General features: G+C 39.6%; 60 protein-coding genes and 1 riboswitch (2 of these 61 only partly in view). Of the genes, 34 read left to right on the top strand and 26 right to left on the bottom strand.

The window, feature by feature from the left end; all coding sequences use genetic code 11:
• Positions 1-719, top strand: the 3' portion of a protein-coding gene (locus tag M2273_RS03010) for a patatin-like phospholipase family protein (RefSeq protein WP_429392819.1). The gene continues 2,734 nt to the left of window position 1, outside the view; the window shows 719 of its 3,453 coding nt (coding positions 2,735-3,453); its start codon lies off the left edge, out of view; its stop codon occupies positions 717-719.
• Positions 720-795: 76 nt separating this feature from the next.
• Here the strand turns inward: M2273_RS03010 and M2273_RS03005 are convergent, their stop codons facing one another.
• Positions 796-1,563, bottom strand: coding sequence for an NYN domain-containing protein (locus tag M2273_RS03005; protein WP_429392818.1), 768 nt, complete (start codon positions 1,561-1,563; stop codon positions 796-798).
• A 109-nt stretch (positions 1,564-1,672) separates the two neighbouring features.
• Between M2273_RS03005 and M2273_RS03000 the strand changes: the two genes are divergently transcribed.
• Entirely contained in the window at positions 1,673-1,771 is a 99-nt protein-coding gene (locus M2273_RS03000) for a universal stress protein (RefSeq protein ID WP_429393992.1), read from the top strand.
• Positions 1,772-2,043: 272 nt separating this feature from the next.
• Here the strand turns inward: M2273_RS03000 and M2273_RS02995 are convergent, their stop codons facing one another.
• A complete protein-coding gene (locus tag M2273_RS02995) occupies positions 2,044-2,403 on the bottom strand; it encodes a cupin domain-containing protein (RefSeq protein ID WP_429392816.1) in 360 nt (119 codons plus the stop codon).
• Between the two features lie 431 nt (positions 2,404-2,834).
• Between M2273_RS02995 and M2273_RS02990 the strand changes: the two genes are divergently transcribed.
• Positions 2,835-3,878, top strand: a complete 1,044-nt coding sequence (locus M2273_RS02990) for a zinc-dependent alcohol dehydrogenase family protein (RefSeq protein ID WP_429392815.1) — start codon at positions 2,835-2,837, stop codon at positions 3,876-3,878.
• A gap of 169 nt (positions 3,879-4,047) precedes the next feature.
• Here M2273_RS02990 and M2273_RS02985 read toward each other — a convergent pair whose 3' ends face one another.
• Complete coding sequence (locus M2273_RS02985) at positions 4,048-5,379, bottom strand: HupE/UreJ family protein (protein WP_429392813.1); 1,332 nt, start codon at positions 5,377-5,379, stop codon at positions 4,048-4,050.
• A gap of 17 nt (positions 5,380-5,396) precedes the next feature.
• Entirely contained in the window at positions 5,397-6,809 is a 1,413-nt protein-coding gene (locus M2273_RS02980) for a DUF3500 domain-containing protein (protein WP_429392811.1), read from the bottom strand.
• Positions 6,810-7,051: 242 nt separating this feature from the next.
• On the opposite strand from M2273_RS02980, the gene msrA reads away from it, so the two are divergent.
• The 17 genes from msrA to M2273_RS02895 all read left to right on the top strand — a co-directional run bounded on the left by msrA (position 7,052) and on the right by M2273_RS02895 (position 21,211).
• On the top strand, positions 7,052-7,681 hold the full coding sequence (gene msrA / locus M2273_RS02975; RefSeq protein WP_429392809.1) for a peptide-methionine (S)-S-oxide reductase MsrA: 630 nt from the start codon (positions 7,052-7,054) through the stop codon (positions 7,679-7,681).
• Positions 7,678-8,199, top strand: a complete 522-nt coding sequence (gene msrB / locus M2273_RS02970) for a peptide-methionine (R)-S-oxide reductase MsrB (RefSeq protein ID WP_429392806.1) — start codon at positions 7,678-7,680, stop codon at positions 8,197-8,199. Before msrA ends, msrB begins: the two co-directional genes overlap by 4 nt.
• A gap of 142 nt (positions 8,200-8,341) precedes the next feature.
• Positions 8,342-8,692: a hypothetical protein gene (locus tag M2273_RS02965; protein WP_429392804.1), complete on the top strand. Its 351-nt coding sequence runs from the start codon at positions 8,342-8,344 to the stop codon at positions 8,690-8,692.
• Between the two features lie 119 nt (positions 8,693-8,811).
• A complete protein-coding gene (locus M2273_RS02960) occupies positions 8,812-9,336 on the top strand; it encodes a DinB family protein (RefSeq protein WP_429392801.1) in 525 nt (174 codons plus the stop codon).
• Between the two features lie 141 nt (positions 9,337-9,477).
• Positions 9,478-9,939 (top strand): DUF4268 domain-containing protein, encoded by a 462-nt coding sequence (locus tag M2273_RS02955; RefSeq protein ID WP_429392799.1) that lies wholly within the window; start codon positions 9,478-9,480, stop codon positions 9,937-9,939.
• Between the two features lie 38 nt (positions 9,940-9,977).
• Positions 9,978-10,670, top strand: coding sequence for an aspartate/glutamate racemase family protein (locus tag M2273_RS02950; RefSeq protein WP_429392797.1), 693 nt, complete (start codon positions 9,978-9,980; stop codon positions 10,668-10,670).
• A 148-nt stretch (positions 10,671-10,818) separates the two neighbouring features.
• A complete protein-coding gene (locus tag M2273_RS02945; RefSeq protein ID WP_429392795.1) occupies positions 10,819-13,281 on the top strand; it encodes a glutaminase domain-containing protein in 2,463 nt (820 codons plus the stop codon).
• A gap of 230 nt (positions 13,282-13,511) precedes the next feature.
• Positions 13,512-14,831: an MFS transporter gene (locus M2273_RS02940; RefSeq protein WP_429392794.1), complete on the top strand. Its 1,320-nt coding sequence runs from the start codon at positions 13,512-13,514 to the stop codon at positions 14,829-14,831.
• Positions 14,832-14,844: 13 nt separating this feature from the next.
• Positions 14,845-15,573 carry a (Fe-S)-binding protein gene (locus M2273_RS02935; protein WP_429392792.1) on the top strand — a complete coding sequence of 243 codons (729 nt, stop codon included), beginning with the start codon at positions 14,845-14,847 and terminating at the stop codon, positions 15,571-15,573.
• Between the two features lie 54 nt (positions 15,574-15,627).
• Positions 15,628-15,912: a barstar family protein gene (locus M2273_RS02930; protein ID WP_429392790.1), complete on the top strand. Its 285-nt coding sequence runs from the start codon at positions 15,628-15,630 to the stop codon at positions 15,910-15,912.
• 233 nt (positions 15,913-16,145) lie between these two features.
• Positions 16,146-16,595, top strand: coding sequence for a cupin domain-containing protein (locus M2273_RS02925; protein ID WP_429392788.1), 450 nt, complete (start codon positions 16,146-16,148; stop codon positions 16,593-16,595).
• A gap of 153 nt (positions 16,596-16,748) precedes the next feature.
• Positions 16,749-17,279 (top strand): DinB family protein, encoded by a 531-nt coding sequence (locus M2273_RS02920; protein WP_429392787.1) that lies wholly within the window; start codon positions 16,749-16,751, stop codon positions 17,277-17,279.
• Between the two features lie 201 nt (positions 17,280-17,480).
• Entirely contained in the window at positions 17,481-19,406 is a 1,926-nt protein-coding gene (gene thrS, locus M2273_RS02915) for a threonine--tRNA ligase (RefSeq protein ID WP_429392785.1), read from the top strand.
• A gap of 1 nt (position 19,407) precedes the next feature.
• Positions 19,408-19,974 carry a translation initiation factor IF-3 gene (gene infC, locus M2273_RS02910; protein ID WP_091207084.1) on the top strand — a complete coding sequence of 189 codons (567 nt, stop codon included), beginning with the start codon at positions 19,408-19,410 and terminating at the stop codon, positions 19,972-19,974.
• Between the two features lie 119 nt (positions 19,975-20,093).
• Positions 20,094-20,294: a 50S ribosomal protein L35 gene (gene rpmI, locus M2273_RS02905; RefSeq protein WP_429392782.1), complete on the top strand. Its 201-nt coding sequence runs from the start codon at positions 20,094-20,096 to the stop codon at positions 20,292-20,294.
• A 78-nt stretch (positions 20,295-20,372) separates the two neighbouring features.
• Entirely contained in the window at positions 20,373-20,717 is a 345-nt protein-coding gene (gene rplT, locus M2273_RS02900; RefSeq protein WP_076369188.1) for a 50S ribosomal protein L20, read from the top strand.
• Positions 20,718-20,815: 98 nt separating this feature from the next.
• Positions 20,816-21,211: a hypothetical protein gene (locus tag M2273_RS02895; RefSeq protein ID WP_429392779.1), complete on the top strand. Its 396-nt coding sequence runs from the start codon at positions 20,816-20,818 to the stop codon at positions 21,209-21,211.
• Positions 21,212-21,363: 152 nt separating this feature from the next.
• On the opposite strand, the gene M2273_RS02890 is transcribed toward M2273_RS02895, so the two are convergent.
• On the bottom strand, positions 21,364-22,104 hold the full coding sequence (locus M2273_RS02890) for an SRPBCC family protein (protein WP_429392777.1): 741 nt from the start codon (positions 22,102-22,104) through the stop codon (positions 21,364-21,366).
• Positions 22,105-22,170: 66 nt separating this feature from the next.
• Positions 22,171-23,427 carry a serine hydrolase gene (locus M2273_RS02885; RefSeq protein ID WP_429392774.1) on the bottom strand — a complete coding sequence of 419 codons (1,257 nt, stop codon included), beginning with the start codon at positions 23,425-23,427 and terminating at the stop codon, positions 22,171-22,173.
• A 49-nt stretch (positions 23,428-23,476) separates the two neighbouring features.
• Positions 23,477-23,677: riboswitch (cobalamin riboswitch) on the top strand.
• A gap of 165 nt (positions 23,678-23,842) precedes the next feature.
• On the opposite strand from M2273_RS02885, the gene M2273_RS02880 reads away from it, so the two are divergent.
• The 6 genes from M2273_RS02880 to M2273_RS02855 all read left to right on the top strand — a co-directional run bounded on the left by M2273_RS02880 (position 23,843) and on the right by M2273_RS02855 (position 30,539).
• Positions 23,843-25,813 (top strand): TonB-dependent receptor plug domain-containing protein, encoded by a 1,971-nt coding sequence (locus tag M2273_RS02880; protein ID WP_429392771.1) that lies wholly within the window; start codon positions 23,843-23,845, stop codon positions 25,811-25,813.
• An 11-nt stretch (positions 25,814-25,824) separates the two neighbouring features.
• Positions 25,825-26,928, top strand: coding sequence for a DUF5074 domain-containing protein (locus tag M2273_RS02875; RefSeq protein ID WP_429392768.1), 1,104 nt, complete (start codon positions 25,825-25,827; stop codon positions 26,926-26,928).
• Between the two features lie 52 nt (positions 26,929-26,980).
• Positions 26,981-27,559 carry a DUF6580 family putative transport protein gene (locus M2273_RS02870; protein WP_429392765.1) on the top strand — a complete coding sequence of 193 codons (579 nt, stop codon included), beginning with the start codon at positions 26,981-26,983 and terminating at the stop codon, positions 27,557-27,559.
• A gap of 78 nt (positions 27,560-27,637) precedes the next feature.
• Positions 27,638-28,324, top strand: a complete 687-nt coding sequence (locus M2273_RS02865; RefSeq protein ID WP_429392762.1) for an SIR2 family NAD-dependent protein deacylase — start codon at positions 27,638-27,640, stop codon at positions 28,322-28,324.
• Between the two features lie 209 nt (positions 28,325-28,533).
• Entirely contained in the window at positions 28,534-29,250 is a 717-nt protein-coding gene (locus M2273_RS02860; protein ID WP_429392759.1) for a diphthine--ammonia ligase, read from the top strand.
• Between the two features lie 374 nt (positions 29,251-29,624).
• Positions 29,625-30,539 carry an antA/AntB antirepressor family protein gene (locus M2273_RS02855; RefSeq protein ID WP_429392756.1) on the top strand — a complete coding sequence of 305 codons (915 nt, stop codon included), beginning with the start codon at positions 29,625-29,627 and terminating at the stop codon, positions 30,537-30,539.
• A gap of 208 nt (positions 30,540-30,747) precedes the next feature.
• Here the strand turns inward: M2273_RS02855 and M2273_RS02850 are convergent, their stop codons facing one another.
• The 3 genes from M2273_RS02850 to M2273_RS02840 all read right to left on the bottom strand — a co-directional run bounded on the left by M2273_RS02850 (position 30,748) and on the right by M2273_RS02840 (position 32,392).
• Positions 30,748-31,089: a hypothetical protein gene (locus M2273_RS02850; RefSeq protein ID WP_429392753.1), complete on the bottom strand. Its 342-nt coding sequence runs from the start codon at positions 31,087-31,089 to the stop codon at positions 30,748-30,750.
• A 348-nt stretch (positions 31,090-31,437) separates the two neighbouring features.
• On the bottom strand, positions 31,438-31,686 hold the full coding sequence (locus M2273_RS02845; protein ID WP_429392750.1) for a hypothetical protein: 249 nt from the start codon (positions 31,684-31,686) through the stop codon (positions 31,438-31,440).
• Between the two features lie 7 nt (positions 31,687-31,693).
• Entirely contained in the window at positions 31,694-32,392 is a 699-nt protein-coding gene (locus M2273_RS02840) for a DUF3291 domain-containing protein (protein WP_429392748.1), read from the bottom strand.
• A gap of 73 nt (positions 32,393-32,465) precedes the next feature.
• Here M2273_RS02840 and M2273_RS02835 point away from each other — a divergent pair, with 73 nt between their 5' ends.
• From M2273_RS02835 to M2273_RS02810, 6 genes are all read left to right on the top strand, one after another.
• Positions 32,466-32,942 (top strand): GAF domain-containing protein, encoded by a 477-nt coding sequence (locus tag M2273_RS02835; protein ID WP_429392745.1) that lies wholly within the window; start codon positions 32,466-32,468, stop codon positions 32,940-32,942.
• On the top strand, positions 32,943-33,590 hold the full coding sequence (locus M2273_RS02830; protein ID WP_429392742.1) for an alpha/beta hydrolase: 648 nt from the start codon (positions 32,943-32,945) through the stop codon (positions 33,588-33,590).
• Positions 33,587-34,189: a DNA-3-methyladenine glycosylase gene (locus tag M2273_RS02825; RefSeq protein WP_429392740.1), complete on the top strand. Its 603-nt coding sequence runs from the start codon at positions 33,587-33,589 to the stop codon at positions 34,187-34,189. Before M2273_RS02830 ends, M2273_RS02825 begins: the two co-directional genes overlap by 4 nt.
• Positions 34,190-34,373: 184 nt before the next feature.
• Entirely contained in the window at positions 34,374-35,651 is a 1,278-nt protein-coding gene (gene kynU / locus M2273_RS02820) for a kynureninase (protein WP_429392737.1), read from the top strand.
• Between the two features lie 9 nt (positions 35,652-35,660).
• Positions 35,661-36,515 carry a bestrophin family protein gene (locus M2273_RS02815; protein ID WP_429392734.1) on the top strand — a complete coding sequence of 285 codons (855 nt, stop codon included), beginning with the start codon at positions 35,661-35,663 and terminating at the stop codon, positions 36,513-36,515.
• Between the two features lie 6 nt (positions 36,516-36,521).
• The gene (locus tag M2273_RS02810; RefSeq protein WP_429392731.1) at positions 36,522-37,424 is read left to right on the top strand and encodes a histone deacetylase family protein; all 903 of its coding nucleotides are present in this window, start codon (positions 36,522-36,524) and stop codon (positions 37,422-37,424) included.
• Here the strand turns inward: M2273_RS02810 and M2273_RS02805 are convergent.
• Genes M2273_RS02805 through M2273_RS02790 form a run of 4 tightly spaced genes read right to left on the bottom strand, consistent with a single transcriptional unit; the run spans position 37,421 to position 40,436 of the window.
• Positions 37,421-38,800, bottom strand: a complete 1,380-nt coding sequence (locus tag M2273_RS02805; RefSeq protein WP_429392728.1) for an MATE family efflux transporter — start codon at positions 38,798-38,800, stop codon at positions 37,421-37,423. The two genes, M2273_RS02810 and M2273_RS02805, sit on opposite strands and share 4 nt — an antisense overlap.
• 55 nt (positions 38,801-38,855) lie before the next feature.
• Positions 38,856-39,479 carry an RNA-binding domain-containing protein gene (locus M2273_RS02800; RefSeq protein ID WP_429392726.1) on the bottom strand — a complete coding sequence of 208 codons (624 nt, stop codon included), beginning with the start codon at positions 39,477-39,479 and terminating at the stop codon, positions 38,856-38,858.
• A gap of 26 nt (positions 39,480-39,505) precedes the next feature.
• Positions 39,506-39,967, bottom strand: coding sequence for a GNAT family N-acetyltransferase (locus M2273_RS02795; RefSeq protein WP_429392723.1), 462 nt, complete (start codon positions 39,965-39,967; stop codon positions 39,506-39,508).
• Between the two features lie 10 nt (positions 39,968-39,977).
• Positions 39,978-40,436 (bottom strand): DUF4442 domain-containing protein, encoded by a 459-nt coding sequence (locus M2273_RS02790; RefSeq protein WP_429392720.1) that lies wholly within the window; start codon positions 40,434-40,436, stop codon positions 39,978-39,980.
• A gap of 226 nt (positions 40,437-40,662) precedes the next feature.
• Between M2273_RS02790 and M2273_RS02785 the strand changes: the two genes are divergently transcribed.
• Positions 40,663-40,869, top strand: a complete 207-nt coding sequence (locus tag M2273_RS02785; RefSeq protein WP_429392718.1) for a coproporphyrinogen III oxidase — start codon at positions 40,663-40,665, stop codon at positions 40,867-40,869.
• A gap of 73 nt (positions 40,870-40,942) precedes the next feature.
• On the opposite strand, the gene M2273_RS02780 is transcribed toward M2273_RS02785, so the two are convergent.
• The 10 genes from M2273_RS02780 to M2273_RS02735 form a co-directional block, all read right to left on the bottom strand.
• The gene (locus M2273_RS02780; RefSeq protein WP_429392715.1) at positions 40,943-41,737 is read right to left on the bottom strand and encodes an SDR family NAD(P)-dependent oxidoreductase; all 795 of its coding nucleotides are present in this window, start codon (positions 41,735-41,737) and stop codon (positions 40,943-40,945) included.
• A 100-nt stretch (positions 41,738-41,837) separates the two neighbouring features.
• Positions 41,838-42,557: a 3-keto-disaccharide hydrolase gene (locus M2273_RS02775; protein WP_429392712.1), complete on the bottom strand. Its 720-nt coding sequence runs from the start codon at positions 42,555-42,557 to the stop codon at positions 41,838-41,840.
• A gap of 222 nt (positions 42,558-42,779) precedes the next feature.
• Positions 42,780-44,039, bottom strand: coding sequence for a tetratricopeptide repeat protein (locus tag M2273_RS02770; RefSeq protein ID WP_429392709.1), 1,260 nt, complete (start codon positions 44,037-44,039; stop codon positions 42,780-42,782).
• A 6-nt stretch (positions 44,040-44,045) separates the two neighbouring features.
• Positions 44,046-45,128, bottom strand: a complete 1,083-nt coding sequence (locus tag M2273_RS02765) for a tetratricopeptide repeat protein (RefSeq protein WP_429392706.1) — start codon at positions 45,126-45,128, stop codon at positions 44,046-44,048.
• Positions 45,129-45,166: 38 nt separating this feature from the next.
• A complete protein-coding gene (gene gyrA, locus M2273_RS02760; RefSeq protein ID WP_429392704.1) occupies positions 45,167-47,740 on the bottom strand; it encodes a DNA gyrase subunit A in 2,574 nt (857 codons plus the stop codon).
• Between the two features lie 163 nt (positions 47,741-47,903).
• Entirely contained in the window at positions 47,904-48,302 is a 399-nt protein-coding gene (locus M2273_RS02755; RefSeq protein WP_429392702.1) for a hypothetical protein, read from the bottom strand.
• 10 nt (positions 48,303-48,312) lie between these two features.
• On the bottom strand, positions 48,313-49,227 hold the full coding sequence (hemF, locus tag M2273_RS02750) for an oxygen-dependent coproporphyrinogen oxidase (protein WP_429392699.1): 915 nt from the start codon (positions 49,225-49,227) through the stop codon (positions 48,313-48,315).
• Positions 49,228-49,919: 692 nt separating this feature from the next.
• Entirely contained in the window at positions 49,920-51,158 is a 1,239-nt protein-coding gene (locus tag M2273_RS02745) for an MFS transporter (RefSeq protein WP_429392696.1), read from the bottom strand.
• 114 nt (positions 51,159-51,272) lie between these two features.
• Positions 51,273-51,470 carry a cold-shock protein gene (locus tag M2273_RS02740; protein WP_429392693.1) on the bottom strand — a complete coding sequence of 66 codons (198 nt, stop codon included), beginning with the start codon at positions 51,468-51,470 and terminating at the stop codon, positions 51,273-51,275.
• Between the two features lie 141 nt (positions 51,471-51,611).
• Positions 51,612-52,247 carry a peroxiredoxin gene (locus M2273_RS02735; protein WP_429392691.1) on the bottom strand — a complete coding sequence of 212 codons (636 nt, stop codon included), beginning with the start codon at positions 52,245-52,247 and terminating at the stop codon, positions 51,612-51,614.
• Between the two features lie 152 nt (positions 52,248-52,399).
• Between M2273_RS02735 and M2273_RS02730 the strand changes: the two genes are divergently transcribed.
• Entirely contained in the window at positions 52,400-54,184 is a 1,785-nt protein-coding gene (locus M2273_RS02730; protein ID WP_429392689.1) for a glycoside hydrolase family 15 protein, read from the top strand.
• Positions 54,185-54,309: 125 nt separating this feature from the next.
• On the opposite strand, the gene M2273_RS02725 is transcribed toward M2273_RS02730, so the two are convergent.
• From M2273_RS02725 to M2273_RS02715, 3 genes are all read right to left on the bottom strand, one after another.
• The gene (locus M2273_RS02725; protein WP_429392686.1) at positions 54,310-56,508 is read right to left on the bottom strand and encodes a bifunctional alpha,alpha-trehalose-phosphate synthase (UDP-forming)/trehalose-phosphatase; all 2,199 of its coding nucleotides are present in this window, start codon (positions 56,506-56,508) and stop codon (positions 54,310-54,312) included.
• 161 nt (positions 56,509-56,669) lie between these two features.
• Entirely contained in the window at positions 56,670-57,149 is a 480-nt protein-coding gene (locus tag M2273_RS02720; RefSeq protein WP_429392683.1) for a hypothetical protein, read from the bottom strand.
• Between the two features lie 226 nt (positions 57,150-57,375).
• Positions 57,376-57,671 carry the 3' end of an SDR family oxidoreductase gene (locus tag M2273_RS02715; RefSeq protein WP_429392680.1) on the bottom strand. The gene runs 514 nt beyond the window's last position, so 296 of the gene's 810 nt are visible here — the last part of the coding sequence; the start codon falls outside the window, past its right edge; the stop codon is at positions 57,376-57,378.

Genomic DNA, 57,671 nt, shown 5'->3' with positions numbered 1-57,671 from the left:
ACCGTTATACTGATGCCTTCAGCGAACAATCAAGCCCGACACTGGGAACTGCCATGGCTGTTTCAGGTGCTGCGGTAAATCCTAATATGGGCTATCACTCCTCGGCACCTACCGCCTTTCTGCTCACAATTTTCAATGTCCGTTTAGGGCGTTGGATTGGCAATCCCCGGACGGATTGCTGGAACCGGTCGAACCCGATAACAGGACTGATGTATTTGGTCAAAGATCTGATAGGACGCTCTGACATTGAAAATGACTATGTGTGTTTATCAGACGGTGGACACTTTGATAATATGGGGATTTATGAACTCATTCGTCGTCGTTGTACCTATATCCTGCTTTGCGATGCTGAGGAAGATGAACGGGCCTCGTGCGAAGGGCTGGCAAATGCGATCAGGCGTTGCCGAATTGACTTTGGTGTTGAGATAGACCTCCAAACAGAAAAGATAACCCAGAAAGATAAGGACACCGGGCTGTGCGAGGACCATCTGGTTTCTGGAACGATCACTTATCCAGGCGACAAAAAACCATCTGGAACCATAGTTTACGTCAAGACATGCCTGACCGGAAAAGAAGGCGTCGACATTCGCGAGTACCAGATGAGTAACAAAGATTTTCCACAACAGTCTACCGGTGATCAATTCTTTGACGAAGCGCAATTTGAGAGCTACCGTCAATTGGGATACCGTTCGATGGACGAATTTAAAAAATACACTTAAAACTCATTGGGGCCAGTTCAGCAAAAATCGTAGGATACATTAGAAAAATGCGCATGGTATAAATCAGGCGCATTTTTTATTTTTTTCGGATATAGATGTGTTTGATGTGGTGATTTTTACCGCTTTCGCGCTCATCTACTTCAAACTGTTTCATGCTTTTTATAAAAGGCAGCATTTTGAGAAAACCGTAATTCCGGGGATCAAAATCGGGTTTCTTCTTCAGCATCAGATTACCCAAATCACCCAAATAGGCCCAACCATTATCGTCTGCTAAATCGGCAATGCTGGTAACAATTAGTTTAATGATCTCCGGATCAATATTACTTAACGGCTTATCTTCGGCTTGTTTTGCCTTGTTTGATGTGGATTTAGGTTCATCTTCAACTGGTGCAACAAGCTTCTTCTTAAGTATCTCGATATAAATAAACTTGTCACAAGCCGTTATAAAAGGATTCAAGGTTTTCTTTTCGCCAATTCCAATCACTTTCATCCCTGCTTCGCGCAAACGTGTTGCCAGCCTGGTAAAATCACTATCACTGGATACAATGCAAAAACCATCCACTTTACCGGTATATAAGATATCCATCGCATCAATAATAAGCGCGCTATCAGATGCATTTTTTCCTGTGGAGTAACTGTATTGCTGAATGGGAGTGATGGCATTTTCTAACAAAACGTTCTTCCATCCGGAAACTGTAGGTTTAGTCCAATCTGCATAGATCCTTTTAAAAGTAGGCGTACCATACTTTGCAATTTCCTCAAACATCTCCTTCACGTTGGCATAAGGCACATTATCCGCATCAATAAGGACGGCTAACTTCAGATCTTTTTGGGTTTCTATCATATTAAGTTTTAGGCTAAGCGTTCTTTATCAAATAGATAATGGTTAACGATTAAATGATAAAGATATGATTTTTAATGTACCTCGAACTACATTCGTGTAGGGCGCAACAATTGCTGGTTACAGCGGCTTACAGCGAATGCTATTAGGGAGCACGGCCGAATATATCCCGGAACACGGCAAGATACCCACTTTGATAATCCGCAAATAAGGAGCCGGATATGGAATTTTCACCCTTAATTAACCCCATAAACTGACTAATTTCCTTAAATTGTTTACGATGATTCGAGATGCACTCATGAAGGCGCACAATTGTATGCCCTAATGAGATCGAACGGTAAAAACAAAATCGAGCAACTACTTTTCCGCCTCCTCTATTGATTTGATTATCAGCAAAATACCTTCAAGGTGTTCAAAGAAACACACAGGTTTCGCGTAATAGTTCAAATGGTATAGTGATAACATCGAAGATCATAAGCTGAATTATGACACTCGTATCGTTTCCATGTCTGCAAGTTCGATTGTAAGATTGACCGAGCGCGAGCCTTTGGGCCGTGTACGGTGATGAACATTAGCGGCAACAGTGATCATCTGGCCCTTACCTATCTCTATGGTACCGGTTTCCAGATCAAGGAGCATGGTGCCTTCCAGTACAATAAACGTCTCGTCAGAATTAGGATGGTAATGCCAGTAAAAGTCTTCTGTCATGATGCTTATCCTAATTACATGGTCGTTAATATTTGTAAGGGCGTGATTGGCATACTTGTCAGAAATAGTCTGATGGTATTCGTTTAAATCGATCAGTTTAGAAGGTAAAATGTTCATATCGTATTCGTATCTCATAAAAATAGCTAACATTATTAGGATAATGATCGTTCTCCTAATTTTCTTTTTCTACTTAATGATCGCTATAAAAATCACCGCAATAACCCGATGGCGCGCAATATGTTAAAAATCAGGTTAGGTTTAACCGGGTTCTTTTGTTTAAATGTTGAGGTGATAACACGACCATATGCTGAAAACAATACAAGGGGCTTTACGTTAAGAGATACATTACCTATGCACAACTTCACCAAAACTCAACAATAACAACCCTACGAAGTAGTTGTATTCTATAACTTCATGATTCTTGCCATTTGCGGCATTTATATCCGCGTGGCTTGAAGTAGTTTTAATTTGATGTTTATAGTTACGCTTTTCGTGGTAATACCAATTGGCATTATATGAGCGTGTTTGCATCTTTTAATATTAAATTAACCAAAAACAATACCATCATGAAAGCATTAGTATACCACGGTCCTGGAAAAAAATCCTGGGAAGAGAAACCCCGTCCCTTAATCATTGTAGCCACAGATGCTATTGTAAAAATACTCAAGACCACAATTTGTGGGACAGACCTCCATATTATGAAAGGCGATGTTCCTGAAGTTACAGATGGCAGGATCATAGGCCATGAAGGAGTGGGTGTTATAGAAGAAGTTGGGGATGCGGTAAGTAATTTCAAAAAGGGAGATCATGTGCTGATTTCCTGTATTACTTCGTGTGGTAAATGCGCATATTGTAAGAAAAGCATGTATTCACACTGCGAAGATGGTGGTTGGATACTTGGTCATCTGATAGATGGTACACAAGCGGAATATGTGAGGATACCACACGCTGATAATAGCCTGTACCCGGTTCCGGATGGTGCTGACGAAGAGGCGTTGGTTATGCTTAGTGATATTTTACCAACTGGTTTTGAATGCGGCGTTTTAAACGGTCAGGTGAAACCAGGCGATACGATAGCTATTGTAGGATCGGGGCCAATTGGTATAGCCGCATTATTAACCGCTCAATTTTATTCTCCGGCCGAAATTATTATGATTGACCCGGACGAAAATCGTCTGCAGGTTGCAAAAAAATTCGGAGCGACTCATATAATTAACAACACAAGTAACGATGTCATAAAACAGATCCTGAGTATTACTGGCGGTAAAGGGGTTGATACAGCAATTGAGGCTGTGGGGATTCCGGAAACATTTGAACTGTGCCAGGAGATTATTGCACCGGGAGGTTATATTGCCAATATTGGTGTTCATGGAAAAAGCGTCAGCCTTCATCTCGAAACGCTATGGTCAAAAAACATAACCATTACTACGCGGTTGGTTGATACCGTTTCGACCCCAATGCTATTAAAAACGGTTATATCCAATAAACTAAAACCAAGCCAGTTGATTACACATCATTTTAAATTGGATGAGATAATAGAGGCCTATGATACATTTGAACATGCTGCTAAAGAAAAAGCACTAAAGGTAATCATGACTAATACAAACTAACACCCTGTTCGCTCAATAACCACCAGCCTGAAATAGTACCCGGTATAACTCCCCCCTGGGGGAGGGAGATTGCATGGTGGCAGGGAGGGGTTTCTACGCACGATTAAACCTTATGCTCAATAAACGCCTAACTCACCTTAGGAATGAATCGCACTGTCCCCAAGCTTCATTACGAATGGGCTACGCGCCTTTTTAATGTAATGCTTGCCAGTGCCAAAACTGCCAGTATTAAGATCGCCCAGGGGGCTTGTTCTGCCTCCTTATTTACAAAAGCTGAAACAAAATTAGGCATTTGGGTAACACGCTCCCAGATCCATGCCATGGCAACTATGCCGGAGATAATGGCGCCGCCACCCCTTACATACTTATAGGTAGGTGTTTGGTTTAGTAAAATTAGCCAGGGAATAGTAATCAATACAACAAAAAGCTGCATCACCTCGATCCCCAAATTAAAGCCTAAAATACTTAGCGCCATAGTACCTGCACTCAATTTAAGGTTAGCTAATATAGATGCAAATGCTAAGCCATGTATTAAGCCAAAACCTGCCGCTACATACATTTCTTTCCCTGGAAAAATTGGCTTTATGGCATGAATTGCTGAAACCAGAATGGAAAATGCTATCAATATTTCTACCGGTTGTACAGGCAATCGTAACCAACCTAAAGCACCTATTAGCAGGGTAATAGAGTGGCCAATCGTAAACGAAGTAACAATTTTCAATAACCTCAGGATACTGTATTTTGTGCCGCCAAATTTTCCCCATTGTTTGCCATCTATCACAAGTGTGGCGGGCAATAGCAGCACGATCAAAAACAGTAAGTGATCGGTACCTTCTTTAATATGCTGCATGCCTAAAGCAAGCATACTTTTGAAACCCTTAAACCAGCTTCCCTGCTGCAAATTTATTTCCAAAGGATGTATCACATTAGCTTTGGTATCCCAGCTGATCACCATTGCGTCTGCCGAAGAGGTATTTAAATTTCCCGCCTCCCAATCGCTGCGGATGGAAACAAGGGCTGCATGGTTAATAACCTGGTGCATGATCACATCGTAATCGAGCATAAACTTCCGGGTACTTTCACCTGATTGCGGTATGATAACAACATTGGCAATTACTTCCCAATAATCCATACCGTTCTCAATATATTTTCCTTTGTCCATCCTCAAAGTTTCTATTTCAACCTGCCATGGGGCAGTTTTTTTCAAATAGGCATGTATGTGCGCTTTGAGGTATTCTTTTAACTGCGGCCCGAGCCTTTCAATAAGTGTTTCCGGGTTTTTAGATATATTATTGCCAAAAGCAAGTTCCAGTTCTGATAGCGGCATTTGCAGTTCCAGTGCAACCCTGTTCGGACTTGCATCTAAAAAAACAAGTGTATTAGGTGTTTGATGTGCACTGGAAATTGTTGGCCTTAATGCTGTAACAGCAAAAATAGTTACAAAAATAAACAGCCGCCAACTGTTTTTATGGCGACTGTTTATTGAAAAGATGTTGTGCATAATCTCCATAAATCTTTTTATAAACCTATATAATCACGGCTATGATCTCTCATAACGCTATGATAATGTATTTGTGAAGCGATCACCACACCTGTTTGGCAAATAAACTCTATCCAAACACTTGGTCCATCTATTCTTACATAATCAGTATTAGTTGTTAAAAATGAACTGGCTGTACCGGCAACAGCAGATGTATTGCTGGAGTAGCAGACATAAGTATTGGCAAGTTCATTTTGATAAATGGTGGTAAAAGCAGCCGCCGAAGTGGCATCCAGATCGTTAATCCATGGCACCATGGCTGCCAGCACTTTTGCCTGTGCGGCACTGCTCAATGTACTTACCTGAATTCCCTGTTTGGTGGTTGGGAATGTATTAGTGGTAGAGCCAGGTATCATCAAACAGTCTGAAAAAGTACCGGATATTTTTGCCGAAGCCAATTCGGTACTTGTGAAAGAACCAAGCATATTTTGCATAGCAGTATGCTCAGATTCCATTGGACCGCTATAGGTAGTTCCGCTTAAAGTAAATGAGCCTTTGGGTTCTACTCCCTGGTGCAAAGGTGTGATACTGGTAACGCTGCCGGCATCATAAGTAATATTTTGCGCGTAATGGTGCCCGCCTATTTGCAGCATCCATTTCCCTGTTGTAGTTGGGGTACCCAAAAACGCGATAACATAGTTGCCTGAAGAGTAGCCGGAAGCAGTTTGCCCCAGGTAGTCATCGGCAGCCATAATTTGCATGAATTCGTCATAACCTTCCCCGCTTGTTGTTCCAAAAGCCGCCTGTGCAACAGCTTTTGCAGCGGCTAACTGTGTGCTGCTTAAACTGCTAAATGCTAATCCGTTTCTGCACGAAAGCCCGCATGGCAGATTTGACCATCTTTTCGCATTGCTGAGGTTCAATGTAAGTACAACAGATGCTTGCTGTGTAGTAGTAAGCGTTGCTAAAAAAGCATTGGCTAAGCATACTACTTTTGATGCAATGGTTGTTGAGGTAGAGCAACCTGTTGTGGTACTTGCAGCATCTACAGTGACTGAAAAACTGCACGTTTGCCCACCAAAGGTAATAGCAAACGAGGCGGTACCCGTTGACGTTGGTGTACCGGTAATGGCATATGTGATGTTACCCGCGCCGCTGGCTAATGTACCCGCAGCTAAAGTTGCCGTTAGTCCGGAAACCCCGGTTGAAGCGATAGCGGTGCCTGCGGTATAAGTAGCGCCGTTGCCACCTGTATAAGGTATAGTAGCACTGCCGCTAAATGCTGTATTAACGGTTGCAGTTGATGACACTACTGCCGAACCACAAATTAAAGCCGAAACTGAAGCAGTGGTAGTTGTTGTAGTTGTTGTTTCGTTGCTCTTTTTACAAGCTACCAGGATGCAGACCGTTATTAGTAAGCTCACACCCGAGAAAAGTATTAACTTTTTCATGATTTAATAAGTTGTTTTAGTTTGCTTATCCGAAAGTATCGCCAATTTTTTCAGCCAATAAATATTATCGGTCAGCAGGATGAATGTGTCGATGAATGGATGCTGATCGACAATATTTTAATGAACACCAGAAGGATTTGGCAAAAGTGGGAGTGATCAGGCCGACTATAGGCTGAATGTCATGTACGGATCACATTTTTGCTTTATATATCTACCCGTTGTATTTTTACGTATTCTCTATTATGATCAAGAAATTTACAGGCTTGTTAGCCTTATTACTAACTACCGGTTTTGCGGTATTTGCCCTGCCTCATAGCAGGGTTGTAAAACCTTTGTCCAAAACAGACACAGCCACTTTTGCGACGGGCTGTTTTTGGTGTACCGAAGCGAAGTTTAAACAATTGAAAGGTGTTAAAACGGTCGTGTCCGGTTTTTCTGGCGGAACTGTAGCTAATCCCACCTATAAACAAGTTTGCACCGGAACCACAGGTCATGCCGAAGCCTGTAATATCATTTATGATCCGGCGCAGATTTCCTATGATGAATTGATCGAAGCGTTTTTTGTAGCACATGACCCAACCCAACTAAACAGGCAAGGGAATGATGTTGGTACACAGTACCGGTCAGCGATATTTTACCACAACACGGCTCAAAAACAAAAAGCAGAGTATTATATTGCCAAGCTGAATGCCGAGAAAGCTTATAAAAGCAAGATCGTTACCCAGGTAACGCCATATAAGGTATTTTATAAAGCGGAGGATTACCACCAAAACTATTTTGCACAAAATGGCAACCAGTCCTATTGTAAGTATGTGATCCAGCCGGAGCTGGAAAAGTTTAAAAAGGTGTTTAAAGACAAACTCAAAAAATGAGAACAGCCATCATTTTATCCTGGATCTTGACCATATCGACTTTTACTGCTTATTCACAACAGCTTAAAGCTAATAATGAACATAAAAATAATCCCTACTATTCTAATACAGATACCCGGCATTTGAATGTATCAAACGCCGAATGGAAAAAGATACTGCCACCAGCTTTATATGCCACCTCAAGGGAGCAGGCTACTGAGCAAGCTTTTACAGGTAAATTTTGGAATAGTACAGCGAAAGGAACCTATTATTGTGCGGTTTGCGGCAACAAACTGTTCCGGTCGGATGCCAAATTTGCCAGTGATTGCGGCTGGCCAAGCTTTTTTGAGCCGATTCGGAAAAACAGTGTGATTTACCGTGCTGATAATTCTTATGGGATGCAGCGGATGGAGGTGATCTGCGCACGTTGCGGCTCCCATTTAGGGCATATCTTTGATGATGGCCCTCCTCCAACACATAAGCGATTTTGCATGAATTCCGTTTCTTTGGATTTTGAGCTCGATGGGTTTGCTAAATAATGCTTATCTGGTAATGATCGCGTTCCGCACAAACCGATAACTTATTCAGTTATCGGTTTTTTTTATGCGTTAGAATAAATAAGAACCCGAACAATTACCCGGCTGATTTGTACTATGAATAGACGCCTAAATAAAGAATACTATGACACGTACAATAAGCCAAAGCATTAAAAAAGATAACGGTACCACAAGAAACATTATCATTGAGCCTGTAATGACGCAATCAGCAAATGATAAATTGGATCTTACCGGCATTTATACGCTTTATAAAGATACTGATAAGCAAAAAATGGACCTTTTGGAAATTCAGGAAATAGCCCCGGAAATTGGCGAAAGCAAACCATTGTTGGATGATAAAAACAATCCCGATTTTCTTGGCCAGATAATATTTAAAAATGACGGATCTGAGTGGCAGTATATAAAAGGATCACTATCAATAAATGAACTGGAACAGATCGTTTCATTTATACAAAACACCCATAGCCAAAATTAAATTATTGTTTCAGTTATCCGCTTCAATAAATTTATTTCAAAACCTCACCTCACTGTTGACATAGGGTTGTCATTAGCCATAGGTTTCTTTGTTCTGTAATCACTAAAACAAATAAAACCATGGAAACAAATGCAATTCATCAGCAAGTAAACGCTCAGGTTGAGCAGATCATTTCGTCCGAAGCTTTATTAGAACACTGGCAAGGCCACCGCCGTTTAACCAGGAAAACGATTGAAGCCTTTCCCGAAGATAAAATATTCAACTATTCAATAGGAGGGATGCGGCCTATGGCAGACCTGGCCTTAGAAATAATGGATCTCAGTAAAGATGGCATTGATGGTATTGTTACCGGCGAATGGAAACCGGTTGCAGAACTTGATCATGCTATAGAAAAAGTAAAATTCAAGTCTAAAATAGAGCTTTTGGAACTGTGGGATCAGATAACAGTACAAATTAACCAGGTATGGCATCAGATTCCGCAACAACGTTTCCAGGAAGTTGATCTGGCCTTCGGAGCCTATGAAGGGAAAATCATCGATCTGCTGCTTTACTTTATTGATAACGAAATCCATCACCGTGCCCAAGGTTACGTTTACCTCCGGTCGCTTGGTATTGAACCACCTGCATTTTGGAACAGGTGGTAAGCTTGGCTCTACATCTTACTCAAATGATTTCAGACACAAATGCAGGGCTTTACAAAGGGTTTCCTGCATTTGTGTTTTATAAAGATGAAGGGATTTATTTTCCCTAATTTTGGCGCTTAACTAAACAGCAAATCAAATAAATTGTACTCAAAAGACCAGGCATCACAAATCAGACAGGCTTTTTGGACCGCATTCGGACAATACATAGCGCCGCAATTATCGGCCGATGGCTTAAAAACCAACTGGATAAATTATAAAACCGGCATCAAGCATTTAAACTTTAAAATGCAGGCCGATAATCGTTCGGCATATATAGCTATTGAAATATCGCATCCCGATGCCGGGATGCAGGAACTTATATATGAACAGTTCAAGGAACTAAAGACTCTACTACATACTTATCTTAACGAAGAATGGGAATGGCAGCTTCACGTAACCGACGAAAACCGTAAAACTGTAAGTCGTATTATTAAAATTTTGCCTGCCACCAGTATCTTTAACCGCGACGACTGGCCTGCACTTATCTCGTTTTTTAAACCCCGTATTATTGCCCTTGATGAGTTTTGGAGCGTAGCCCAATATAGTTTTGAATTGTTTAAGTAAATCTGCACACGTCTATGCATTTTATTAGTTTTGACTAAATGAAAACTTTAGGACTAATAGGTGGTATCAGCTGGGTTTCAACTACAGAATACTACAGACATATAAACGAAGGCATCAACCTAAAATTAGGCGGCCTCAACTTTGCGCAATGCATTATTCACTCCTTTAATTATGCCGACATTGTGCATAATAATGAGACCAATAACTGGAAGTCGACATTGAACATGATCACCAATGCCAGTTTAAATTTAAAACAAAGCGGAGCCGACGCCATTTTGCTTTGCGCCAATACCATGCACAAAATAGCTGATGAGCTGGAGCAAAACATTCAGCTGCCTGTTATAAACATTGCTACCGAAACTGCCCGCGAAATTGAGTGCAAGGGCCTTAAAACAGTCGGGTTGCTGGGAACAAAATTTACCATGGAGTTGGATTTTTTCAAAGATAAACTGACGCAGCATGGCATTAAAACCCTTATCCCGGGTGATGAAGACCGGGCCTTTATACACCATACCATTGCCGACGAATTGGGTAAAGGCATATTTAAACCCGAAACCAAAGAGCGCTATCTGTCAATTATTGATCAGCTGATAGCCGCTGGTGCCGAAGGGGTAATATTGGGTTGTACAGAAATTCCCTTACTCATCAGCAATCATGATACCCCAGGTACATTGTTTGATACTATGCTCATTCATTCCAAAGCGGCAGTTAAATTTGCTTTGGGTAACTAAAATATACGTGTAAGGCACATCTTCTACATATCGTCTCAATTAATCGTCGAATTGACGCTTTTTGTAAAAGTCTGTCCGTTTTAAAAAAGAAAATACAAATATTTACAGTGCTTAATTTACTATATTGCATTAACCACTTATAAAACACATGAAAAGGTTTTCATTAATTGCCGGCATGGTAATCACCGGTCTTTTTGCCCGGGCACAGGCTACCAAAGCACCGGCTTATCCACTTATTACACACAATCCTTATTTCAGTATCTGGTCGTTTTCTGACGAACTTAATGAGTCGACCACCCGGCATTGGACAGGTAAAGATCAGTCATTATTAGGTTTAATAAAGGTAGATGATGTTGTTTACCGCTTTATGGGTAAGGAATCTGCTGAGTATAAAACCGTATTGGCCGCTGCTAATGAAAAACCATACACCTGTAAGTACACTGAAGCAGAACCGACCAAAGAATGGGCAACTGCACAATTTGATGACAGTAGCTGGAAAACCGGCACAGCTCCGTTTAGTGATGACAAATCAGCGGCTAAAACATTGTGGACAAGCAAGAATATCTGGGTACGGAGAACTTTCACCATCAACAACCTCGACTTTAATAAACTTTCACTAAAACTGCACCATGACGATGATGTAGAGATTTACCTTAACGGCGAGAAAATAGCGGAACAAAGTGGTGCAAATGGCGATCTGCAGTATTTTCCACTTAATGCTGATGCTGTAAGTAAATTAAAAAAGGGCGAAAACGTACTGGCTTTACATTGTACCAATACCGGCGGTGGCGCATGGCTTGATGCTGGCCTTGCCGATGAGTTAAAACCCACTGAACATGCAGCTTTAGAAACAGCGAAGCAAACAAGCGTGACTTTGAATGCTACCCAAACCATTTATAACTTTAAATGTGGCAAGGCCGATCTCCAGCTCGCCTTCACTTCACCACTACTCATGAATGATCTGAGTATCTTATCAAGACCTGTATCTTATATCAGTTATAAGGTTAAATCAAATGATGGCAAAGCGCATAATGTAAAAGTTTATTTCAGCGCATCTACCGATGTGGCCAGGAACACACCACAGCAAGTCATAACTACACAGCAATATACAACCAATACACTGACTATTTTAAAGGCAGGCACAGTTGAGCAACCTGTTCTGCAAAAGAAAGGTGATGACCTGCGTATTGACTGGGGTTATATGTACGTAGCTGTACCCAAAACGGCTAAGGCTTTACAATATGTAAGCACTGGTAAGGAAGCAGTTAATTCTTTTTTTAGTGGCGATAGCAAATCGACCGCCAAAGAGGGGAGTAGTTTGGTTTTAAATACCGTGATACCTTTTGGTATGGTAGGTAAAATGGCTATCGAAAAGTTTGTGGAGCTGGGTTATGATGATATTAATCCGGTACAATATTTCCATACCAATTTAAAGCCCTGGTGGCAAACAGCACAAACCAAAACCATTGAACAGGTATTGGCTAAAGCTGCTTTGGAGTATTCGGTGGTGTTGAAAAAGTGCGGGGTGTTTAATGCCTCTATGTATAAGGACACTAAAAATGCAGGAGGCGAAGATTACGCAAAGCTTTGTGTACTTGCTTATCGCCAGAGTATTTCTGCCCATGCACTGGTAAAAAGTCCGAAAGGAGAAACATTGTTCCTGTCAAAAGAAAACTTTAGCAATGGGTCTATCAATACTGTTGATGTTACTTATCCGTCAGCTCCATTATTCCTGATCTATAATCCTAAGCTGATGGAAGGAATGCTTAACGGTATTTTCTACTTTAGTGAAAGCGGAAAATTTGCACATGATTTCGCCGCGCATGACCTGGGTACCTATCCTTTGGCTAATGGTCAAACTTATGGAGAAGGTATGCCTGTTGAAGAATCAGGCAATATGTTGGCATTAACAGCCGCTATAGTCAGAGCGAATGGCAATAACCCGGAGTATGCCAGAAAACACTGGAAAATATTAACTGCCTGGACTAATTATTTGGCGAAGGAAGGATTAGATCCGGCTAACCAGCTATGTACAGATGATTTTGCGGGTCACCTGGCACGCAATGCCAATTTATCGGCAAAGGCCATTGTTGGGATGGGCTGTTACGCGCATTTAGCCGACCTGCTTGGTCAAAAGGATGTGGCTGCAAAATACAAGGCAATGGCTAAAGAAATGGTTGCCAAATGGATGCAAATGGCCGATGCCGGCGATCATTATTCTTTAGTGTTTGATAAAAAAGATACCTGGAGCCAGAAGTATAATATAGTTTGGGATAAAATATTAGGATTAAATCTATTCCCACAGTCTGTTTATGACCGTGAGGTTAAATTTTATCTCACCAAACAAAATGAATATGGTTTGCCACTTGACAGCCGTAAAACCTATACAAAAAGTGACTGGATCATCTGGACAGCTACCTTAGCTAACAAAAGGGCTGATTTTGAAGCTTTGGCCAACCCGGTTTATAAATACGCTATCGAAACACCGACCCATGTACCTTTAAGTGACTGGCACGAAACCACTAATGGCAAACAGGTAGGTTTCCAGGCACGCAGTGTGGTAGGAGGGTACTTTATAAAACTACTACAGCAAAAATGGGCCAGTAAGTAGAGTATTAGAGTCAAGAGAAAAGAATCAAGAGACAAGATAAAACATACGTCATTGCGAGGTACGAAGCAATCTCTACACAGGCAGGTCGGTCAATTAAGGTCGCTCTGTATAGCTTAGAGATTGCTTCGTACCTCGCAATGACGCTTTTTATTATTTAGCATAAGTACACATCAACTCTTATCTCCTGATTCTTTTTGGAAGCTCCAAAAATTGCATACTTTTATTGTTCAATGGAAACCAAAAACAATAAGAAAGTCATCAGGGCCTGGGCTATGTTTGATTGGGCCAATTCGGCTTATAACCTGGTCATCACTTCCACCATTTTTCCGGCCTATTATGTGGCTATTACGGCAAACGCTAAAAATGGCGATAGAGTTATGTTTTTTGGCAAAAGCTTTATTAATACTGCACTATCTAACTACGCCCTTGCCGCTGCCTACATGATCATGGTTTTGCTTTTACCCATACTGTCGTCCATTGCCGACTATAGGGGTAATAAAAAAATATTCATGCAGTTTTTTACCTGGTTGGGTTCCATGTCATGCTGTGGCTTGTTCTTTTTCGGGGCCGATAACCTGGAGTTTGGCATCATTTGTTTTGCTCTTGCAGCTATTGGTTATAGTGGTGGTTTTGTTTTTTATAATTCTTACCTGCCTGAAATTGCCACCCTCGACATGCAGGATAAGGTAAGCGCTAAAGGTTTTACCTATGGTTATATTGGCAGTGTTATTTTGCAGGTTATATGTTTGGTTTTTGTGCTTTCGCCTAAAACCTTTGGCTTAACCAATGGCAAGGCGGCCCAACTATCCTTTTTACTGGTGGGTATTTGGTGGATAGCATTTGCCTATATACCATTTTTTGTATTGCCAAAGGGCAGTCCCAATGCGCAAACCCATCGCCATAATATTATAAAAGGGGGCTTTATTGAACTGGCTAATGTTTGGGCAAAGGTTAAAACCATGCCCTTATTAAAAAAGTTCCTGCCTGCATTTTTCTTTTACTCCATGGGGGTGCAAACCATTATGCTGGTTGCCGCCGGTTTCGGGGCCAAAGTATTAAAAATGGAAACCAGTGGCCTGATCGAGATCATCCTCATTATACAATTAGTAGCTATCGGCGGCGCTACATTAATGTCGCGTTTATCGGCTATTTATGGTAATGTAAAAGTTTTGCTGATGGTAGTTGTCATTTGGATAGGGGCATGTATAGCGGCTTATTTTATAACCACCATCCCACAGTTTTATATGCTGGCCATTGTGGTTGGTTTAATTATGGGTGGTATACAGTCGCTTTCAAGATCAACTTATTCTAAATATTTACCCGAAAACATTCCGGATACTGCATCGTTCTTTAGCTTTTATGATGTAACCGAAAAGCTGGCAATAGTAGGGGGCATGTTCAGTTTTGCATTTATCGAAGAGTTAACAGGTAGTATGCGTAATTCTGCATTGGCATTATGCGGTTTCTTTATAATAGGATTGGTATTATTGCTTTCTTTGTTATCGGCAGAAAAAAAGATTAAGAAAAATATGGAATTTAGCGCCGTGTAATTTTGTGTAAGAGATGAAGATAGAGTTATTTGTCCCCTGTTTTATTGACCAATTATTTCCTGATACTGCTTTTAATACTGTGAAGGTGCTGGAAAAGGCAGGCTGTAAAGTTAGTTTTAACCCAAACCAAACCTGCTGCGGTCAGCCGGCCTTTAACGCTGGTTTTTGGGACGATGCCAAAGCCGTTGGCAGTAAATTCCTGAATGATTTTTCGGACGATAGCGTAATCGTAACTCCATCGGCTTCCTGCACCGGTATGGTTAAAAATTATTATAATGACCTGTTTACCAATACAGCCGTGCACAACAAGTGCCGAAACATACAGGGCAATATCTATGAACTGTCTGATTTTTTGGTGAACATCCTGCAGTTTGATTATTTCGGTGCCGAACTGGACGGCAAGGCTGTTTACCATGATAGCTGCGCAGCCCTGCGTGAATGTAAAATAAAGAACGAACCCCGTCAGTTGCTCTCTAAAGTGCTCGGCCTTGAATTGTTGGAGCTAAAAGATAGCGAAACCTGCTGCGGATTTGGTGGCACCTTTGCTGTTAAGTTTGATGGTATCTCCACCGCCATGGCCCAGCAAAAAGTTGATAACGCGCTGGCAGTAGGAGCAGAATACATTATATCAACAGATGCTTCGTGTTTACTGCACCTGCAAAGCTATATCGATAAAAACAACCTGCCTATTAAAACCATGCACCTTGCCGATGTGCTGGCATTGGGGTGGGGGAATGTGTAGTTTTTGATTTCGAAATTGAGATGTTCGATTTCGGATTGATCGTTATAAAAATTTATGGATATAATTATTGAAGGGGAACGAATTACAACAATAGATGATTTTCACCTGGAGATTAAAAAAAAATTAGGATTTCCGGAATACTATGGTGAAAACTTGAATGCTCTTTGGGACTGTCTTACAAGCTCGATTGACCTCCCCGTTACATTAATCTGGAGGAATTTTGATATTAGTAAAGCAAACCTGGAAAATGAATTTAATAGCATTATTGATCTTTTTTCGTCGGCAGAAAAGGAAATCAATGGCTTTAGTATAAGATACGAAAATACTCCGCCCATTTAAGCGTGCATGTTTGAATGATTCCCTACCGCAAGCGTCCTACTCGCAGTTTTTTCGTGTAATGAATATCTTAAAATAGCTGCATAATTACCACAAACGGAACGCTTGCGGGAGCAGCAACACGCATGCGCCAGCGGAGATATCACTTATACTATACACCCTAATTGGGGATGGCTCTAACCAGGTTTAGGGATTTATACAATTGTTTAATCTGTCGATTTTTGAAATAAAAATCCATGAAAAATAACTTTTGGCTACTTGGTATCCATCGCAACATTATAGCCGATGGTGATGATACAGATGGACAATATGATTTTATTGAGGGGGTTGCACAACCAGGTTCCAAGACCCCGCCGCACATACATCATCAATACGCAGAGACGGAATATGTTATAGAAGGTGAGCTAACCATATTTACCGATACAGGCACTATTGTTCTTCATCCGGGACAGGGGTATACTATTCCAAAAGGGAAGCCGCACGCTCTGGCAGCAACAGGGCAAATTCCAACCAAAACGATCACCGTATTTTCACCCTCGGGCTTTGCAAAAGTGATCAGAGCTGCCGGCATTCCGGGTATATTAACGGATGGCTTGCCTGATAAAAAAACCGACATGGAACTTTTTAATACCTTATCCAGCGAAATTGGGGATGTTACCCTTAGGCCTGATACGTTTATAGTTTAAAGTGCTCGTTAAACGTTCCGTCTTTTGTACTCATGCTATTGTAAGCGTCCCGCTTTTGGTTTTTGTGAGTAATGAATATTTAAAACGAACGTATTCCCATAAGGAATACGTTCGTTTTTTTGGTAATTTATAATTCAATCCGCAAATTTGATCATGAGAATAATATCACCGCCTCGACCGGGAGAGTATCCGCCTTATGCCATCATGTATATGAAACTGCTACCCACAGATGGGCTTATTCTAAAATATCTGCGGAATAATTTTAATATGGTAAAGCAGTTGATATACTCGTTGCCCGAAAGTGTTTTGTACCATAGGTACGCGCCGGGCAAATGGAGTATTAAAGAAGTATTGGTACATATTATTGATGACGAACGCATTTTTGCCTACCGCGCCCTGCGATTTGCGCGCAATGAAAAAAATAACCTGATAGGCTTTGATCAGGATGCGTATGCTACCTATTCTGATGCTGATAACAGGGATCTTGATAACATTTTTGAGGAGTACGAAGCGGTGCGGAGAGCAACCATAGCTTTATTTAATGGCTTGCCCGATGAGGCTTTTGACAGGATGGGTCATGGTACCGGTACAGCCAATGACGCCACTGTAAGGGCTTTGGCCTATCACATTGCTGGGCATGAACTGCACCATATCAATATCATTAACGAGAAATATTTAAAATAACACTTAGTCATGCCGAACTTGTTTCGGCATCCCATCTGAATAGCGATAACCAGCGCGAGAGATCCTGAAATAAATTCAGGATGACGGGTTTAAATGGCTGTAATTTGTCAAATAAATCCCTATTTTTGCACCTCAAAATATACGATCACTTTGTAGGTGATTGTTAAACGTAATTTTATAAAATTTAAATCATAGTTGTAGATGATTAGTATTACACTTCCCGATGGCTCCGTTCGTCAGTATGACAAAGGGGTTACTTCTATGCAGATCGCGCAGTCGATCTCTGAAGGATTAGCACGTAACGTATTAGCAGCCGAAGTTGATGGTCAGGTTTGGGATGCCAGCCGCCCCATTGAGCAGGACGCCCATGTTAAATTATTAACCTGGAACGATACTTCGGGTAAATCGACTTTCTGGCATTCATCGGCCCACTTAATGGCCGAGGCGCTGGAGGCTTTATATCCGGGTACAAAATTCGGTATAGGCCCTGCCATTGAAACCGGATTTTATTATGATGTTGATTTTGGTGATAAGATACTGTCTTCTGATGAGTTTAAGCAGATAGAAGATAAAATAATTGAGTTGGCCAAAACCAAAGAAGAATACATACGTAAACCGGTAAGTAAAGCCGATGCCATTGAATATTTTACTGAAAAAGGTGATGAGTATAAGCTTGACCTGATCAAGGACCTTCCCGATGGCTCCATCACTTTTTATACACAAGGTAATTTTACCGACCTATGCCGCGGACCTCACATTCCAAACACTGGTTTTATAAAAGCGGTTAAGCTGATGAGTCTTGCCGGTGCCTACTGGCGTGGTGATGAAACCCGTAAGCAGCTTACACGTATTTACGGTGTTACTTTCCCTAAGGCCAGTGAGCTTACTGATTACCTGCACATGATTGAAGAAGCTAAAAAGCGCGATCACCGCAAGCTGGGTAAAGAACTGGAACTATTTGCCTTTTCTGAAAAAGTAGGTATGGGCCTGCCATTGTGGTTACCAAAAGGTACCGCATTACGCGAGCGTTTGACTAACTTTTTACAAAAAGCACAGGTTAAAGCCGGGTACGAGCAGGTAATTACACCACATATTGGGCATAAAAACCTGTACGTAACATCGGGACACTATGAAAAATATGGCGCCGATTCATTTCAGCCCATAAAAACCCCGCAGGAGGGAGAGGAGTTCTTCTTAAAACCGATGAACTGCCCGCACCACTGCGAGATCTATAAAACTAAACCACGTTCGTACAAAGACCTTCCGGTACGTTTAGCTGAGTTTGGTACTGTTTACCGTTATGAGCAAAGTGGTGAGCTACATGGTTTAACACGTGTACGTGGCTTTACTCAGGATGATGCGCACTTATTTTGCCGCCCCGACCAGGTAAAAGAAGAGTTTATGAAGGTAATTGACCTGGTATTGTATGTTTTTAAAGCCCTGGGCTTTGAAGATTACACTGCACAGATCTCCCTGCGCGATCCTGAAAACAAGGCAAAATACATTGGTACAGACGAAAACTGGGCTTTGGCCGAATCAGCTATCATTGAAGCAGCCGAAGAGAAGGGTTTACGCACCGTAACAGAGCTTGGTGAAGCCGCGTTTTACGGCCCTAAGCTTGACTTTATGGTGAAGGATGCGTTAGGCCGTAAATGGCAACTGGGCACCATACAGGTAGATTATAACCTGCCTGAGCGTTTTGAGCTGGAATATACAGGCAGCGACAACCTGAAACACCGCCCGGTAATGATCCACAGGGCACCTTTTGGTTCCATGGAACGCTTTATTGCCGTATTAATTGAGCATTGCGCGGGTAATTTTCCGCTGTGGTTATCGCCAGAGCAGTTCATTATCCTCCCGATATCAGAAAAATACGAGGAATATGCAAAAAAACTTTCTGATGTGTTAAAAGATTCCGATATTTGCGGGCTGATTGATTTTAGAGACGAGAAGATAGGGCGGAAGATACGCGATGCTGAAGTCAAGAAGATCCCTTATATGTTGATTGTAGGTGAGAAAGAGGCAGCCGAAGGCATGGTTTCTGTCAGAAAGCATGGTCAGGGTGACTTAGGGAGCATGAGCATAGAAGATTTTAAAGAACAAATAACTAAAGAAATAAAAGTATAACTTGGCATTAAACAAACCTTTCAATAGAGGACCAAGGCTTCCTTTTAAGAAAAAAGAAGCTGAACACAACATTAACCAATTCATCAGAGCTCAGGAAGTTCGTCTGGTAGGCGATAACGTAGAGCAGGGAGTTTACTCTTTAAGAGATGCACTGGCAATTGCACAGGAGCAGGAATTGGACCTGGTTGAAATATCTCCAAACGCTGTTCCACCGGTTTGTAAAGTAACGGACTATAACAAGTTCATTTACGAACAAAAGAAAAAGCTGAAAGAGATCAAGAGCAATGCCAAGCAAACAGTTATTAAGGAGATCCGTTTCGGGCCTAATACTGATGATCATGACTTTGAGTTTAAATTAAAGCATGCCATCAAGTTTTTGGAATCCGGCGAAAAGGTAAGAGCTTACGTACACTTTAAAGGGCGTGCCATTGTATACAAAGAGCAGGGTGAAATATTACTGCTGCGTTTTGCACAGGCGCTTGAAGAAGTTGGTAAGGTGGAGCAATTACCAAAGCTTGAAGGAAAAAGGATGTTTTTAACCCTTGCTCCAAAGGCTGCTAAAAAATAGATTTAAGATGTGCAGCTGTGCAAATTTCAGATTTACACAGCCTCACTATCTAATATAAAGACATTTACAAGTCTGCAGGGTTGCACATTTGTAAGTTAAACAAACAAATAAATAAAGTTATGCCAAAAATGAAAACCAATTCCAGTGCTAAAAAGCGTTTTAAGCTTACTGGAACCGGTAAAATCACAAGAAAGAACGCATACAAAAGCCACATCTTAACAAAGATGTCAACAAAACGTAAGCGTAACCTTGGTCACACCAGTTTAGTATCTGATGCTGATTCAGGAAACGTAAAACGTATGCTTTGTATCGGAAAGTAATTCACAAATTTTTTAACCAGGTATTAGAGTTTTAAGTTCTGTTGTAAAAGCAGGCACTCACTACCAAAATCAAACAAGATGCCACGTTCAGTTAACGCAGTAGCGTCGAGAAGACGCAGGAAAAGGATCATGAACCTCGCCAAAGGTTATTGGGGTTCAAGAAGCAAGGTTTATACCGTTGCAAAAAACACAGTTGAAAAAGGTTTACAGTATGCTTATCGTGACCGTAAAACCAAAAAAAGAGAGTTCAGAGCTTTATGGATACAGCGTATTAACGCAGGTGCCCGTCAGCACGGAATTTCTTATTCACAATTAATAGGCAAATTAGCAGCAAAAGAGATCGGTTTAAACCGTAAAGTATTGGCTGATTTAGCAATGAATCATCCAGATGCTTTCAAAGCCGTGATTGATGCAGTAAAATAATTAGCGCAAGCTTTATAAGAAAAAGCCTTCTGTTAACTCAGGAGGCTTTTTTTGTTTTAATAGGTTTTGGTACTATCTTGTATTAAATTCCTGAACCAATGAAACCTTTACAAAATTTAGCATTACTGGTAGTAGTCATTTTTACCTGCACCAATTTAACGCGGGCCCAAACAAAACTGGATAAAAAGTCATCAACTATAATTGTTACTTATGGTTATGTTGGCTGCACCTGCGCGCAATGGGTTATTAATGATAGCCGTATAAAAACAATCGATGCAGAATACATTTACCTGGAACCTGCAAATAGCAAACTAATTGACGCTGATAACCTACCTGACGGTCTCCATATCACAAATGTTAAAGTAACGGGACATTTTTATATGAAGAAAGGATATCCTAAAAATTTTATTGTTGGAAAGGGCGATCCAAAACCTGCGCGTGTATTCAGGTATGATAAAATACAAAAGCTCAGGGGAAAAGATAAAAACATTTAATAAAATGCCGCAATTAGCGGCCTTTGTGGTTTGTAGTAAAAATGCACTGTCATGCTGAACTTGTTTCAGCATCCCACTTGCAAGTAACAAGGCGTAGATATGGCATATGAGATCCCGAAATAAATTCGGGATGACTTTGATATGGGCCTATTTTACTCAATCACAATAATCCTCTGATCACCATATTCTTCCGCATCATTATCAATATCCATATACTGTTTAAAATTCTGCACATCCCTGTCAACCATATTTTTAAATACAGGGTTTAAGATCTTTGCTATACCTGCGCCAAACCCACCCGCCGGCGGCTGGTAACTGATTACCACATCAACAATGGTACCCTTGCCATCAGGAGTATCCTGAAATCGTATTTTGCCGGCATTATCAATGATAGAACCAGGCAGGGAGCTCCAGCCTATCATTTCGTTTGGTTCATCATGCACTATTTCGGCATTCCAGCTTACAGTTGCTAATTCAGTAGGTAACTTTAATACCCAATGCGAACGTTTGGCATCCAGCATATCCACACTTTCCAGGTGTTTCATAAACAGGGGCAAATTATCAAGCTTGCGCCAAAAGCTATAAACCTTGTGTCTGGGTTTATTTACTGTAAAAGTAGACCTGATATTTATATTGATAGGGTGAGTTGACAGCTTACCAATACGTTTATACAATTCACAATGCCCGGTAATGCCCCGACTTAAAAGATACCCGCCGGCACCAATTTTAAGAACACTTGCAAAAGGATTGGAGAAAATGTTTTTAAAGCCTGAGAAACCCAGTTTTACGCCGCCTATAATAGAGGTATAACGTTCGGGCCAGTTTAAATTTATCCTGTCATCGCCATAAAGTACAGGGTAGTTATCGGTATATTTTATTATAGTTGATACCATAATATTGTTTAAGTATGTGTACAATTTAAACAGCATATGCCATGCTAAGTTTTTGTTAATCGAATTTTATTTAACCTGCTTGTAATTAAATTTAAATTTGGTTAAATCGGGGAGGTGCTTTTTGGGTCTTTGCAGTTCATATTGGTAAATAAACCGCCCCAGATTTTTTAAAAATGGCAGGCAAACGGTAGCATATTCATATTTGTTATCATTATAAATGCCATCCTCATTTGATTGCACCACAGCAGTGAGCATAAACTCAACCTTATTTTTAAAGTCGACGATGTAGGCATTATCAATATCATAACCATAGCTATCCCCAACCTTATTAAATATCCTGATGTTGGGTTTCATAGTTGCTGTGCTATCGCCGCCGTAAAATAAAAATTTGCAATACGCCGGGAAATATTCGGGCCGGTTATAAGTAGGTTTTGAATTTTCGGTAGGGAACATACTCATATAATGGTATATGAATTGGTAATCGGCAGAGGTTAGGTTATAACGCTGCTCTTTGGAGAATGCTTCCGGAAAAAGCAAACGTTTTAATACCTGTTGCTGATCGGCAATGGAATACACATTCTTTTGAGTAAAATCAAAGGGTTTGTTTACCAATCTGTCACTGCTATCCATATAGGCTTTACCCTGTATCAAATTTTCCAGTTGCATGGGGTAGTCTGTATTATCAAACAAAGCTGGCTTATGGTAAACAAGCTTGCCATTATTAAAAAAGTCAATAGGGTTGGTGTGCTTTGTACTTTCGCCAGCATCGCCAACAGACAGGCGGCCAATTATGCGGGTGTTGTTCAATTGATATTTTTTTAATTTGCGGTTGATCTCCTCGCGACCAACAAATTCATACAGGCGATTAAAGGCATCGTTATCACTTACCAATAGTATCTTTTTTATGTAATTTTCTATGCTGGGCAGCCCATTAACAGACGAAGTATCTGCCTTCACTTTGGTTTGTTTTGCAAACGCACTATCGGTTATCATAACCGATAGTTTGGTTAATCCTTCAACATGCAATTCTTTAAGCTTTTCAAGCGCGAATATGGCTGTTGGTAATTTCACCGTGCTTGCCGGGTAAAAATAATGCTTCGCATTAAGGCGATAACTATATGATTTAAAATGTGGTATATTGTTTTTATCCCTGTTTATCTGCGTATACAATATTTGTATTTCGTTTTGGGTAGGGTGGTTCAAAATGCCGCTGAATAGCTCCGGATGATCTTTCAAAAGTCCCTTTAAAAAAACCGTATCAGGCTGCTGGGCAAAACATGTTATACTGGTTAGCAGCAATAGTAGTGTAAAGTATAGCTTCATGAGGCATAAATATACTGATTGTTTAGTTTGTGGATATTAATACTTATCCTACTTTTGTTGTGCTTTAGGTTTCATGCAGTTATTACTGTAAATGAATTAAAAGGGAATATGGTGAAAATCCGTAACTGTCCCGCAGCTGTAAGCTCTTTAACCATTGCCCGTTCATTACGTCACTTTCCGCCGAGGCGGATGGGAAGACGGGGCAACATGGGGAGTAAGTCAGAACACCTGCCCAGGCACTATAATTATTCACGGCTTTCGGGGATTGAAGCTTGAATGTGAATGCTCTTCATGTAGTGTATTTTCATTTCAAAACTTTTATTTACCGTATGCCAAGCGTTTTGCGCATAACAATATGAAGAAAATTTTACGCTGCTTTTGTAAGTATTCATTAACTGCACATAAATGCGGTATAATGCTTATTATATTTCAGGTAACAGCACATAACAAATCATCAGCCCAAACAGATACCACCAAAAAGTTAAAGGAAGTAACGGTTTCATCATCCATTATTCCTCAAATACAAACCATTACACCCGCCCAACAGGTGTCGGCCATTGATTTTGCACGTTATAGCGCTTTTAACGTGGCTGATGCGATCCGGAATTTTGCGGGCGTTATTTTAAAAGATTATGGTGGGGTGGGTGGATTAAAAACAGTGTCGGTACGCGGCCTGGGAGCTAATCATACGGCCGTTTTATACGATGGCATACAAATTAACGACACCGAAAATGGCCAGATTGATCTGAGTAAACTGAATTTGAATAATGTACAACAAATTACATTATATAATGGTCAGCCGCCTGCAATCTGCATGCCGGCGCGTTCATTTGCTTCGGCCAGTATCCTTTCTATAAAAACAGTACAACCAATTTTAAATGCAAATAAGCCTTACCAGATCACTGCCGGTATAAAAAGTGGCTCATTCGGACTGATAAACCCATACCTGCAGTGGCAACAACGTATCAATAATAACTGGGCATTTATTGTAAACAGTTATTTGGAAAATGCCAACGGACATTACAAATATAAAGCCATGGGTGGAAGCGGGGATTCTGTTCGTACTCGTAACAACGGAGATATTACCGCTAAACAAATAGACGGAGCTTTATACTGGACAAAAAACGACAGCAATAAATTTAACCTGCACATTAACTATTACACTTCAGATCGCGGGCTTCCGGATGCGGTTATATTATATGATCCCTCAACATCAAGAGAGCGTTTGTGGAACCGTGATTTTTTTGCACAGGCAGGTTATGAGCACATCTGGAACAGCGGACTCCATCTGTTGTTGAATACAAAATTATCCAATACATATCTCCGTTATCTCAATCCTGATTATTTTAATATTGAAGGAAAGCTGGATCAACGCTTTACCCAGCATGAATTTTACCAGTCTGCCGCACTGGCTTATCATTTTACCTCAAACTGGGAAGTTTCATATGCTATAGATTTTTCAGTTAATGATCTGGATACTAATCTACCCAACTTTCCCTATCCAACAAGGGTGAGTTTCCTGAATGTGCTTGCTTCAAATCTAACTATTGGAAAGTTGCGCCTGCAGGGAAGTTTACTCAATACAAATATTAGCGAAACTGTTAAAAGCGGCAGGGGAGCACCTAAAAGAAATAACTATTCACCTACTGTAATGGCTGTTTTGCAACCGTTTAATAGCTCAAACCTTCAATTTCGCGCATTCTATAAATCCATATTCCGCAATCCAACATTCGATGATCTTTATTATGGGGGTATAGGTAACCCCAATTTAAAACCAGAGTTTACCAAACAATTTGATCTGGGTGCAACTTATAGTAAAGCTTTGAATGGCTTTTTTAACTACATAACATTTACAGCCGACGCTTATTATAACAACGTAACCAACAAAATTGTATTTATTCCTAAGGATGCTTATAATGGCTCTATTCAAAACTATGGCAAAGTTGATATTAAAGGTTTGGATGCAGGTTTAAAAACCCAGGTTAAATTAACAGAGAAATGGAAGGGTTCATTAGCTGCAAATTACTCTTATCAGCAAGCATTAAATGTAACAGATCCTGCTTCGTCTATATATCTTAATCAGTTACCTTATACCCCTAAAAATACCATGTCCGTTAACGCTGGTATTGATCATGATCATATCGGGATTTACTACAACCAGGTAGTTTCATCATCAAGATATTACACCAATAATAATCTTCCGGCCGATTTTATTCCGGGTTACTCAACGAGTGACGCATCTGTTGTTTACCGTTTTTCAGTAAGGGGTAAAGCAGTGGTTACTTCTTTTGAGGCAAATAATCTTTTTAATAAAAACTATTTTGTTGTACAAAGCTATCCAATGCCGGGGCATTCGTTTCGGTTTTCCTTTCAAATAACTATTTAATTATTACTAATATGAAACAGATTAAACTTAATCTTCTTTTGGTCGCCATAGCATTTACTGTAGTGTTGGCGTCATGTCATAAAGACAAAATTAATCCTCAGCCAGATAAGCCGTCGGCAAGCAGGTTGGGTTTGTATGTATTAAACCAGGGTGTTTTTCAGTCTAATAACAGTACATTAACTTATTATGATTACACCACAAAACAACTTACTCCTGATATTTACAGCAGCGCTAATGGCGAGGGCTTAGGCGATACAGGTAATGACATAGGTATCTATGGAGCAAAAATGTATATTGTTGTTAATTATTCTAATGTGGTTGAGATTGTGAATCCGAAAACCAGTAAACTTATTAAGAAAATTAGTTTTAAGGATGATAAACAAAATGGCCGTCAACCCAGAAGTATAGCTTTTTATAAAAACAACGCCTTCATCACTTCTTATGATGGAACTGTTGCCGTATTGGACACTGCTACGTTAACCGTTAGCAAGTATATAAATGTGGGTCGTAATCCGGAGCAATTGGTTGTAAGCAATGATAAACTTTATGTAGCAAATAGTGGTGGATTAAGTTTTGGTAATCCTGATAATACAGTGTCTGTAATAGATTTGAACACTTTAACAGAAACCAAAAAAATTACAGTTATAAGTAACCCTGTAAGTATAGTTGCCGATACCTACGGCCATGTTTATGTTCTTTCATTGGGCATAACTGATTATAGTAGTGGGGTGCCCGTAGTAGTTAAAAAACCAGGTATGTCAATTATTGATAATAAAAATGATGTTTCTATATCGCAAACCGATTTAAATTTAGGTTTTAGTGTACCTATGGCCGTACAGGGCGACTTTGTATATTATGTTACTGCTGATAATAAAATTGCTGCATATAATGCCAAAACACAAACACCTGCCCAAGCTAACTTTATTAGTGATGGTACCGTGATCACAAGTGCTTATTCTGTCACGGCAGATCCATTAACAGGCGAAATATTTATTGGCGATGCTAAAGATTATAACTCCAACGGTACTTTATATGCCTTTGATAAGACCGGTAAAAAAGAATATTCAATAACTACCGGCATAAGTCCGGGTAAAGTTGCATTTGTTAACAAGTAATCGTTGTATATTTATACAGATTATAAGTAATTTTACCTTATAAAAATTGATCATGACCGCAAAAGATAATACAACCAGGAACATAGTTCTTATTTTAATGATCGTGGTGGCTGCTTCGTTCAGACTTATCGCTTTTGAATATAAGGACCTGAGTAACTTTAACCCGGTAGGGGCTATCGCCATATTTGGCGGGGCGTATTTTGCAAGCAAATGGAAAGGCTATCTTACCGTATTGCTTACGCTATTTACAACCGACATTGTTCTTAATTATTTATATACCTCGAAATTTTCTATAGGGTACGATGGCATAATAGGGGTTTATTTAAGCTTTGCCCTGATGGTGCTATTGGGTAGTATGATAAAGAAAGTAAATGTGCTAAATGTAGTTTTAGCTTCCTTAGCATCGGTTTTAATACATTGGCTGATCACCGATCTGCCTTGGTTTTATAGCACACTTAACCTTTATCCGCATACTTTAGCTGGTTATGGTACATCATTAGTAAATGCTATACCGTTTGAGTACAACATGATATATGGCAACCTGGTATTTGGTTTATTGCTATTTGGCGGGTTTGAACTGGCCAAAAGTAAATACGCCTTTTTACAGACTAAAAAACAACTGGCACTTTAATTTTCGATATTAAAATGAAGAAGCGATTTGCCACAAGGCAGGTCGCTTTTTTTATGGGGATATAATTTTATTTATAGCATGGAAAAACTGGTAATACTAACAGGAGCAGGGATCAGTGCGGAGAGCGGTTTAAAAACCTTTAGGGATAGCGACGGGCTATGGGAGGGTTACAATATTGAAGATGTGGCCACCCCCGAGGCCTGGGAGCATAATCCTGTTCTGGTGCAGGAATTTTATAATGCCCGTCGTAAATCTGTAATGGAGGCTGAGCCAAATGCTGCGCATTATGCATTGGCCCAACTGGAAGAAAAATACCACGTAACCATCATCACCCAAAATATCGACGATTTGCATGAAAGAGCGGGATCAACTAACGTGGTGCATTTACATGGCATTATTACCCGTTCGCAATCAAGTATTAATCCTGAGCTTACTTATCCTATTGATGGCTGGGAGTTAAGGATGGATGAAGTTTGTGAACTTGGCTCACCGTTACGGGCGCATGTGGTGTGGTTTGGCGAAGCTGTGCCAATGATTGAGACCGCCGCACGTATTTGCTCAGGTACAGATATCTTTATGTTGGTAGGCTCATCGTTGGTGGTTTACCCCGCAGCCGGATTAATAGGTTATGTTGGCCGCGAGGTGCCCAAATATATTGTCGACCCTAAAATACCTGATGTGAATGTGAGAGGGCCGGTGATCAAGATACAGGAAAAGGCCACCGTTGGTGTACCTGCTTTGGTGAATGAGTTGCTGAAGAAATAATTCATTAATATAAGCCCATGTCATTTCGACGAGCATAGGGAGGTGCAGAGGTGAGGAGAAATCTTATACAGTTGGAAAAGCAGGCAATGCAAATCGTATAAGATTTCTCCTCGCCCTAACACTCAATTCCTCTCCATGCTCGTCGAAATGACATGTTTTTTGATTGATTTTAATGTAATTTTTAATCTAACTAATTCAATAATTTATACATGCAAAAATGTATATTCAACTGGAGCGGTGGTAAAGACAGCGCCCTTGCGCTATACCACTGCCTTCAAAATCCTGAACTGGAAATAAAATACCTGGTGACCACCATAAACGACGCTGCCGACAGGATCTCCATGCATGGGGTACGAACTGAATTGCTGATTAAACAAGCAGAAAGTATTGGCATTCCACTGTACCAGATCCGGCTGCCCGAAATGCCGGGTATGAGTGAGTACGATGCCGCGATGCTTCAGCACTTAACGCATTTTAAAAATGAAGGCATTACACATTCTATTTTTGGCGATATATTTTTAGAAGACCTGAAAGCTTATCGTGATACCCGGTTGAGCGAGGTGGGTTTGCAGGGAATTTATCCTTTATGGAAACGGGATACGAATGAACTGATCAATGAGTTCTTTAGCCTCGGATTTGGCACCGTGATAGCCTGCACCCAGGAACGTTTGGAACGCATAGTTGGCAAGGAGATAAGCCCCGAATTGATAAACGCTTTGCCAGATGATGTGGACGTTTGCGGCGAGAACGGGGAGTTCCACACCTTTACTTTTAAAGGGCCAATTTTTAAAAGTGAGATAAAATACAAAACCGGGGTGAGGATATTTAAGGAATATGAAGCTCCTAAAAATGCTGATGACTCCTGTGTTTTACCTACTGATCAAAAGCGCTCTGGTTTTTGGTATTGCGACCTTATTCCCGCTTAGTTTGTATTTATTTGGCAAAATTATGCACCAAATTAAATTTTGTTTATTAATATAAATAGGTATATTTCAATTAATTAGTATTTACATATTAAAGTTTTAATTTATGAAAAATAAAATGTATTTACTTTATGCGAAAAGTAGGGTCGATTTGCCAAATAAAATTTGGTTTCGATTTTTTAATAATTATAACAATTTATAAATTAGATAGTTAATGTAAATTACCGTTAGTAATTATGGATGGTATGTAACACCTTAATAAATGCGTACAAGAGTTGTTTTCAAATACAACTACCGTCACCTATCTTTACAAGGCCAAATTGATACTATCATTAATAATATGGTGGTACGATTAAAATATAAGGAGTTAACAGCAAATGATAGACGTTTATTATTCACCAAAAGGGACACCCTATGTAATGGGTAGTGATCTACACGAAGAATTGCAAATCAAGACTCCACTTAGGAAATGGTTTCCAAGCATGATAGAGTATGGATTTGTTGAGAATCAAGACTTTAGCCAGATGGACAAAAAAGTCCACTTGGATCAAGGTGGCAATACTGTACGTAAAGACTGGGCTGTAACGGTCGAAATGGCTAAGCACATTGCCATGGTTCAGAAAACAGCTCAAGGCAAAATTACAAGAGACTATTTACTTCAACTTGACCAAAAAGTAAATGATGGAGAATACCTTAATCAAGGCCAAATTTTAGCCTTAATGGATATTTGCAAGGTAATGGGATATTTTAGTGTGCAAGATTTCTTTGAAAAAGAACACTACGAGAAAATTTTTAAAGGCACTGGAGCTGAATGGTGGGAGAGGCGAGCCAGTTTATTTGGTTATTCAGCCGCAGATTTAAAAAAGGCATTATTAGATATTGGGGAGAAGTATAAAAACCAAAAACAGGCATTATTTAAAACCGATAGGTTGGAGTTAATTAGGAGGGGTGTAGTTGATATGTTCATTGTGATGGGTAAAAGTGTTGCATTTGCTAAGAATGTAGGCAACATAGCAAAAACAATGTCTGAAAAGCTTGAACTTGAAATTTATAATGATTTAGATACCTCAATAGATTTTAAATCAGAGGAACAAAAATTAATTGTTACTGATTTAAAAAATTATGCTACAGATAGCGCCTTATTCAAAAGATTTACAGGGGGTAAACAACAAAAAGCAAGTGTCGATAAAAACTACAATCAACTTAACTTGGGATTAGAGAAGGGACAAAGCGGTAATACTACTTTTGATGATGCTATGAGTAAAGCATTACAGAATAAACCACTCAAATAATCAATTTAATACTTTTGGACTTAATACAACGAATAAATATATCACCAATGTGATAAATACTATAGAAGATATAAAACTACAAATAGTAACTAATACTCCTAAAAAGCTCTTTTCGAATCGTCTATTTCTATAATTTGAGAATCCAATAATGCATATTATAATCAATGCAATTATTACGAATATATTAATCTTCATTTTCTAAACTTTGTTAATTAGTAAAACCCTTGGTGGCTCTATATACCCCTATAAAAGACGGAATTAAAAAGAGTGCTGATAGCTTGATTGCATGCATCCAAAATGAATAATTAGAAGGTGTCAAAATAGATGCTGTAATTCCGGCGATGATAATGCTAAAAATAAACGCAGTTGCATATAATGGAGCTATTTCAGTGGCTTTACCAGGAGCTGAAAGTTGTTTTATAGAAGTTGTTTTACTTACTATGTAAAACAGCCAAATGATAAACCAAGAAAAAAACGGAGCAAGAAAATAAATAACAAGCTCATCCACGTGACGAGCCTGTGCTGCACTAAAAAAATATGTGGTTTTCATGGTCGTAATTTGGATAGAAACGAAAATTCAATGCTGTATTATAATATTCCTAATGTAACAATCCGTGCGCATTTACGCAATAGGGGCATTAAACTTAACACTTCATTACTCGATATTTTGAATTAAAGAAATAAAAATGGTATCCTCCTATGACGACTTTTGTTCGTGGCCACGGGTATTAGTTAACCAACAATTTTTAAAAAGTCAGAATAGTGTTCTGTTTAGGTTATTTTAGGCATTATTTAGACCACCTTGAACAAGGTAACAATAACCAATTAAATAACAGCGAGGTAAGTCCAAAAGATTGAAATAACAATTTATAAATTAGATAGTTAATGTAAATTACCGTTAGTAATTGTACCGATAATAAGTATCCTTAAAGTCGGTACGCATTTCTATAAAGCGGGCGCCTATTTTTTTTAAAAACTCTTCATCAAGTAATTCAAAAACGCTGTTAACGCCATCAGTTAAATCCATCTCGGCTATCTTGTAGGTTTGCTCCAGAGTACCCTGCTCAATCTTTATAATAAACTTTTGGTTCATGCTCAGAATGGATATTTTAAAATCAGGATGTGGTAGTTCGGCAATAATTCTCATAGCTTAATTATTTCAATAAATCATTTAAAGGGTCTTTTCCGTGGAGGGAGCCAAAACTTTCAATCGGCTTAAAACGGGCAAAAAGTTCTTCGCTGTACCAGTTTTCACGCCTGGTTAATTTAATCACTTCTGTATGTTCGCGGCTTATGTAGGCGAAAGCTTTTACAGCATCTAAGCTTTGCCAAACCGAAAAGGTAGCCTGTCGGTAAACCGGCGCTTCGCCTATGCCAAACGAAGTGATATAGCCGGGAACACTCGTCATTAAGTCGGCAACTTCGTCCACATGCGACCAAAAGTTTCTCAGTCGGCTAATTCTGATCGTAGCTCGGGTTAAAACCACTACAGGACCGGAGTGATCTTTTATATTCGGATTGCCAAAAGGTTCCCGGCCGTTCCATTTGCCGTGGCTTTGCAATGGCTCGCACAATATCGTCCAGCTTTCGCGGCCCAGGGTTCTCCACCAGTCAGCAATAAAGGATTTTTTGTAAAACTGGTCAAAATCTTCCCGACTATCCCAACAGGCCAGCAGGCCCCATTGTTGCCAGTCGGGCTGCAGGTCAAAAGTGCCGTTACGGCCCGAACCAAGCAATTTGTAAAACATACAACGCTTATTAAGCCATAAGGGCAAACGATGCAACGCCATGGCCAGCAAGGCAAAAGGAATAAACAGTTTGCGGTATCGTACTATGGTTAAACTAACGATCATACGATGCTAAATAAAAGATTAAATATGATATTTGCCTTATTTACTTTCAACATAGCATCCTTACTTTTGTAATATGGCAGAGGATTTAAACATAACCGCATCAACCGATAAAACAGAACAATACACCACACTTGTCCCGCAAATTGAGGCCTTGCTTTATGGTGAACCTGATCTGGTAGCTAACTTGGCAAACATCAGCGCGGCTTTAAAGGAGCAGTTTAAATGGTTTTGGGTAGGCTTTTATCTGGTAAAGGATAATGAGCTTGTTTTAGGCCCGTTCCAGGGACCTGTAGCCTGTACACGCATTGCCTTGGGCAAAGGTGTTTGCGGCACAGCATGGCAGCAGGCTCAGACCATCATAGTGCCCGATGTGGATGCATTTCCCGGGCATATAGCCTGCAGCTCGCTATCCCGGTCAGAGATTGTGGTTCCGGTATTCCATAATGGCGAAGTTGTTGCCGTTTTGGATGTGGACAGTGAATTATTAGATCAGTTTAATGAAACAGATGCACTATATCTGGAACAGATTGTTAAGCTCGTTAAATTTTAAATGAGCAAAATATATCTGATAGCCGGGCTCGGGGCAGATACCCGGGTTTATAACAATATTGATCTGCATGAACATGATGTAACGCCTGTTGATTGGATAGAACCTAATGAAGGTGACACTTTAGGTACCTATGCACAAAGTATTATACATCAATATAATATCTCTAATAATTCCATTATTATTGGCAATTCTTTAGGCGGAATGATCGCCGTTGAAATAGCAAAACTGATTCCAGTAAAAAAGGTGATCCTGATATCAAGCATCAAGACCATCAATGAAGCCCCGTGGTATTTTAGCCTGTTCAGGGCGTTACCGGTTTATAAACTAATCCCCGGAAAATGGTTTACTTCATTGGGTTTTCTCATCAAGCCACTATTTGGGCACATGAGCGAGGAAGATGCCTGGCTGTTTAGCGATATGCTTAAAAACACTTCGCCGGTTTTTGTGAAGTGGGCTATGGGGGCCGTGCTGCACTGGAAGAATGAAACCATCCCGCCAAATTTGTATCACATCACCGGGAATAAAGACCTGATATTTTCATACAAACGAATCCATGACGCTTCTATAGTTGCTGATGGAACCCACATTATGATATTTGATAAAGCTAAAGAGATCAATAAATTATTAAAACACATTCTTAAAAAATGAAGTTAACTGAGCAGTATTACCTGGGTAATGATGTGGTAGCGATCAGTAAAAGTCTATTAGGAAAGTATTTATTTACCGGTATTGATGGTGTAACTACTGGTGGTTATATTGTTGAAACAGAGGCATATAATGGCATCATTGATAAAGCTTCGCACTCTTATGGTAATCGCATCACGCCCCGAACCAAAACCATGTTTATGCAGGGTGGCATTGCCTATGTTTACCTGTGTTATGGCATTCATGAAATGTTTAATATAGTAACATCGGTTGAAGGGCAGCCACATGCTATTTTGATCAGGGCAGTTCATCCGACAGAAGGTTTGGAGGCAATGCAGTTAAGACGAAATATGCCGGTACTTAAACCAACTATCACTGCTGGCCCGGGATCTGTTGCCAAAGCGCTGGGTATATCCCGTAATATCAATGCCATCAGCCTGCAAAGTGATACCCTATGGATTGAAGACCGTGGATTGAACTTTACCGATGAGCAGATAACCTCAGGTCCGCGTATAGGCGTAAGCTATGCTGCCGAAGATGCCTTGCTGCCATATCGCTTTTATGTTAAAGGTGATGTTTATGTAAGTAAACCCAATAAATAGTTTGTTGTTGATTAGGTATCAAAAGCAGACAGAAGGGCGAATTCAGGGGTGTAGTAATGTGTTTTCGTCGCGTGTAAAAACACACCCCTGCCATTTCACTGTACCAACGCGCCCCCCTCTCAAGAGGGGATAAAAAAACAACACATTAATCAACCACTCGCCTAAATTTATTAATATTGAGGCAATGAATTACCAGAACAGTTTGACATTTGCCATAGAGCAGGATAGGCTTGACCCGCTAAAAGATTTCAGGAACAGGTTTTTAATTCCGCAGCACCATGGGGAAGATGCCATTTACTTATGCGGAAACTCATTGGGTTTACAACCGGCATCTGCTCAGGAATACATTGTCGACCAATTAAGCACCTGGAAAAACCTCGCGGTAGAAGGCTGGTTTCAGGGCAATGATCCCTGGTTAAGTTATCACAAACAGCTTTCGTCGTCTATTTCAAAAATTGTTGGTGCAAAGGAAAGTGAAGTTACCGTAATGAATTCACTTACAGTAAATCTTCATTTACTGATGGTAAGTTTCTATAAACCAAATGGTAAAAGGTTTAAAATTATTATGGAAGGAGGGGCTTTTCCGTCAGATCAGTATGCGATGGAGAGCCAGACAAGGTTTCATGGTTATGACCCTAAGGAAGCCATCATTGAAATATTTCCTCGTGATGGCGAGCTTACTTTGCGCACAGAAGATATTATTCAAAAGATAAACGAACATGCCAGTGAACTGACTTTAGTGCTTTTTGCCGGCATAAATTACTATACCGGACAGTTCTTCGATCTGGAGGCAATTACCCGGGCAGCTCATATAGCCGGTGCTTATGCTGGTTTTGATCTCGCACATGCAGCCGGCAACGTTCCGTTAAAACTGCACGACTGGAGAGCTGATTTTGCCTGCTGGTGTTCATACAAATACATGAACTCAGGTCCGGGTGGCATCAGTGGTATTTTTGTACATGAAAAGCATTTTGAAAATAAAGAGCTTGATCGCTTTGCCGGCTGGTGGGGCTATCGCGAAGACAAGCGCTTTTTAATGGCACCCGGCTTTGATGCAGCTAAGGGTGCCGACGGCTGGCAGGTAAGTACAAGTCCAATATTGCTTCTGGCTTTATTTAAAGCCTCTATGGTCATTTTTGATGACGCGGGCGGCATTGATACCCTTCGTGCCAAAAGTATTGCCTTAACGGGCTATATGGAGTTTTTGATCAATAATATAAATGAGCAATTCGGTGAGGAAATTTTTAAAGTGATCACACCCGGCAATCAGCAGGAGCGGGGTTGTCAGCTCTCCGTTGTGTGCAAAAAAAATGCAAAAGCTGTTTTTAAGCATCTTGCAGATAATGGCATTATAGGTGATTGGCGTGAACCTGATGTGATCAGACTAAGCCCTGTTCCGCTTTACAATACTTTTCAGAACGTTTACAAGGCGGCCCAGCAATTAGCCGCTGCAATTAAATAAATAACAAATATGGTTTACTACAATCCCAAAGAGTGGTTTTCATTTATCTTCAAGATCGACAAGGCTGATACCCTGCGTGAACTTTTCCCATTGATACTTGCTGTGAGCGCTTATGCCGGTGTTGTTACTTATTTACTGATAGATTTTTGGCAGTTGCCCGATACAAGCTTGCTCAGAAAAGTAAGTTATATCCATCAAACTATTGGTTTTGTATTCTCGTTATTACTGGCCTTTCGTATCAATTCGGCATATGATCGCTGGTGGGAAGGGCGTAAGATATGGGGAAGCCTAACCAATAACAGCCGCAACCTCGCCATAAAACTTAAATATTTGGTTAATAATACCGATGCGGCATTTTTCAATTACATGATACCGCTTTACGCCCGGTCGTTAAAAGATCACCTGCGCGATGTTTATGTGCCCGAACAACAGCAGTTTATCACTATTGACCAGAATAAACATGTACCTAATCAAATAGCATCGGCCATTATAAAAAATGTGTACAGGTTGAATAAAGAGGGGGTAATAAACGCGGAGCAATTGTTTAGTGTAACTGCCGAAATAACTTCGTTTACAGATATTTGTGGTGCTTGCGAACGGATCAAGAAAACGCCGATCCCATTCTCGTACAATGTGTTTATCAAGAAGTTCATTTTTACTTATATCATGACTTTGCCATTCACCTGGGCTTTTGATCTGAAGTATTTTGTTGTGCCTGTAATTGGTTTTATCTTGTTTGTGTTTGCCAGTATTGAGTTATTGGCCGAAGAAATTGAGGATCCGTTTGGCAACGACGCCAACGATCTGCCGCTTGATAATATTTGCGAGAACATCCAAAAACATGTTGGTGAGATATTAGCTTAATCAGTAATGCTCAAAATAGCTTTCGACCCGATATATGCGCATCCATTGCCTGAAGGTCATCGCTTTCCGATGCTCAAATATGAGCTGATCCCGGCCCAGTTACTACATGAAGGGGTGATTGGGGTTGATAATCTATTTTCTCCGGGCCTGCTAACTGAGGATATTATCCTGGATACACATGATGAAAATTACTGGCATCAATTACGGGATCTGACCCTGCCTGTAAAGGAGCAGCGACGTATAGGTTTTCCGTTATCAGCTCAATTGGTGGAGCGCGAAATAAGGATAGCCAAAGGAACTATTGATGGCTGCAGGTTTGCTTTTGACAATGGCATAGCATTTAATGTAGCCGGTGGAACCCATCATGCCGGTACAAATTGGGGTGAGGGCTTTTGCTTGTTGAACGATCAGGCTATTGCAGCTAACTATTTATTAAATAATAATTTAGCTACATCTATCTTAATAATTGATTTAGATGTTCACCAGGGCAATGGTACCGCGCAGATATTTGAAAACGAACCACGGGTGTTTACATTCTCCATGCACGGGGCAAATAATTTTCCATCGCGAAAGGAAACTTCTGATCTTGATATTCCACTGGTTGATGGGGTGGAAGGCGATGAGTATTTAGGCATCCTGAATGATATTTTACCCCAACTGATCAAACAGCAAATGCCCGATTTTATATTTTACCTGGCCGGAGTTGATGTGCTGGCAACCGATAAGTTGGGTAAGCTTGCATTAAGTAAGGATGCTTGCAAAGCCCGTGACCGATTTGTATTTGAACAATGCATAACTAATAACATACCGGTGCAGGTTAGCATGGGAGGGGGCTACTCACCGCATATCAAAGATATTGTAGACGCGCATTGTAATACTTTTCGAATAGCGGCTGATCTGTATTTCTAATCCTTTGCCAATATAGGTATTGTTTTATCGCGATGGCTTTTGCTGATAATGTTGAACCGAATAAATAACAGCACCGAGGCAGTTGCCAAACCTAATGTTAATCCGTACCAAACACCATTAACACCCAAATGAAAATATATTCCCAGGATATATCCAACAGGTAAACCGATTACCCAATAGGCCAAAAATGTAATAAAAGTTGGGATATTAACATCGCCCATTCCGCGTAAAATACCCAGGCCAACAACTTGTGCACCATCGAATAACTGAAAAAATGCTGCAATTATAAGTAACTGTGCTGCAATAGTTATAACGCCCTCATCGGAAGTAATTATCCAGGGTAATAAATGCCTGCCAAAAGTAAATATAAGAGCCGTAATGGCCATAAATACCAATACGATGTGATAGTTGGAGATAGCCCCCAACCGCAGGTTCTTATGATCGCCAGAACCAAAATAGTTCCCTGATTTTATAGCTGCGCCGGCAGATATTCCGCTGGCCATCATGTAGGTCATGGATGCCAGACTAATAGCAACCTGGTGGGCGGCCTGCTGAACAAGGCCAATAGCACCTACCAAAATTGCCGCACCGCCAAAAGCGCTTACTTCAAATGTATATTGCAAGGCTACAGGAGCCCCAATTTTCATGATCTGTATGCCGCGGATGCGATCGATGTTTTTGAGGGCGAAACTTTTTAAATATTCTTTAAAAATGGGCGACCTGAAAACATACGTAGCCATTACTATGGCCATTACACAGCGGTCAATAAGCGTACTATAACCCACGCCCCGGATACCCATGGGATGTACACCGAACAGACCTTTTACAAAAATTACGCCCAGGCAAATATTGAGCAGGTTACCCCATATGGAGATCAGCATGGCTTGCTTTGTAAAACCCAGGCCTTCGGCGAATTGCTTAAATGTGTTAAATATAAGCAGCGGGATAAGTGACAAGCTCAGCAGCAATAAATAAGGTTTAGCTTCCTGTACAACTTGAGGCGACTGGTCAAGATGACCTATGAGTAACATGGTGCCAAAGTAAATACCGGCAAACAAAATAATGCCGCTCAGCATGTTTAAAAACAAACTGTTTGATAACAGTAAACCACATTCCTTAAAATTACGGCGTCCGTTATTTTGCGCTACAAGTGGTGTTAATCCGTATGATATACCCATGCCAATAACCAGCGGCACCATAAATAAGCTGTTCACCAATGAAACGGCAGCTAATGATACAGTACCTGCAAAGTGGCCAACAATAATAGAATCAGACATTTGAACCAGTGTATGCCCAAGTTGTGATATAACTACCGGGATAGCCAGTTTAAGACTTGCGGAATAATAAGGTTTGTATTTGAGGAAGGTGCTTTTCATTATTTAGGTACCACAGAGAGTGCAAAAGTAATGATAAAGGCAATACAAAGGGGAATTAACAGGCTGTATAAAACTCTTCCTTTTCTGTAGTGTTGATGCGGATCAGACCGGATAGTATCAGATCAACCAGGATTCGCTGGGCACGGCGACGGCCTACTTTAAGCAGTTCACTTACCTCTTTAATGGTTATACGTGTGTTTGTTTCAAGATATTGCAGCAGTAGTTTTTCATTATCTGAATACGATATTAAAACCCCCTTATCGTCGGCAGAGCGCTTGAGTACCTCTAAAACAATCTTACTGGCTAATACACTTTTGTCTTTCACTCGCACGTAGGCCCACCATTTTCCATCATCGGCTAATGCATAATGTGGCTTGATCACGCTGGGTTGTGTATCAACAACAAGCACCAGCTTATCATCTACATAAACCTCTTCAAAAACAGGTTCAAGAGCTGGTCTGGCAAAAAGATGCGCGGCTTTGGTGATCATATAGCGCTCTTCATCTTCAGATTTTACACCTTTAATAGTACCATCATCAGCAACACCTATCAATAGCCGGCCACCCTTATTATTAGCAAATGACACCATGGTACGGGCAATTTTTTCGCAGCTGGTAATTGTTTTTTTAAAGTCGAGTGTTACACCCTCGCCCTCAAAAATTAGTTTTTTGATATTCATTTTAGCTCTATTATCCCTTAAACCAATTACTGAGGCTTAATATAGGGATTAAATATTTCCATCCATCTTTCAGGACGGGTTATTTCTTTAAAACCGAACTGATTGTACAAGCCCTGTGCATCAGCAGTTGCCAATGACCATCGTCTTAAGCCCTCCAGATCGGGATGATTAACTATGGTTTGTACCAACCATTTTGATAAGCCTTTTTTCCTGAAACCAGGTAAAATGAATACATCACAGAGGTAAGCAAAAGTAGCATTGTCAGTTACCACTCGTGCAAACCCAGCCTGGTTGCTTTGCTGGTAAACCCCAAAACACAAGGAATTTGCTATTGCCTTTTCCAATTTTTTGCGTGGAATGCCCTGAGCCCAGTAAGAATCGTCATTTAAATAATTATATATAACGTCAACATTAAGCAAATTTTTATCAGTTGATATTTGAAAGCCCTTTTTAATAAAGGCATCATCGTTCATAAGTACAGTAGTCATTAAAATAAAATTATAAACTTGTATCAGTAAAATTCAAATTGCGCAAGTATATTTCGTTCATTACAGATACGCATATTTCGCCATCTTTATTATAAATATCAATAGGGTGGTGGGCCATATATTTCCCCCCGGTATTTAACACCGATTCTGCGTTAGTAATATCTTCATCGGTTAAATTGATTTTAAAGTGAAGATCAGACAAACCTGGTTTTAAATAATGTATGGATGATGATTTTGACCATACCTTTAATTTATATCCTTTTTTGCTAAGTACCTGGTGAAATAACACAGGATAAAAAGGATCTGCAGCTGCAAAAATGGTTCCACCAAAAATAGAATTATTGTAGTTTTTGTTTAAAAAACTCCTTTTGATCTTAACATGTACACCCTTAAATCCTTTGTCAACTTTTACTACCCAAATACGCTGCAAAAAGAGGGGAGGGTAGAAGCGCATTGCCCACTTTAACATTCGTTCAGATACTACCATAGTTCTTAAATATCTGAAATTTATAAGAAAGTAATAGTATTTGTTGCGTAAAATTAGCATGTCTATTTCCAGATCGCTTTTTTTACGATACGTACTTATAAAGAGTTATTTACTTAATAAAAAAATTTAACCTAAACAATATGCCCGATGTATGGTTAATAGTATGTTTAACAATACATTGACAATTAATCTCTAACAACTAACAACTATGAAAAAGCAAATTTTGGGTTTTGCCCTTGTCGCGGCAATGATAGGTACAATGGCAACAAGCTGTAGCTCTTCAAAAACAGCAAGCAGTGGGTCTGACAGTACTAAAGTAGATTCAGCCTCAGCTACAACCCCAACTACCACACCTGCAAGTACTGATACTACTAAAAAGGACACAACAAAAACCGATACTACTAAAAAACCATAAGTGGTTTATAGTGCTACATAAAAAAGCCCGGGTCAATCTTGATCCGGGCTTTTTTAGTTTTTTTGCTAAATATTTAAAAAGCTGTTTTAATAACACCGCCATCGGCCCTTAAAGCCGCACCGTTGGTAGCTGAAGATAGCGGACTTGCCACATAAGTTACCAAATTTGCAATTTCATCAGGTGTTATAAACCTTTTGATTATTGAAGTTGAGCGCATAGTGTTAAAAAATTCTTTCTCCATTTCCGCATCGCTCAGGCCTTTATCTTTTGCCAAAGCTTTCATAAAATCGCCAACGCCTTCAGAAAATGTTGGACCAGGCAATACCGAGTTTACCGTAACCCCAGTACTTACAGTAAGCTCTGCCAAACCACGTGCTATGGCTATTTGCGCGGTTTTGGTCATGCCATAGTGTATCATTTCGGCGGGTATCTGTAATCCTGATTCGCTTGAAATGAAAATAATACGGCCCCAGTTTTTCTTTAACATTTTATCAAGGTAGGCACGAGACAGCTTTACACCGCTTAAAACATTAACCTCATAAAACCTAATCCAGTCATCATCAGTAATATCCCTGAACTCCTTAGGTTCAAAAATACCGATATTGTTCACTAATATATCAACCTCGGGTAATTGCTTAATTAAGCTTTCTACTTGTTGTTTGTCCGAAAAATCAGCCGCAATACCATTAATGTTGGCATTACCGGTTTCGGTTTTTAGTTTTTGAACGACTGTATCAATTTTATTTTTATCCCGGCCATTTATATATAATTCCACGCCTTCATTAGCTAATGATTTAGCTATAGCATAGCCAATGCCTGCGGTTGAACCGGTTACTAATGCAGTTTTACCACTAAGTTTAAGATCCATATTATTTATTTTAAGAATTTATTGGGTTGTTAAACACAAGTGTAATGCCGTTTTATACAACTTTCAGTTTTAGCTTTAAAAGATGTTATTACAGTGACCGTTATAGCAACCTGATTTTAATGTTTCTCCATTCGCTTGATCCGGGATGTTGTTGTAAAGCTATTTTACCTTTAGCCACCTTTGCAAAATTACTGAACGCCGGGTTTTTAAATTTGCTGGTTGCAACAAGCTTATTCCAGTCATCGCTGCCTATTTGTCCTTCATAAGTTTTTATTCCGTTAAGCCAAAAGGTTAAGTGCCCTTTATTTTGTATCAGCTTAACCTGGTTCCATTCGCCCACAGGTTTAGGTTTTGATACGGTTGAATCACCAGCCATATCATATAAACAGCCAGCGAGGTGATTCTGCTTTTTATTATCTTCAGCATCTTTATTATCTAATACCTGCATTTCTGGACCTGTAAGGTAGGTTGCATTAAATTTGGGATCTTCCTGTATATCAAAAATAATTCCGCTGTTTCCACCCTTGGAAATTTTCCATTGCAGACTAAGCTCGTAATTTTCATACGCTTCGTTGGTAACAATGTCTCCGCCGCCTTCTTTTGGCTGAGACGGGTCAAAAACTATAGCTTCATCTTTTACTTGCCATTTAGAGCCTACTGTATCTCTTAGATAAGTATGCCAGCCTTTGGTTGTTTTACCATCAAACAGTAATTTCCAGCCTTCTTTTTTTTCTTTTTTAGTAAGTGTGTTTGGTGCTTGCGCTTTGCTAACACTAACTAACAGCGAAAGTCCTGTTAAAATAATTAATAACTTTTTCATCGATTTTAGATTTGGATGTTCTAATGTAAAGAAAATAGCACTAAACTGTGCTAAAACGATATCAAATGAGTTAAAACTGTTACAAAGATTATTTCAGGTGAAAAATAAAGGTTTTTATTAGCCAGTAAAGTACAGCATATATTAATTCTCATAATTAAAATTATGTTAAGTAGTTGTTTTTAAAGAGAGGGGCTTTTTGAAAAGCCCCTCTCTTTTTATCTCTTATTGCGCGTTTAGAGCATCAATTTTTTTCTTAGTTGCATCAGCGTTCACATTATCTTTTTTACCTAAGTAATAAGTTCTAAGATTTGTTAATGCATCTGGCGATTTTGGATTTAACTCCACAGCTTTTAGTAGATATGGTTTAGCCAGGTCAAATTGTGCATTGGCTTTGGCTATTGCCGCATCATATTCCTTTTGTTTATTGGCTGGTAATTTATTAGCTGCATTGTAAGAATCAATTGCCGGGTTAAGAATTACGTAGCCTAAATTTAAATTGGCTTCAAAATAATTAGGATCAATTTCTAAAGCTTTTTTATACATATCAGCAGCTTTGGTGTAATTGTCAACTTTTTGTTGCTGCAATGTGTTTTTTGCTGCTGCATCTTTAGCTTTAGCTTGCTCTTTTATAATAGCTTCGGCAGTTTGCGAATAAGTTAAACCTGCATAATAATACAGTGTTTTGTTTTTAGGATCAGCAGCCAAAGCGGTTTGTATCTTTTGAGCTACTTCTTTTTCTTTACCTGTTTGCAGACTTATCTCGATCTCTCTTTTACGCAAATCTGAATTTGAAGGATATTTTACAATACCATCACTAACTGCTTTAAGTGCACCTGTTGTATCCTTACTGGCTAAATACAGTGATGACAAGTCCATATAAACACTTGCATTTTTTGAGTATTTAGTGGTAACCAATTTATTATAGTTGGTTATAGCCGCCGGATAATTTTTAGAATTTGCCGCCGCCAAACCTGTATAGTAAATGGCATTGGTATCCTCAGGTAAAACGGTACGATAATAATCAAATGATTGATACGCGAGGTCATATTTACCTGCGGAATATTCTGCAACACCTTTCGTTAACTGGTACTGCGCCATGTTTAAATAGGCATTGCTAATCAGTTGTTTATTTTCACCTTTAGTATCAAGCTCTTTAGCCTTTTTCAATGATTCTTCGGCAGTAGTAAACAATGGCAATGAAGTAGCCGATACAGTATCCTGAACCGCAAGTGATGAGTAAATAGCTCCTTTTAAAGCAAAAGTTTGCGGAAGCGCGGCTGTTTTTTCGTTAGCTGAGGCCTTGTCAATTGAAGTTTTGGCGGTAGCAAGACTTTTAACAGCAACTGCTAAAGTGGCCTTTGAATTTCTTAGTCCTTCGTAGTTGTCATACTCACTTTTTGCAGTACTTAATTCACCTTTTTGTGCAAACGTTGTTGCTGAAACTAAGCCTAACAGGCCTGCCATCAAAAGTTTGATTTTCATGATTTATTAGTTGGTTATCTGTTTTAATTTATTATTTACTTTGTCTAATTGATCTTTATTGCCGGTTTTAGCGTAAGCCAGCTGTAATGCTTTTAATCCCTGTACATTATTAGGCGATATTTCAGATGCTTTTTCAAGCCATTGTATAGCACGCCCAATATTTCTGTCATCATTGCCCTCCTGCCCTGCTGCACTCTGTTTTAGATAAAGTAACCCTAAATTAAAAACGGGGTCATAGGCTGAGCTGTTTAATTCAATTGTACGTAAATAAAGCGACTCGGCTTTATCATATTTATTTAAATGATCGTAACAATTCGCAGCAACAAATGCAATATCGGCGTTATTTGCATTAATGTCAAGTAAAGGGCCAATTAATGGCTCCAGGGCCTTATAATTTTTTTGGTTATTGTAAATATTGGCTTCGTCAAGTAACAGAAATCTATCGGCCGGCAATAATTTTCTTCCTTTTTGAAGTATTTGCAGGGCCTTTGAAGTGTCACCTAATGATTTGTAAATACTTGAGGCCGTTTCAATATATTCGGTACGTGTACTATCAACGGCTAATAAATTACTATAATATTTAGCCGCATCTACCAAATTACCCGCCTTATTGTTTGAATAGGCTATATAATCAGTAATGGGTTTAAAATTTGGAGCGTATTTGCGCGCATTTTCAAATGATTGCCTGGCATTGGTAAAGTCTGAATTATTGGTAAACTCAAATCCTTTTCTTATGTAAACGTTAGCTAAACAACGTTTTGCGTAATCAATTTCTGCCTGAAATTTATAGATCTTTTTATTGGCCGATAGTTTATCAACCAAAGTTGAGGTTTCTGCCAGCAAGGTTGCCGGCTGCCCCAGTTTGTTTAACGAGTCAACATATAAGATACTTGCATTAACCAGTGCGCGATAAGTGTTCTTTTCTACGTCAGCAGTATCTGATCTGGTAATAATTAAGCTATCTGCAGATTTTTTTGCCGCGCTTAAATATTTCAAATCATTTTTTTGCTTGTAAAAAGCCAGATCATTAACTACAACCTTTAATGCCTCGCTTTGAGCGAAAGCAAAGGTTGTAGTAATAAATGGCATTAAAACCGATAGGATAATTTTACGGCACTGCATATTAGTTATTCAGTTGTTTCGTCAGTAGTTGAGTCGTCGCCATTGTTTGTTGCTTCATCGTTATCGGCAACGTTATTTTCGGCATTTTCATCAAGTTCCTTTTCTTCATCCTCGTCATGCTCAATTTTTGCAACTGATGCAATCTCGTCATTATTTTTAAGTGTTATTAACCTAACACCTTGTGTAGCCCTGCCCATAGTTCTTAGTTCGCTTATGGCTATACGTATAATAATGCCCGATTTGTTGATGATCATCAGGTCCTCTTTATCAGTAACACCTTTTATGGCAACAAGGTTTCCGGTTTTTTCAGTAATATTTAAAGTTTTTACACCTTTACCACCACGATTGGTTACCCTGTAGTCATCAATGTCGGTACGTTTGCCGTATCCTTTTTCTGATACTACTAAAACAGTTGTTTCTGAATCGTCAATACTGATCATACCAACTACCTCGTCGTTTTCACCATCAAGGGTTATACCACGAACACCAGTAGCGGTACGTCCCATTGGTCTAACTGTTGATTCATTAAAGCGTATGGCCCTACCTGATTTAAGCGCCATTACAATTTCACTTGTGCCGCTTGTTAAGTTTGCTTCCAGTAATGAATCACCTTCGTTAATGTTGATGGCGTTGATACCGTTGGCACGCGGGCGTGAATAGGCTTCGAGTGAGGTTTTCTTGATAGTACCTTTTTTGGTACACATGATGATGAAGTTATTCTCCAGATAATCTTTATCCTTCAGGCTAATCAGCTTGATGTAAGCCTTGATGTTTTCCTCCTTAGGGATATTGATAATGTTCTGAATGGCACGCCCTTTTGAAGTACGTGTTCCTTCCGGAATTTCAAATACCCTGAGCCAGTAACATTGTCCCGACTCGGTAAAGAACAGCATGTAGTTGTGATTTGATGCAACCAGCAAATGCTCAATAAAATCGGCATCTCGGCTGTTGCTGCCTATGGAACCCTTACCCCCCCTGCCCTGACGGCGATATTCCGTTAACGGTGTACGTTTTATATAACCCTCACGAGATATGGTGATCACTACATCCTCATCCTCAATAAAGTCCTCAGTCTGCATTTCGGCTGATGAGTGCACCATTTCTGTTCTGCGCTCATCACCATATTTCTCTTTAATTTCTAACAGCTCATCTTTAATGATCTGCATCCTTAAGCCTTCATCATTTAAAATTGATTTTAAATATTCAATCAACTTCATTAGTTCGGCATATTCATCTTTGATCTTATCGCGTTCAAGTCCGGTTAACCTACGCAGGGTCATATCCAGTATAGCGCGGGCTTGTATATCGCTCAAACCAAACTGGGCTATTAATCCCTCCCTCGCTTCATCTGGTGTTTGTGATGCACGTATCAAACGGATCACTTCATCCAGGTGATCTAAAGCGATCAATAAACCTTCTAAGATGTGGGCACGTTTTTCGGCTTCAGCCAATTCAAATTTGGTACGGCGTACAACAACATCATGCCTGTGCTCAACAAAATGATGAATCAGATCCCTCAGGTTAAGCATCATTGGGCGGCCATTAACCAACGCAATGTTATTTACACTGAATGATGTTTGCAGCGCGGTGTATTTAAACAGGTTGTTTAATACGATAGCGGCATTGGCCTCCCGTTTAATTTCGTAAACTACACGGATACCTTCCCTGCTCGATTCATCACGAATAGCAGAAATACCTTCCAGCTTTTTATCATTAACCAGTTCGGCTGTACGCTCAATCATCAGGGCCTTGTTTACCTGGTAAGGTACTTCAGTTACAATAATGCGTTCCCTGTCGCTGCCATGTATTTCAATTTCGGCTCTTGCACGGATCACTACCCTGCCCCTGCCAGTTTCCAATGCCTCGCGCGGGCCTTCAAACCCATAGATGATACCACCAGTAGGAAAATCAGGTCCTTTTACATATTTCATTAACTCGGCAACCTCTATATGGCGGTTATCAATCAATGCTATAGTAGCGTCAATTACCTCCGAAAGATTGTGTGGCGCCATATTAGTGGCCATACCTACCGCTATACCCGATGCTCCGTTAACCAGCAGGTTAGGGAATTTTGCAGGTAAAACCGTTGGTTCCTGTAAAGAATCGTCAAAGTTTAATTGGAAGTCGATGGTATCTTTATTGATATCGGCAAGCATCTCTTCGGCCAGTTTTTGCAAACGGGCCTCTGTATAACGCATCGCTGCCGGTTCATCACCATCAATTGAACCGTAGTTACCCTGGCCTTCAACCAGCAGATAACGCAAGCTCCATTCCTGGGCCATACGCACCATAGTATCATAAACGGATTTATCGCCATGCGGGTGGTACTTACCCATTACCTCCCCTACAATACGGGCAGATTTTTTGTATGGTTTGTTATTATTTAAACCCAGATCGAGCATCCCGTATAAAACACGTCTGTGTACGGGTTTTAGTCCATCGCGGACGTCAGGCAATGCTCTGGAAACGATCACCGACATTGAATAATCAATGTAAGCGGATCGCATTTCCTCGTCAATATTTATCGAAATTATTCTGTCTTCTTTGTGTGAATTATCGTTTTCTGTTCCTTCGGCCATTTTTATTAATTTGTGGAATCTTCTCTTATAATTGCGCGTTAAAAAGTGTTTTTTAAACGACCTGCGAAGTTAAGAAAATAGTTGATTATTGTGCCATTCTTGGCAAGAATAAACGCATTCATTTATACACATCAGCCTATTTGTTAACGTTCCGGGCGGTACGTTATTTTACTTTTACCCAATGATCTTCAATCTTATTACCATTTGGCAAAGTAGCCCTCAGTTTAAGCGTATCATTACTAACTATGTAGGTGTATTTTACTGTTTTACCTAATAATTTTGAAGGTTGGCTGCAATAGGTTTGTGTTTCAAAACAAGTATCAGCAATTAGTTTGTAATCACCTTTTTCATAAACAAAGTTCTTCTGCCCTTTTTCAATTACCAGTGCCTGGTAATGCAATTCGTCATAGGTGCGTTGTAATTTATAGGTGGTTGATACGCTGTCAGTTTTACCATTGAGCAGGCCTCCCCTATATTCCCATACACCATTAAGCGGACTTTTATTGTTGATAAATGAGCATAAAAAAGCTGCAGACAAAAAAGGGAAAATAATCTTTTTCATAGGTTTTGTATTAAGCCCAGTTAATACCTTTTTTAAGTAAGGACAAGGTCCTTTCTTCTTCACTACCCGCTGTTGCCTGGTAATTATAAAGCCATTTGGCTGTGGGCGGCAAACTCATTAGTATAGATTCAATACGGCCATTGGTTTCCAGGCCAAATTTGGTTCCGGCATCATATACCAGGTTAAATTCGGTGTAACGGCTTCGGCGTTGGTATTGCCATTGTTGTTGTTCTTCGGTAAACGGTGTGTGGCGGTTACGCTCAACCAGCTCCGTATACAAAGGAATAAATGAACGGCCCAATGCTTTTGAAAATTCAAAAATTGTATCCCAGGATAGTTCATCATTAGCGGTGAGCCGGTCATAAAATATGCCGCCTATACCGCGGGTTTCATTACGATGTTTGATATAAAAATAATCATCGGCCCATAATTTAAACCGGTGATAAAAATCGTGATAATAAGCATCGCACACCGATTTAATGCTACTGTGAAAGTATTGAGCATCGGCATCAATAATGTAATGAGGTGTAAGATCAATGCCACCGCCAAACCACCTTAATGGTTGCTGGTTGCCACCAAATGATGATGGCATTTCAAAATACCTGATGTTCATGTGGATGATGGGTACCATAGGATGGTTGGGGTGGATCACTATGGATACGCCTGTAGCAAAAAAATCTTCCTCATTTACCTGCAATGCCCGTTTCATGTTTTCGGGCAGTTGACCGTGTACAGCAGAAAAGTTTACGCCTCCCTTTTCAAATATATTGCCATTTTGAATGATACGGGTACGACCACCGCCACCACCTTCGCGCTCCCATTTTTCTTCTTCAAACCTACCTTTCCCATCAGTTATCTCAAGCGCTGCACATATTTCATCCTGTATTTGCTGATAATCGATAGTTATTTGTTCTTTGCTTATCATATAATGTAAAAGTAGTTTTTTAGTATCAAGTAGCGAATATCAAGTATCAAGATTTTTATAAGCAATAAATGTACTGCGCTGTTCAAAGTCAGAGATTGAGACGCACAGGACAATATTTCTCTAGTTAATTAAATACCATAAATAAAACAAATGGGAGAAGGGTTGAAAAAAAAGCGAAAATTATCACCATAGTTGCACCTGTATCATTACTTATATTGAATAAGGAATGTTTAGATGAAATGATTGACTCGTAGCGCCTTTATGTTATATAGGCATACTTATATATCTGCATGATAGCCAATCCTATAATAAGAAATGGCAGTAATGAATAATCAAATTTCACTTCTTTTGACATAAGAAATTGAATTACCTTCCCTATGCTAATTAACCAAAACATCGTAAATAACCCTATGGCATATACAGATCTTTCTATTGGGCTACTCCAGCTAAGCTTATCTTTATTTTCTGTAAACCAATAAGTAAAATAGTAAAATAAAAAATCTAAACCTTTCATCTTTATTAATTATTCACTAAAAAATTTGGTTTTGTTGATTATGGATTAATCATAAAATTATTGAATTGCAACAACGATAAAACTAATAAGCTATTGATTTTGTCAGGTACCAAATCAATAATTCAGTAAATCGATAACTCAACTGTAAGATATCAATTCACTAATTCAATAATTAAACCTAACTTATCTCCATATAATTCAAATCCTTGCCAAAAGTTTCCTTTAGTTGACTTAATGACAGTAATGCAATGAGTGTAAGTATACCCATCATAATATAACCGCTGGAAATAACGCCGTAATTAACTTTAAAAGCGTTAAACGCAATTGTTATAGGAATAAGTGACCCACGTACAAAATTTGGAACAGTGGTGGTTACCGTTGAGCGGATGTTGGTACCAAACTGTTCCGAAGCGATAGTAACAAAAGTAGCCCAATAGCCAACAGTGCAGCCCATAAAAAAACTAAGCCACGCAAAACCTGTTGGGGTAATACCATGATTGCTAAGATAAAAATATACGCTTACTACCGATAATAACAAAAATACCGCCATGGTTAATTTTCTCGACTTAGTTATTTGAGCAAGCAAACCTGCAAAAATGTCACCAATAGCTATACCTATATAGCTGTAAAAAATGCCGTCGCCGGGTTTTATAATGGTTTTTGCACCCAATGCTATTCCAAACTGGTCAGAAAAACTAATCAATACACCCACCACATACCATAATGGCGCACCTATCAATATACAGAAAATGTACTTTTTAAACCTGCCCCAGTTATTGAAAAGCATAAAGAAATTTCCCTTCGAAACTTTACTTTGCTCCATGTTCTTAAACATTCCTGATTCAAAAGTGCCGATCCTTAGCAGCAGTAAAAGAATGCCCAGTCCACCACCTACAAAATAAGCATTCCGCCAGCCAAATTTTGCAACCATATAAGCTGCAGTAGCACCAAATAAGCCAATAACTGCAACTATCATGGTGCCATAGCCTCTTTTTTCTTTACTCAAAGTTTCACTAACCAGTGTAATGCCGGCGCCCAATTCGCCCGCAAGGCCAAGGCCCGCAATAAATCTGACTAAGGCATAAGTATTAACATCATGTACCAATCCATTGGCAAAATTGGCTATGGAGTACAATAAGATTGAGCCAAAAAGCACTTTAATGCGCCCAAGTTTATCGCCTATAACACCCCATAAAATACCGCCAAGCAGCAAGCCAAACATTTGAACGCTGATAATAAACTGCCCTTTAGATGTTATTTCCTGATCTGTTAAACCTATATCTTTTAGACTGCTTATACGTACAATTGAAAAAACAAGCAGATCATAGATATCCACAAAATAACCAAGCGAGGCAACAATAACAAGAAAAATAACGTTTCGGGTTGCTTTGGCAGAAGTAGCTGTATCGAGTGTCATAGTTTTTTTATAGGCGTTTGAACGGCTAAAGTAGCAGAATTATATATAATCAAAAATTTAAACACAAAAAAAACCCCTGTTTATGCAGAGGTTTTTGTTAAGAACATCGGTTAACTATACTTTTTTTACGTTTACTGCTTGTAATCCTTTTCTGCCTTCTTCCACTTCGTATGTAACGTCATCATTATCTTTAATGGCATTTACGCCGCCCTGTACGTCTTTGAAGTGTACAAAAAGATCTTTACCATCATCGGTAACAATAAAGCCATAACCTTTTTGTGTGTTAAACCATTTTACTTTTCCAGTTTTCATAATTATAATTATCGTATTAAAAAATTCGTGTTAAGATTAAAAACTAAAGCCAAACTGAAAATAAAATGGTTTTAATAATCAGAAGGAATAGATAAGCCCACCTTTTTCAAATATATAAAATAATTAATAAACCAAATAAAATTATTTATTTGGTTGCGGAGTTATCCTTAAATAGGGTTTTATGGCTTTATAACCCTTTGGAAATTTGGCAGGGATATCCTCAGTTGCTATTGCCGGCACTACAACTACGTCCTCTCCATCCTTCCAATCAGCGGGAGTTGCCACACCATAATTAGCTGTTAATTGCAACGAATCAATCACCCTTAATATCTCCTGAAAGTTACGCCCTGTTGATGCCGGGTAAGTAATGATCAGCTTAACGGCTTTATCAGGCCCGATGATAAATAATGATCGCACGGTAGCATTTACCGATGCATTTGGGTGAATCATATCATAAGCTTCAGAAATTTTGCGATCCTCATCGGCTATGATCGGGAAGTTTACCTCTACCCCTTGCGTTTCGTTTATATCATTGATCCACCCGACATGTGATTCAACCGAATCAACACTTAAGGCCAGTATTTTAACATTGCGTTTGGTGAATTCATCTTTTAAAGCAGCTGTTTTACCAAGCTCAGTGGTACAAACCGGTGTATAATCGCCGGGATGCGAAAAAAGCACGCCCCAGCTATCGCCAAGGTATTCATAAAAATCAATTTCACCTGCTGATGTTTTTGCTTTAAAATTGGGGGCTTTGTCGCCTAATCGTAAACTCATGATGATGTGGTTTTATATATAATAAATGACTACTAAGTTAATATACATTGTTTGATAATTCAAAATTTAACAAAAATTATAGTACAATTTACGCCAACATTACAGAGGGTTTATTGTTGAACTCTTGATTAAGTACAAATTCTAATAAATTAATGGATAGACATACCTACGAAACCGGAATAATTGGGAACTGTGCCTTTATGGCTCATATAAATAAAAATACAAATGTAGATTGGCTTTGCTGGCCAAGATTTGACAGTACCTTCATTTTTGGAGGCCTGTTGGATAGAAAGAAAGGTGGAGAATTTTCCATTTTGCCAGAGGGTGAATATACTTCAGAGCAACACTACCTTGAAAATACCAATGTTTTAATAACAGAAATAAGCCCCAAAAGTGGCGGTAAATACCGTATTACTGATTTTGCACCGCGTTTTTACCAGCATCAGCGCTATTATAAGCCACTAATGCTAATCAGGAAGATCGAAGCCATTGAGGGCTCACCAAGGATCATTGTTAAATGCGAGCCGGTATCTGAATATGGGGCCGTAAAACTGGATGTAAACCGCGGCAGCAATCATATACAATACCTGGGTGGCGAAGAAAGCATGAGGCTAACTACCAATATACCTATAAGTTATGTATTCGATGAACAACCTTTTGTACTAAACGAAAGTAAATACCTGGCCCTAACCTATGGCGAACCGTTGGAGGCCGCATTGATCAGTACATCTGACCGGTTTTTATCAGAAACCATTCAATACTGGCGCACCTGGATCAAGCACTCTTCTATTGCTACTTATTATCAACCTTTTGTGATCCGTTCAGGACTGGCTTTAAAAATACACCAGTTTGAAGATACCGGGGCTATTATAGCCGCAAGTACCACCAGTTTGCCTGAGTCGCCGGGAAGCGGTCGTAACTGGGATTACCGGTATTGCTGGCTGCGCGATACCTACTATGTGATAACTGCCTTGAACCACATTGGGCATTTTGAAGAAATGGAAAAGTATTTTGGCTATGTTACTGATATCTCCTTTTCTGAAGATGACCGGTACCAGCCGCTTTATGGTATTACAGGCAAGAAAAATCTTGTTGAAAAAATTCTGACAGATCTGGATGGTTACCTGGGCAACCAGCCGGTACGTATTGGTAACCAGGCTTACGAGCATATACAAAACGATATTTACGGCCAGGTAATGATATCCCTGCTCCCATTATATACCGACCACCGCTTTGTTTTTTCTGAAAGAAAAGATTCTGTAAAATGGATCGAGTTCCTGTTGAAAAAAATTGAGCATACCATTGATGAAAAAGATGCCGGGATATGGGAGTTCAGAAATACGGCCAACGTACATTGCTACAGCAACCTGTTTCAATGGGCAGGTGCATCTGCAGCCGAAAAAATGGCTCGTACCATTGAAAATCAAGAACTTGTTGATAGAGCTATAGCTGTAAAAGAACTCGCCGCTGCCCATATTGAAAGTTGTTATGACCCGGTAAGGAAAGTTTATACTAATTCGGCGGGTAGCTCTAATTTGGATGCCAGTACGCTGCAGCTTATTATGATGAACTATCTTGATCCTACATCACAAAGGGCAAAGGATCATTTAATTGCATTAGAGAAAGAGCTAAGGACACCTAACGGATTATTTTACAGATATTTATATACCGATGATTTTGGTAAACCTAAAACCACTTTCCTGATCTGCGCATTTTGGTATGTGGAGGCATTAGCCAGTGTTGGCCGACTGGATGATGCACAGCGGGAATTTGCAAATCTATTGCAATATTCAAATCACCTGTTATTGTTCAGTGAAGATGTTGATGAAGAAACAGGCAGTCAATGGGGTAATTTTCCACAGGCTTACAGCCATGTTGGTTTAATGAATGCCGCCTACCGGATAGCTATTAAATTAGACAGGCCGATATTTTTGTAATATTAATAGAGAGTGAGCAGAAATCTTATATACACAGTCGGCAGAATTTGCAAATCGTATAAGATTTCTCCTCACTCTCCCCCTTTACTCAATCCCTCTCTTGAGTTCGTCGAAATGACATTATTTTACACCGCTTCTACTGGCGTATGCTTAGTGAAACTTGTAAGCAACCTGCGTACTTCGATAGGGTTACGCAAGTAAAACTTAGCCGCCGATAAGTTACTGCCAACTTTTATGGTTATCGCACTATCAGGCAGGGCTTTAAAGATATCCTCATCAGTATAATCATCGCCAAAGGCAATAATAAAGTCGTAGTCCTTACCCTCAGTTAGTGTTAAAGCAGCTTTGCCTTTATTAATATCCATGTTCTTTACCTCCAGTACCTTATCCCCCGCAAGCAGTTGTAAACCTTTATCGCTGGCCAGGTACTTCAGGTTATTCATCAGTTCGCTTGCCCTAAGCTCGCCTAAGCCATTTTGAGCTTTACGGTAATGCCAAACCAACGAATAGGTTTTCTCTTCGATAAATGAACCCGGAGTACGGTCTACATAAGTTTCCAGAATAGGATAAATATCATGTTTCCATTGATCAGACAGCCCGGAGATCTTATGCCAGGAGGTGTTATGTTTTTTAAACCAGGAACCATGTTCGGCAATAAGGTACATATCCATATTGTCGAACCAATCGTCAAGGTTTTCGTGTTTACGACCGCTTATCAATACCACCTGATTGGCTGGATCCTCTATCAGTTTATTAATAATGGCATAAAGCTCCTTGTCCGGACTGGCCAGCTCAATCTCCGATTTAAAGTTTACCAGCGTACCATCATAATCTAAAAAGATGATCCTCTTTTTAGTTTTAATATAACGGTTTATGATGGATTGCTCTGTAGCAAAGCTCACGTGCCGCGCCTGCATGGAGCGCTGCATTAATTTTACCTCTTTCAAGCGGTCCATGAAAATTTTAACCCAGTGCGTAATATTAAATTTTGCTACCAATTGGCGCATGGGCTTCATTCTTCTTTGCTGCTCTTCCAGCGGCATGTGAATAGCTTGCAGTATGGCCCTGCAAACTTCGCCTGTATTATTAGGGTTAACAATTATAGCATCAATTAATTCTTTAGATGAACCAGCCATTTCACTCATTATCAATACACCATCATCATTTATTCTACTGGCTACATACTCCTTGCTCACCAGGTTCATACCATCGCGCATCGGTGTTACCAGGCACACATCGGCTGTGTAATACAACGCCGACAGCATCTCAATAGGAAAAGAACGATAGTAATAATGTATAGGGGTCCAGTCCATTGTTCGGTATATGGAATTGATATTACCTACCTTTTTATCAATCTCATCGCGCAGGTGTGCATACTGCGGAACGGTATCGCGCGAGGGCACAACTATCATATACAATGCTATTTTTTCAATACAATCGGGGCATAACTGGAGCATAAGCTCAAAGGCTTGCAAGCGTTGCAATATCCCTTTACTGTAATCAAGCCTGTCTATCGACAGGATTAATTTATTGCCTTTAAAATTATTTCTGATCAGTTCAATTTGTTCCTTAACATCATCCTGAAGCGGTAAAGTAGCGTATTTTTTTTCGTCTATTCCCATCGGGAACGACTCTATCACAATGGAGCGTTCATCCATAGTAATGATGTTTGACGATGAAGTCACCGGCAAAATGCGCGTTGTTGCACCTAAAAAGTGGCGAACATCATCAAACGTATGGAAGCCGATTAGGTCGGCACCAAGCATTCCTTCCAGCAATTCAGACCTCCAGGGGATCAGCCTGAACATTTCGTGCGATGGAAATGGTATATGCAGAAAAAAACCAATGGAAACATCCGGCAATTCATTCCTTACTAATCCCGGTAAAAGCAGTAATTGATAATCGTGGATCCAAATAATATCACCAGGCTCGGCAACACTTAATATAATATCTCTGAATTTTTGATTTACAGTTATATAATAATCCCAGTTTGATTGCTTATAAGTAGCATATGTGGAGGCATAATAGTGAAAAACCGGCCATAATACTTCGTTCGAAAACCCTTCATAATATTGGTTAATCTCTTCCTGATCAAGAAATACGGGAATAAGACTTAAGTCTTTTAGCTGATGGCTTATCTGGTCTTTATCATGCTGATCGGTAATTTCAATCCCGGGCCACCCTATCCACACATTATCACCTTGTTTATATATTGAACCTAAGCCTGTAGCTAAACCTCCTTCACTTGGCGATAAAACGTATTCATCATCTGTTTTTGAAATTTTTACTGGCAATCGGTTTGATACAATTATGGTCTTGGACATTTTTGTTACTTTATATTATACATTTAACTATAATAATAAAGGCATAAACAGTCAAGTTGTTTGCCAAATAGTGATAATAAACACAAATTTGACACTTCTAATAAACAAAAAAAAGCCATCTGCTTGTAACAGATGGCTTTTAATTATAAAAAGCTTTGGAATTATTTTACTTGTTGAAAAAATTCAAGGTTAGCTTGTTGTGTGATCCTTACCAATACTTCATGAGCATCATTTTTAAGATCAACAAAGTATGATGTAGGGTCAATGTTATCATTTAATTCAGTATTAGCCTGATAAACAATTACTTCACCAACTTCATAACCTTTATAGTCTTTAGCAATTTGTTTTAAAGTTTTAGCAGGGATAGCTTTAGCATCAACTCTTTGAGTTACACCTAAAAACTCACCGTTAAGATTGTAGAAAGCTGTTTTTTTAACGCCATCAACTGTAAAGGTAGCTTTTTGGCAATTTTTAGTTACTGTCCAGTTAACATCTTTTGCATCAGCAAAGTCAACTGTAAAACCATGTAAGGCAACGTAAGAAACATTAGTTCCTCCGTCTACTCTTTTACCACCATCGGCAGCAAAAACATTAACACTTAATAAAGCGGCAATTGCGGTTGTTAATAATATCTTTTTCATGTTCGTTTAAATTTTAAATCCATAACAAAAGTATGGTAAGATTGTCAATGTGACAAATAAAATTTAACTTTTATGAATATTTTATAATTATATATGTTTTTTGATAAAAATTTTAAATTTTTGCAATCTACTTAGTGTATAATTTACAATATCTAAATTTAAAACGATACAAAAAAATCGGTTTGCAGTCTGCTAAACCGATTTTTCATAAAATTTCTCCCTTGATTTAACCATTATCTGCGAAGCCGGGATACAACGTCATGCCGCCATCCATAAAAATAGTGGTTCCGGTAATATAATCGGCCTCATCAGATGCCAGCCAGGTAGCCAGTTTACCAATATCATCTGGCTTACCGATCCGGTTATATGGTATAAGCGTCAGCAGTTTATCTAAAGCTTCGGGAGTATCCCAGGCTGCTTTATTGATTGGGGTTTGTATGGCACCGGGCCCAATAGATACTACCCTTATTTTATGTGGCGCCAGTTCCTGCGCAATACTTTTCATAAACATATTGATGCCAC

The organism is Mucilaginibacter lappiensis, assembly GCF_050433765.1.
GTDB lineage: Bacteria > Bacteroidota > Bacteroidia > Sphingobacteriales > Sphingobacteriaceae > Mucilaginibacter > Mucilaginibacter lappiensis_A.
This window is presented reverse-complemented; position numbering and strand designations above follow the sequence as displayed.

What these genes read in the sequence shown, in the direction of transcription:
- M2273_RS03005 (WP_429392818.1), bottom strand. Translation starts at nt 1,563, where the DNA reads ATGATAGAAACCCAAAAAGATCTGAAGTTAGCCGTCCTTATTGATGCG.
- M2273_RS02995 (WP_429392816.1), bottom strand. Translation starts at nt 2,403, where the DNA reads ATGAGATACGAATACGATATGAACATTTTACCTTCTAAACTGATCGAT.
- M2273_RS02990 (WP_429392815.1), top strand. Translation starts at nt 2,835, where the DNA reads ATGAAAGCATTAGTATACCACGGTCCTGGAAAAAAATCCTGGGAAGAG.
- M2273_RS02985 (WP_429392813.1), bottom strand. Translation starts at nt 5,379, where the DNA reads ATGCACAACATCTTTTCAATAAACAGTCGCCATAAAAACAGTTGGCGG.
- M2273_RS02980 (WP_429392811.1), bottom strand. Translation starts at nt 6,809, where the DNA reads ATGAAAAAGTTAATACTTTTCTCGGGTGTGAGCTTACTAATAACGGTC.
- msrA (WP_429392809.1), top strand. Translation starts at nt 7,052, where the DNA reads ATGATCAAGAAATTTACAGGCTTGTTAGCCTTATTACTAACTACCGGT.
- msrB (WP_429392806.1), top strand. Translation starts at nt 7,678, where the DNA reads ATGAGAACAGCCATCATTTTATCCTGGATCTTGACCATATCGACTTTT.
- M2273_RS02965 (WP_429392804.1), top strand. Translation starts at nt 8,342, where the DNA reads ATGACACGTACAATAAGCCAAAGCATTAAAAAAGATAACGGTACCACA.
- M2273_RS02960 (WP_429392801.1), top strand. Translation starts at nt 8,812, where the DNA reads ATGGAAACAAATGCAATTCATCAGCAAGTAAACGCTCAGGTTGAGCAG.
- M2273_RS02950 (WP_429392797.1), top strand. Translation starts at nt 9,978, where the DNA reads ATGAAAACTTTAGGACTAATAGGTGGTATCAGCTGGGTTTCAACTACA.
- M2273_RS02945 (WP_429392795.1), top strand. Translation starts at nt 10,819, where the DNA reads ATGAAAAGGTTTTCATTAATTGCCGGCATGGTAATCACCGGTCTTTTT.
- M2273_RS02940 (WP_429392794.1), top strand. Translation starts at nt 13,512, where the DNA reads ATGGAAACCAAAAACAATAAGAAAGTCATCAGGGCCTGGGCTATGTTT.
- M2273_RS02935 (WP_429392792.1), top strand. Translation starts at nt 14,845, where the DNA reads ATGAAGATAGAGTTATTTGTCCCCTGTTTTATTGACCAATTATTTCCT.
- M2273_RS02930 (WP_429392790.1), top strand. Translation starts at nt 15,628, where the DNA reads ATGGATATAATTATTGAAGGGGAACGAATTACAACAATAGATGATTTT.
- M2273_RS02925 (WP_429392788.1), top strand. Translation starts at nt 16,146, where the DNA reads ATGAAAAATAACTTTTGGCTACTTGGTATCCATCGCAACATTATAGCC.
- M2273_RS02920 (WP_429392787.1), top strand. Translation starts at nt 16,749, where the DNA reads ATGAGAATAATATCACCGCCTCGACCGGGAGAGTATCCGCCTTATGCC.
- thrS (WP_429392785.1), top strand. Translation starts at nt 17,481, where the DNA reads ATGATTAGTATTACACTTCCCGATGGCTCCGTTCGTCAGTATGACAAA.
- rpmI (WP_429392782.1), top strand. Translation starts at nt 20,094, where the DNA reads ATGCCAAAAATGAAAACCAATTCCAGTGCTAAAAAGCGTTTTAAGCTT.
- rplT (WP_076369188.1), top strand. Translation starts at nt 20,373, where the DNA reads ATGCCACGTTCAGTTAACGCAGTAGCGTCGAGAAGACGCAGGAAAAGG.
- M2273_RS02895 (WP_429392779.1), top strand. Translation starts at nt 20,816, where the DNA reads ATGAAACCTTTACAAAATTTAGCATTACTGGTAGTAGTCATTTTTACC.
- M2273_RS02890 (WP_429392777.1), bottom strand. Translation starts at nt 22,104, where the DNA reads ATGGTATCAACTATAATAAAATATACCGATAACTACCCTGTACTTTAT.
- M2273_RS02885 (WP_429392774.1), bottom strand. Translation starts at nt 23,427, where the DNA reads ATGAAGCTATACTTTACACTACTATTGCTGCTAACCAGTATAACATGT.
- M2273_RS02880 (WP_429392771.1), top strand. Translation starts at nt 23,843, where the DNA reads ATGCTTATTATATTTCAGGTAACAGCACATAACAAATCATCAGCCCAA.
- M2273_RS02875 (WP_429392768.1), top strand. Translation starts at nt 25,825, where the DNA reads ATGAAACAGATTAAACTTAATCTTCTTTTGGTCGCCATAGCATTTACT.
- M2273_RS02870 (WP_429392765.1), top strand. Translation starts at nt 26,981, where the DNA reads ATGACCGCAAAAGATAATACAACCAGGAACATAGTTCTTATTTTAATG.
- M2273_RS02865 (WP_429392762.1), top strand. Translation starts at nt 27,638, where the DNA reads ATGGAAAAACTGGTAATACTAACAGGAGCAGGGATCAGTGCGGAGAGC.
- M2273_RS02860 (WP_429392759.1), top strand. Translation starts at nt 28,534, where the DNA reads ATGCAAAAATGTATATTCAACTGGAGCGGTGGTAAAGACAGCGCCCTT.
- M2273_RS02855 (WP_429392756.1), top strand. Translation starts at nt 29,625, where the DNA reads ATGATAGACGTTTATTATTCACCAAAAGGGACACCCTATGTAATGGGT.
- M2273_RS02850 (WP_429392753.1), bottom strand. Translation starts at nt 31,089, where the DNA reads ATGAAAACCACATATTTTTTTAGTGCAGCACAGGCTCGTCACGTGGAT.
- M2273_RS02845 (WP_429392750.1), bottom strand. Translation starts at nt 31,686, where the DNA reads ATGAGAATTATTGCCGAACTACCACATCCTGATTTTAAAATATCCATT.
- M2273_RS02840 (WP_429392748.1), bottom strand. Translation starts at nt 32,392, where the DNA reads ATGATCGTTAGTTTAACCATAGTACGATACCGCAAACTGTTTATTCCT.
- M2273_RS02835 (WP_429392745.1), top strand. Translation starts at nt 32,466, where the DNA reads ATGGCAGAGGATTTAAACATAACCGCATCAACCGATAAAACAGAACAA.
- M2273_RS02830 (WP_429392742.1), top strand. Translation starts at nt 32,943, where the DNA reads ATGAGCAAAATATATCTGATAGCCGGGCTCGGGGCAGATACCCGGGTT.
- M2273_RS02825 (WP_429392740.1), top strand. Translation starts at nt 33,587, where the DNA reads ATGAAGTTAACTGAGCAGTATTACCTGGGTAATGATGTGGTAGCGATC.
- kynU (WP_429392737.1), top strand. Translation starts at nt 34,374, where the DNA reads ATGAATTACCAGAACAGTTTGACATTTGCCATAGAGCAGGATAGGCTT.
- M2273_RS02815 (WP_429392734.1), top strand. Translation starts at nt 35,661, where the DNA reads ATGGTTTACTACAATCCCAAAGAGTGGTTTTCATTTATCTTCAAGATC.
- M2273_RS02810 (WP_429392731.1), top strand. Translation starts at nt 36,522, where the DNA reads ATGCTCAAAATAGCTTTCGACCCGATATATGCGCATCCATTGCCTGAA.
- M2273_RS02805 (WP_429392728.1), bottom strand. Translation starts at nt 38,800, where the DNA reads ATGAAAAGCACCTTCCTCAAATACAAACCTTATTATTCCGCAAGTCTT.
- M2273_RS02800 (WP_429392726.1), bottom strand. Translation starts at nt 39,479, where the DNA reads ATGAATATCAAAAAACTAATTTTTGAGGGCGAGGGTGTAACACTCGAC.
- M2273_RS02795 (WP_429392723.1), bottom strand. Translation starts at nt 39,967, where the DNA reads ATGACTACTGTACTTATGAACGATGATGCCTTTATTAAAAAGGGCTTT.
- M2273_RS02790 (WP_429392720.1), bottom strand. Translation starts at nt 40,436, where the DNA reads ATGTTAAAGTGGGCAATGCGCTTCTACCCTCCCCTCTTTTTGCAGCGT.
- M2273_RS02785 (WP_429392718.1), top strand. Translation starts at nt 40,663, where the DNA reads ATGAAAAAGCAAATTTTGGGTTTTGCCCTTGTCGCGGCAATGATAGGT.
- M2273_RS02780 (WP_429392715.1), bottom strand. Translation starts at nt 41,737, where the DNA reads ATGGATCTTAAACTTAGTGGTAAAACTGCATTAGTAACCGGTTCAACC.
- M2273_RS02775 (WP_429392712.1), bottom strand. Translation starts at nt 42,557, where the DNA reads ATGAAAAAGTTATTAATTATTTTAACAGGACTTTCGCTGTTAGTTAGT.
- M2273_RS02770 (WP_429392709.1), bottom strand. Translation starts at nt 44,039, where the DNA reads ATGAAAATCAAACTTTTGATGGCAGGCCTGTTAGGCTTAGTTTCAGCA.
- M2273_RS02765 (WP_429392706.1), bottom strand. Translation starts at nt 45,128, where the DNA reads ATGCCATTTATTACTACAACCTTTGCTTTCGCTCAAAGCGAGGCATTA.
- gyrA (WP_429392704.1), bottom strand. Translation starts at nt 47,740, where the DNA reads ATGGCCGAAGGAACAGAAAACGATAATTCACACAAAGAAGACAGAATA.
- M2273_RS02755 (WP_429392702.1), bottom strand. Translation starts at nt 48,302, where the DNA reads ATGAAAAAGATTATTTTCCCTTTTTTGTCTGCAGCTTTTTTATGCTCA.
- hemF (WP_429392699.1), bottom strand. Translation starts at nt 49,227, where the DNA reads ATGATAAGCAAAGAACAAATAACTATCGATTATCAGCAAATACAGGAT.
- M2273_RS02745 (WP_429392696.1), bottom strand. Translation starts at nt 51,158, where the DNA reads ATGACACTCGATACAGCTACTTCTGCCAAAGCAACCCGAAACGTTATT.
- M2273_RS02740 (WP_429392693.1), bottom strand. Translation starts at nt 51,470, where the DNA reads ATGAAAACTGGAAAAGTAAAATGGTTTAACACACAAAAAGGTTATGGC.
- M2273_RS02735 (WP_429392691.1), bottom strand. Translation starts at nt 52,247, where the DNA reads ATGAGTTTACGATTAGGCGACAAAGCCCCCAATTTTAAAGCAAAAACA.
- M2273_RS02730 (WP_429392689.1), top strand. Translation starts at nt 52,400, where the DNA reads ATGGATAGACATACCTACGAAACCGGAATAATTGGGAACTGTGCCTTT.
- M2273_RS02725 (WP_429392686.1), bottom strand. Translation starts at nt 56,508, where the DNA reads ATGTCCAAGACCATAATTGTATCAAACCGATTGCCAGTAAAAATTTCA.
- M2273_RS02720 (WP_429392683.1), bottom strand. Translation starts at nt 57,149, where the DNA reads ATGAAAAAGATATTATTAACAACCGCAATTGCCGCTTTATTAAGTGTT.